General features: G+C 66.0%; 56 protein-coding genes (2 of these 56 only partly in view). 25 read left to right on the top strand and 31 right to left on the bottom strand.

Annotation, left to right across the window (positions count from 1 at the left end):
* A protein-coding gene (locus G9Q80_RS18190; protein ID WP_088714069.1) for a YhdP family protein crosses the window boundary here: on the bottom strand, positions 1–1,449 show its beginning. It extends 1,824 nt beyond the left edge of the window; 1,449 of the gene's 3,273 nt are visible here — the first part of the coding sequence; it begins with the start codon at positions 1,447–1,449; the stop codon falls past the left edge of the window.
* Positions 1,450–1,547: 98 nt separating this feature from the next.
* Between G9Q80_RS18190 and G9Q80_RS18195 the strand changes: the two genes are divergently transcribed.
* The 4 genes from G9Q80_RS18195 (at position 1,548) to G9Q80_RS18210 (ending at position 4,921) form a co-directional block, all read left to right on the top strand.
* The gene (locus G9Q80_RS18195) at positions 1,548–2,009 is read left to right on the top strand and encodes a peroxiredoxin (RefSeq protein ID WP_088714070.1); all 462 of its coding nucleotides are present in this window, start codon (positions 1,548–1,550) and stop codon (positions 2,007–2,009) included.
* A 111-nt stretch (positions 2,010–2,120) separates the two neighbouring features.
* Complete coding sequence (locus G9Q80_RS18200) at positions 2,121–2,945, top strand: ferritin-like domain-containing protein (protein ID WP_069208497.1); 825 nt, start codon at positions 2,121–2,123, stop codon at positions 2,943–2,945.
* Between the two features lie 163 nt (positions 2,946–3,108).
* Positions 3,109–4,416 (top strand): M23 family metallopeptidase, encoded by a 1,308-nt coding sequence (locus tag G9Q80_RS18205; protein WP_074620756.1) that lies wholly within the window; start codon positions 3,109–3,111, stop codon positions 4,414–4,416.
* The gene (locus G9Q80_RS18210; protein WP_043143344.1) at positions 4,406–4,921 is read left to right on the top strand and encodes a bactofilin family protein; all 516 of its coding nucleotides are present in this window, start codon (positions 4,406–4,408) and stop codon (positions 4,919–4,921) included. The genes G9Q80_RS18205 and G9Q80_RS18210 overlap by 11 nt, the downstream gene beginning before the upstream one ends.
* Before the next feature lie 112 nt (positions 4,922–5,033).
* On the opposite strand, the gene G9Q80_RS18215 is transcribed toward G9Q80_RS18210, so the two are convergent.
* Positions 5,034–5,324, bottom strand: coding sequence for a hypothetical protein (locus tag G9Q80_RS18215; protein ID WP_088714071.1), 291 nt, complete (start codon positions 5,322–5,324; stop codon positions 5,034–5,036).
* Between the two features lie 190 nt (positions 5,325–5,514).
* On the opposite strand from G9Q80_RS18215, the gene G9Q80_RS18220 reads away from it, so the two are divergent.
* Positions 5,515–6,897: a COG3904 family protein gene (locus G9Q80_RS18220; protein ID WP_088714072.1), complete on the top strand. Its 1,383-nt coding sequence runs from the start codon at positions 5,515–5,517 to the stop codon at positions 6,895–6,897.
* 3 nt (positions 6,898–6,900) lie between these two features.
* On the opposite strand, the gene G9Q80_RS18225 is transcribed toward G9Q80_RS18220, so the two are convergent.
* The 10 genes from G9Q80_RS18225 to G9Q80_RS18270 all read right to left on the bottom strand — a co-directional run bounded on the left by G9Q80_RS18225 (position 6,901) and on the right by G9Q80_RS18270 (position 13,132).
* Complete coding sequence (locus G9Q80_RS18225; RefSeq protein WP_043143340.1) at positions 6,901–7,485, bottom strand: HNH endonuclease; 585 nt, start codon at positions 7,483–7,485, stop codon at positions 6,901–6,903.
* 410 nt (positions 7,486–7,895) lie between these two features.
* Complete coding sequence (locus tag G9Q80_RS18230) at positions 7,896–8,171, bottom strand: PDZ domain-containing protein (protein ID WP_088714073.1); 276 nt, start codon at positions 8,169–8,171, stop codon at positions 7,896–7,898.
* On the bottom strand, positions 8,168–9,115 hold the full coding sequence (locus tag G9Q80_RS18235) for a PDZ domain-containing protein (RefSeq protein ID WP_088714074.1): 948 nt from the start codon (positions 9,113–9,115) through the stop codon (positions 8,168–8,170). Before G9Q80_RS18235 ends, G9Q80_RS18230 begins: the two co-directional genes overlap by 4 nt.
* Before the next feature lie 71 nt (positions 9,116–9,186).
* Positions 9,187–9,483: an antibiotic biosynthesis monooxygenase family protein gene (locus G9Q80_RS18240; RefSeq protein ID WP_043143338.1), complete on the bottom strand. Its 297-nt coding sequence runs from the start codon at positions 9,481–9,483 to the stop codon at positions 9,187–9,189.
* A gap of 91 nt (positions 9,484–9,574) precedes the next feature.
* Positions 9,575–10,027, bottom strand: coding sequence for an SEL1-like repeat protein (locus G9Q80_RS18245; protein ID WP_088714075.1), 453 nt, complete (start codon positions 10,025–10,027; stop codon positions 9,575–9,577).
* Positions 10,027–10,395 carry a hypothetical protein gene (locus tag G9Q80_RS18250; protein ID WP_088714076.1) on the bottom strand — a complete coding sequence of 123 codons (369 nt, stop codon included), beginning with the start codon at positions 10,393–10,395 and terminating at the stop codon, positions 10,027–10,029. Before G9Q80_RS18250 ends, G9Q80_RS18245 begins: the two co-directional genes overlap by 1 nt.
* Positions 10,396–10,590: 195 nt before the next feature.
* A complete protein-coding gene (locus tag G9Q80_RS18255; RefSeq protein ID WP_043143334.1) occupies positions 10,591–11,256 on the bottom strand; it encodes an alpha/beta hydrolase in 666 nt (221 codons plus the stop codon).
* A 27-nt stretch (positions 11,257–11,283) separates the two neighbouring features.
* On the bottom strand, positions 11,284–11,766 hold the full coding sequence (locus G9Q80_RS18260; RefSeq protein WP_074620748.1) for a hypothetical protein: 483 nt from the start codon (positions 11,764–11,766) through the stop codon (positions 11,284–11,286).
* Positions 11,763–12,410, bottom strand: a complete 648-nt coding sequence (locus tag G9Q80_RS18265; protein WP_088714077.1) for a DNA-3-methyladenine glycosylase family protein — start codon at positions 12,408–12,410, stop codon at positions 11,763–11,765. The genes G9Q80_RS18260 and G9Q80_RS18265 overlap by 4 nt, the downstream gene beginning before the upstream one ends.
* On the bottom strand, positions 12,377–13,132 hold the full coding sequence (locus G9Q80_RS18270) for a precorrin-6A/cobalt-precorrin-6A reductase (protein WP_052244566.1): 756 nt from the start codon (positions 13,130–13,132) through the stop codon (positions 12,377–12,379). The genes G9Q80_RS18265 and G9Q80_RS18270 overlap by 34 nt, the downstream gene beginning before the upstream one ends.
* Before the next feature lie 254 nt (positions 13,133–13,386).
* Here G9Q80_RS18270 and G9Q80_RS18275 point away from each other — a divergent pair, with 254 nt between their 5' ends.
* Entirely contained in the window at positions 13,387–14,613 is a 1,227-nt protein-coding gene (locus tag G9Q80_RS18275) for an MFS transporter (RefSeq protein WP_088714164.1), read from the top strand.
* 9 nt (positions 14,614–14,622) lie between these two features.
* Here G9Q80_RS18275 and G9Q80_RS18280 read toward each other — a convergent pair whose 3' ends face one another.
* The 5 genes from G9Q80_RS18280 to G9Q80_RS18300 form a co-directional block, all read right to left on the bottom strand.
* Complete coding sequence (locus G9Q80_RS18280) at positions 14,623–15,396, bottom strand: squalene/phytoene synthase family protein (protein ID WP_088714078.1); 774 nt, start codon at positions 15,394–15,396, stop codon at positions 14,623–14,625.
* Complete coding sequence (locus G9Q80_RS18285) at positions 15,393–16,109, bottom strand: class I SAM-dependent methyltransferase (protein WP_088714079.1); 717 nt, start codon at positions 16,107–16,109, stop codon at positions 15,393–15,395. The genes G9Q80_RS18280 and G9Q80_RS18285 overlap by 4 nt, the downstream gene beginning before the upstream one ends.
* Complete coding sequence (gene cimA / locus G9Q80_RS18290; RefSeq protein WP_088714080.1) at positions 16,109–17,728, bottom strand: citramalate synthase; 1,620 nt, start codon at positions 17,726–17,728, stop codon at positions 16,109–16,111. The genes G9Q80_RS18285 and cimA overlap by 1 nt, the downstream gene beginning before the upstream one ends.
* A gap of 193 nt (positions 17,729–17,921) precedes the next feature.
* A complete protein-coding gene (gene cysS / locus G9Q80_RS18295; RefSeq protein ID WP_088714081.1) occupies positions 17,922–19,316 on the bottom strand; it encodes a cysteine--tRNA ligase in 1,395 nt (464 codons plus the stop codon).
* A gap of 279 nt (positions 19,317–19,595) precedes the next feature.
* Entirely contained in the window at positions 19,596–19,976 is a 381-nt protein-coding gene (locus G9Q80_RS18300; RefSeq protein WP_088714082.1) for a VOC family protein, read from the bottom strand.
* 157 nt (positions 19,977–20,133) lie between these two features.
* Between G9Q80_RS18300 and G9Q80_RS18305 the strand changes: the two genes are divergently transcribed.
* Positions 20,134–20,478, top strand: coding sequence for an MmcQ/YjbR family DNA-binding protein (locus G9Q80_RS18305; protein ID WP_088714083.1), 345 nt, complete (start codon positions 20,134–20,136; stop codon positions 20,476–20,478).
* Between the two features lie 357 nt (positions 20,479–20,835).
* On the opposite strand, the gene G9Q80_RS18310 is transcribed toward G9Q80_RS18305, so the two are convergent.
* From G9Q80_RS18310 to G9Q80_RS18330, 5 genes are all read right to left on the bottom strand, one after another.
* A complete protein-coding gene (locus G9Q80_RS18310; RefSeq protein ID WP_133066359.1) occupies positions 20,836–21,048 on the bottom strand; it encodes a hypothetical protein in 213 nt (70 codons plus the stop codon).
* Between the two features lie 131 nt (positions 21,049–21,179).
* Positions 21,180–22,337: an endolytic transglycosylase MltG gene (mltG, locus tag G9Q80_RS18315; protein WP_088714084.1), complete on the bottom strand. Its 1,158-nt coding sequence runs from the start codon at positions 22,335–22,337 to the stop codon at positions 21,180–21,182.
* A gap of 6 nt (positions 22,338–22,343) precedes the next feature.
* Positions 22,344–23,606, bottom strand: a complete 1,263-nt coding sequence (fabF, locus tag G9Q80_RS18320) for a beta-ketoacyl-ACP synthase II (RefSeq protein ID WP_069208509.1) — start codon at positions 23,604–23,606, stop codon at positions 22,344–22,346.
* A 219-nt stretch (positions 23,607–23,825) separates the two neighbouring features.
* Positions 23,826–24,569, bottom strand: coding sequence for a type I methionyl aminopeptidase (gene map / locus G9Q80_RS18325; RefSeq protein ID WP_088714085.1), 744 nt, complete (start codon positions 24,567–24,569; stop codon positions 23,826–23,828).
* Between the two features lie 55 nt (positions 24,570–24,624).
* On the bottom strand, positions 24,625–25,404 hold the full coding sequence (locus G9Q80_RS18330; RefSeq protein WP_088714165.1) for a glycosyl transferase: 780 nt from the start codon (positions 25,402–25,404) through the stop codon (positions 24,625–24,627).
* Positions 25,405–25,663: 259 nt separating this feature from the next.
* Here G9Q80_RS18330 and rsgA point away from each other — a divergent pair, with 259 nt between their 5' ends.
* Both rsgA and G9Q80_RS18340 read left to right on the top strand, forming a co-directional pair.
* Positions 25,664–26,701: a ribosome small subunit-dependent GTPase A gene (gene rsgA, locus G9Q80_RS18335; protein ID WP_088714086.1), complete on the top strand. Its 1,038-nt coding sequence runs from the start codon at positions 25,664–25,666 to the stop codon at positions 26,699–26,701.
* Positions 26,702–27,012: 311 nt separating this feature from the next.
* Positions 27,013–28,002 carry a nuclear transport factor 2 family protein gene (locus tag G9Q80_RS18340; RefSeq protein WP_168246566.1) on the top strand — a complete coding sequence of 330 codons (990 nt, stop codon included), beginning with the start codon at positions 27,013–27,015 and terminating at the stop codon, positions 28,000–28,002.
* Between the two features lie 179 nt (positions 28,003–28,181).
* Here the strand turns inward: G9Q80_RS18340 and G9Q80_RS18345 are convergent, their stop codons facing one another.
* From G9Q80_RS18345 to G9Q80_RS18370, 6 genes are all read right to left on the bottom strand, one after another.
* Positions 28,182–29,348, bottom strand: a complete 1,167-nt coding sequence (locus G9Q80_RS18345; protein ID WP_088714088.1) for a M20 aminoacylase family protein — start codon at positions 29,346–29,348, stop codon at positions 28,182–28,184.
* 142 nt (positions 29,349–29,490) lie between these two features.
* A complete protein-coding gene (locus G9Q80_RS18350) occupies positions 29,491–30,657 on the bottom strand; it encodes a M20 aminoacylase family protein (RefSeq protein ID WP_088714089.1) in 1,167 nt (388 codons plus the stop codon).
* Positions 30,658–30,710: 53 nt separating this feature from the next.
* Complete coding sequence (locus tag G9Q80_RS18355) at positions 30,711–32,054, bottom strand: NAD(P)/FAD-dependent oxidoreductase (RefSeq protein ID WP_088714090.1); 1,344 nt, start codon at positions 32,052–32,054, stop codon at positions 30,711–30,713.
* Between the two features lie 163 nt (positions 32,055–32,217).
* Positions 32,218–33,378, bottom strand: coding sequence for an acetylornithine deacetylase (gene argE / locus G9Q80_RS18360; protein WP_088714091.1), 1,161 nt, complete (start codon positions 33,376–33,378; stop codon positions 32,218–32,220).
* Positions 33,379–33,614: 236 nt separating this feature from the next.
* Positions 33,615–33,812, bottom strand: a complete 198-nt coding sequence (locus G9Q80_RS18365; protein ID WP_043143302.1) for a hypothetical protein — start codon at positions 33,810–33,812, stop codon at positions 33,615–33,617.
* A gap of 130 nt (positions 33,813–33,942) precedes the next feature.
* On the bottom strand, positions 33,943–35,787 hold the full coding sequence (locus G9Q80_RS18370) for an ABC transporter ATP-binding protein (protein WP_069208516.1): 1,845 nt from the start codon (positions 35,785–35,787) through the stop codon (positions 33,943–33,945).
* A gap of 252 nt (positions 35,788–36,039) precedes the next feature.
* Between G9Q80_RS18370 and G9Q80_RS18375 the strand changes: the two genes are divergently transcribed.
* The 5 genes from G9Q80_RS18375 to G9Q80_RS18395 all read left to right on the top strand — a co-directional run bounded on the left by G9Q80_RS18375 (position 36,040) and on the right by G9Q80_RS18395 (position 41,677).
* A complete protein-coding gene (locus G9Q80_RS18375) occupies positions 36,040–37,737 on the top strand; it encodes a peptide ABC transporter substrate-binding protein (RefSeq protein ID WP_069208517.1) in 1,698 nt (565 codons plus the stop codon).
* Positions 37,738–37,841: 104 nt separating this feature from the next.
* Entirely contained in the window at positions 37,842–38,849 is a 1,008-nt protein-coding gene (locus G9Q80_RS18380) for an ABC transporter permease (RefSeq protein WP_043143296.1), read from the top strand.
* A complete protein-coding gene (locus tag G9Q80_RS18385; protein ID WP_069208518.1) occupies positions 38,842–39,831 on the top strand; it encodes an ABC transporter permease in 990 nt (329 codons plus the stop codon). The genes G9Q80_RS18380 and G9Q80_RS18385 overlap by 8 nt, the downstream gene beginning before the upstream one ends.
* Positions 39,832–39,889: 58 nt before the next feature.
* On the top strand, positions 39,890–40,420 hold the full coding sequence (locus G9Q80_RS18390; RefSeq protein ID WP_088714092.1) for a DUF1697 domain-containing protein: 531 nt from the start codon (positions 39,890–39,892) through the stop codon (positions 40,418–40,420).
* A 207-nt stretch (positions 40,421–40,627) separates the two neighbouring features.
* Positions 40,628–41,677, top strand: a complete 1,050-nt coding sequence (locus tag G9Q80_RS18395; protein ID WP_088714093.1) for a YeeE/YedE family protein — start codon at positions 40,628–40,630, stop codon at positions 41,675–41,677.
* Positions 41,678–41,873: 196 nt separating this feature from the next.
* Here G9Q80_RS18395 and G9Q80_RS18400 read toward each other — a convergent pair whose 3' ends face one another.
* Positions 41,874–43,175, bottom strand: coding sequence for a DUF3422 family protein (locus tag G9Q80_RS18400; RefSeq protein WP_043143289.1), 1,302 nt, complete (start codon positions 43,173–43,175; stop codon positions 41,874–41,876).
* Between the two features lie 145 nt (positions 43,176–43,320).
* Positions 43,321–43,758, bottom strand: coding sequence for a DUF6314 family protein (locus tag G9Q80_RS18405; RefSeq protein ID WP_088714094.1), 438 nt, complete (start codon positions 43,756–43,758; stop codon positions 43,321–43,323).
* Positions 43,759–43,924: 166 nt separating this feature from the next.
* Here G9Q80_RS18405 and purB point away from each other — a divergent pair, with 166 nt between their 5' ends.
* The 5 genes from purB (at position 43,925) to G9Q80_RS18430 (ending at position 48,339) form a co-directional block, all read left to right on the top strand.
* On the top strand, positions 43,925–45,235 hold the full coding sequence (gene purB / locus G9Q80_RS18410) for an adenylosuccinate lyase (RefSeq protein WP_088714095.1): 1,311 nt from the start codon (positions 43,925–43,927) through the stop codon (positions 45,233–45,235).
* Between the two features lie 5 nt (positions 45,236–45,240).
* A complete protein-coding gene (locus G9Q80_RS18415) occupies positions 45,241–45,729 on the top strand; it encodes a DUF4396 domain-containing protein (RefSeq protein ID WP_088714096.1) in 489 nt (162 codons plus the stop codon).
* 126 nt (positions 45,730–45,855) lie between these two features.
* On the top strand, positions 45,856–46,008 hold the full coding sequence (locus G9Q80_RS18420; RefSeq protein WP_157923531.1) for a hypothetical protein: 153 nt from the start codon (positions 45,856–45,858) through the stop codon (positions 46,006–46,008).
* Between the two features lie 241 nt (positions 46,009–46,249).
* The gene (locus tag G9Q80_RS18425; RefSeq protein ID WP_043143730.1) at positions 46,250–47,302 is read left to right on the top strand and encodes a flagellar motor switch protein FliG; all 1,053 of its coding nucleotides are present in this window, start codon (positions 46,250–46,252) and stop codon (positions 47,300–47,302) included.
* A 68-nt stretch (positions 47,303–47,370) separates the two neighbouring features.
* A complete protein-coding gene (locus G9Q80_RS18430; protein ID WP_088714097.1) occupies positions 47,371–48,339 on the top strand; it encodes a lysophospholipid acyltransferase family protein in 969 nt (322 codons plus the stop codon).
* Here G9Q80_RS18430 and G9Q80_RS18435 read toward each other — a convergent pair.
* The gene (locus tag G9Q80_RS18435; protein ID WP_043143285.1) at positions 48,309–49,004 is read right to left on the bottom strand and encodes a DUF1223 domain-containing protein; all 696 of its coding nucleotides are present in this window, start codon (positions 49,002–49,004) and stop codon (positions 48,309–48,311) included. The two genes, G9Q80_RS18430 and G9Q80_RS18435, sit on opposite strands and share 31 nt — an antisense overlap.
* Before the next feature lie 319 nt (positions 49,005–49,323).
* Here G9Q80_RS18435 and acnA point away from each other — a divergent pair, with 319 nt between their 5' ends.
* The 6 genes from acnA to G9Q80_RS18465 form a co-directional block, all read left to right on the top strand.
* The gene (acnA, locus tag G9Q80_RS18440) at positions 49,324–52,083 is read left to right on the top strand and encodes an aconitate hydratase AcnA (protein WP_088714098.1); all 2,760 of its coding nucleotides are present in this window, start codon (positions 49,324–49,326) and stop codon (positions 52,081–52,083) included.
* Positions 52,084–52,433: 350 nt separating this feature from the next.
* Entirely contained in the window at positions 52,434–53,393 is a 960-nt protein-coding gene (locus G9Q80_RS18445) for a Hint domain-containing protein (protein ID WP_232788140.1), read from the top strand.
* A gap of 118 nt (positions 53,394–53,511) precedes the next feature.
* Positions 53,512–54,417 carry a Hint domain-containing protein gene (locus G9Q80_RS18450; protein ID WP_088714099.1) on the top strand — a complete coding sequence of 302 codons (906 nt, stop codon included), beginning with the start codon at positions 53,512–53,514 and terminating at the stop codon, positions 54,415–54,417.
* Positions 54,418–54,547: 130 nt separating this feature from the next.
* Complete coding sequence (locus tag G9Q80_RS18455; protein WP_198549952.1) at positions 54,548–54,883, top strand: TM2 domain-containing protein; 336 nt, start codon at positions 54,548–54,550, stop codon at positions 54,881–54,883.
* 125 nt (positions 54,884–55,008) lie between these two features.
* Positions 55,009–55,890 carry a Hint domain-containing protein gene (locus G9Q80_RS18460; protein WP_168246567.1) on the top strand — a complete coding sequence of 294 codons (882 nt, stop codon included), beginning with the start codon at positions 55,009–55,011 and terminating at the stop codon, positions 55,888–55,890.
* Between the two features lie 214 nt (positions 55,891–56,104).
* On the top strand, positions 56,105–56,422 hold the 5' end (the start) of the coding sequence (locus G9Q80_RS18465; RefSeq protein ID WP_088714101.1) for a Hint domain-containing protein. It continues 657 nt past the right edge of the window; 318 of the gene's 975 nt are visible here — the first part of the coding sequence; the start codon lies at positions 56,105–56,107; its stop codon lies beyond the right edge, outside the window.

Below are 56,422 nucleotides of genomic sequence, written 5' to 3' on the forward strand. Positions count from 1 at the left end.
GGGCTTATCCGCGCCCGGGTCCGCACGCAGGGCGAACTGCACGTCCTCGACCCGTCCGCTGTGGACGTTGTTCACGACCCAGCGGCGGGTGCCCGGGTGCAGGTCCTCGGGCCAGAAGCTCAGCACCTGTTCCGGCGAGGTCCGCGCGATCCGCGTGTCCAGCGCCAGGCGCCAGCCCTCGGCCTGCGCCGAGAGTTGGCCCGTGGCACGCAACGGGTAGATCGGATCGGTCAGGCGCAGCTCTCCCAGCGTGACCTCGAACGGATCGAGCCGCACCTTGAAGGCGGCCTCGGCCCCCGACAGGCTGACCTCGCGGTCCAGCAGTGCGCCCTTGGCCAGCGCCATGTCGCTCAGCGTGAACTGCCCGGTCAGCCCCTGCGGCCAGCCGGTCTCGACCCCGTTCAGCCGGGCTGTCCCGGCCGCCGTCACCTTGCCCAGCGGAGAGGCCAGGCGAATCCGCTGGAACCGCAGCAGCCCCTCGGCGGGCGTGTAGGTAAAGGCGGTTTCGGCACTGTCGAAGGGCAGCGCGTGGGTGGCGGCGGTGGGCTGCAGCGCGCCTTTGCCGATCCGCAGAGAGGCCTCCAGCGGTCTCAGCGCGCCGCTTTCATCGAGACCCGAGCGCAGCGCCCCCGAGATCGGTGCGTCCAGTTCCTCGAGCCAGGCCAGCGCCGGGCTTTGCGTGGCGATGTCGCGCGAGGCAAGCCCGTGCAGGATGACGCCGAAATCCAGGCTCTGCTTGCCGATGGGGCTTTGCGCCTCGACCTCGACCGTGGCCACGCCGTCGCCGCCCGCCAACAGCGCCACATCGCCGGTCAGCGCCAGCCGCCCGTCCTCGCGCGCCAGCCGCAGGCGCCCGCCGTCGGCGGTCCAGCCTCGCCGCGCGCGCTGGTCCTCGTAGCGCAGGGTCAGCGCGTCCGCCTCGAAGGAGGTCAGCCCCGCCAGCCGCGGATCGCCCATGACCGTGTCGATGCGGGAGATGATCTGGCCGATGTCGGGCATCTCGGAACTGGCGGCAAAAGCATCGCCCAGCGATAGGCCCAGCCGCCCGTCCGCATCGCGCCGCAGGGTGACGAAGGCGCCGGAAACCTGCGCCTCGCGCAGGTCGACCTGCCCGTTCAGCAGCGCGGCGGGCGACAGGCCCGCCTCGATGTCCGACAGCTGCGCCACCGTTTCGCCGTTGAGATTGCGGATCTCGACGTCCCAGAGGATCACCCGGGCCAGGCCGCTCCGCTGGATCAGCAGGCTCATGCGGCCGAAATCGACCTCGATTCCCGGCAGGCTTTCGGCGATGCGCGTCTCGATCCGTTCGCGGACCCATTCGGGCGCGTCCACCGGGCGGCCGACCATCGCGTATCCAGCCACCCCCAGCATCGCCAGAAGCGCCACAAGGACGTAAAGAACCCGCCGCCCGCGCCTGCGGCGGCGGGGCGGTGTGGATTTTTCCTGCATTCCGGCCTGACTGCTCACTGGAAGCCCGCGCCCATTGTCTTACTCTCCTGGCACAGCTTTATGGCACATCATACCGCAACGCACCAAAGGAGACACCCATGTCCGACACCGCGCTGGAAACCGCCCCCGATTTCACCCTGCCCTCGACCTCGGGCGAGGTATCCCTCTCGGCCCTGAAAGGCGCGCCGGTGGTGCTGTTCTTCTATCCCCGCGACGACACCTCGGGCTGCACCAAGGAGAACGAGGCCTTCACCGCGCTTCTGCCCGAGTTCGAGAAACTGGGCGTGAAGGTCTTTGGCGTGTCCAAGGATTCGATCGCCAGCCACGAGAAATTCATGGCCAAGAAGGCGCTGACCGTGCCGCTGATCTCGGACGAAGTGTCGGACATGTGCGAAAACTACGGTGTCTGGAAGGAAAAGAAGATGTACGGCAAGACCTTCATGGGCATCGAACGCTCCACCTTCCTGGTGGATGCCGAAGGCCGCATCGCGCAGGAATGGCGCAAGGTGAAGGTCCCCGGCCATGCCGAGGCGGTGCTGGAGGCGGCACAGGCGCTGTAGTCCCGGCAGCCGCGCCCGGGACTTGCGTCATGGGGGCGCTGCCCCCATACCCCCGGGAGTATTTTTGCCAAGAAGAAACCTGGACAGACCGGAAAGGGACGCGGGCGCGGGATGATGAGCCTTTGCGAGATGGCGGTGGACGTTCTGACCACCGCGGACGGGCGGCGGAAAACCGCCAAGTCGCGGGCCCATGCCGCGCGGTGGTTCGCGGCGCGTGCCGCCGGCGAGGAGATCCCGCTGGGGCGGGCGGCGGCGCCCCTGCGCCCTGCGCGCCCCGAGGCGCCGCAACTGCTGGACCCGCGCGAGGTGCCCAAGCGCAAGCCAGGCAGCCCGCAGGGGCGCATCGCGCTGCTGCATGCCGTCGCCCATATCGAGCTGAACGCCGTCGATCTGCATTGGGACATCATCCCGCGTTTTGCCGAAACGCCGATGCCCGCCGGGTTTTACGACGACTGGGTCAAGGCGGCGGACGAGGAGAGCAAGCATTTCAACCTGATGTGCGATTGCCTGGAGGAACTGGGCAGCTATTACGGCGCCCTGCCCGCCCATGCGGGCATGTGGCGCGCCGCCGAGGACACCGTCGATGATTTCATGGGGCGGCTGGCGGTGGTGCCGATGGTGCTGGAGGCGCGTGGCCTGGACGTGACGCCGGGCATGATCGCGATCTTCCGCAAGGCCGGGATGGACAGCGCGGTCGCCGCGCTGGAAACCATCTATGCCGAGGAAGTGAGCCATGTGGCCTACGGGTCGAAGTGGTTCCATTTCCTCTGTGGCCGTCATGACACGGACCCGAAAAGCGTGTTTCACGAGCTGGTGAGAAAGTACTTCAAAGGCGCGCTGAAACCGCCCTTCAACGAGGAAAAGCGCGCCGAGGCCGGATTGCCGCCGGATTTCTACTGGCCGCTTGCGGATCAGACCCCGAACCGAAGCCGTTGAATCGGCGGATTTTTGCCATTTCGGCCCCTTCCCGCCGGTGCGACCGAATCGCATGGCCAAAAATCTTGCGGTTGCGTGAAAGGCTGGGGTAAGCCCGACGACAGGGTGCCGTTAAGTGGGGACTGTGCGCACCTTGATTGGGACGGGACTAGGGGACAGTCAGGTGAGATCACGTCTGACCATCAGACTTCATGCGCTCGTAGAGCGCTTCTTTCCGGAACGCAGGCTCTTTCTGAGATCCGACAGCGACACGCGCTTTATCCGGCTGAGATCGGAAACGCAGGCGGTCGGCTTTGTCGGTCTGACATTGCTGGTGGGCTGGAGCATCGTGGCCACGTCGATCCTGCTGATGGATTCGATCGGTGCCGGCAACTTCCGCGACCAGGCCAAGCGCGACCAGCTGACCTACCAGCAGCGGCTGAACGCCCTGTCGGCCGAGCGCGACGCCCGCGCCGCCGAGGCGCTGGCCGCGCAGGATCGCTTTGCCTCCGCGCTGAAGCAGATCTCGGTCATGCAGACCGAACTGCTGAATTCCGAGGCACAGCGGCGCGAACTGGAAACCGGGATCGACGTGATCCAGGCCACGCTGCGCGAGGTGATGAAATCGCGCGAAGAGGCGACCGCCCGGCTGGCCGAACTGGAAAGCGACCTTAAAGGCGAAGTGGCCCTGGCCCGCGCCAGCGGCGACGATGCCACCGTCAAGCTGCTGAACGAGGCGCTGACCCGCGTCGCAGAGGAACGCGACCAGGTGATTGCCGATGCCCAGGCCGCGCTGATCCGCGCCGCAGAGATGCAGGCCGAGATCGAGATCCTCGAAGACAAGAACGACCGCATCTTCCGCCAACTGGAAGAGGCGATGACCGTTTCCGTCATGCCGCTGGACAAGATGTTCGAAAAGGCCGGCATGGACCCGGACCGCATCCTGAACGAGGTCCGCAAAGGATACTCCGGCCAGGGCGGCCCGATGACGCCGCTCAGCTTTTCGACCAAGGGCGACGCCACCTCCCCCGAGACGCTGCGCGCCAACCGCATCCTCAACCAGATGGACCGGCTGAACCTCTACCGGATCGCCGCCCAGAAGGCGCCTTTCGCCTCGCCGCTCAAGGACAGCTTCCGCTTTACCAGCGGGTTCGGCTATCGCTGGGGCCGGTTGCACGCGGGCACGGATTTCGCGGCGCCGCACGGCACGCCGATCTATTCTACCGCCGACGGCGTCGTGATCCACGCGGACTGGCAGTCGGGCTATGGCCGGCTGGTCAAGATCCAGCATGAATTCGGCATCGAGACCCGTTACGCGCATATGTCCAAAATCCGCGTGAAGGTCGGCCAAAGGGTCTCGCGCGGGGATCGGATCGGTGATATGGGGAACACCGGTCGGTCGACCGGGACTCATCTCCACTACGAAGTCCGAGTCGGCGGCAAACCCGTCAATCCGATGATCTATATCAAGGCTGCGAAAGATGTTTTCTAAGAGCAAGATCAATGAGCCCGGCCACAAGGCCGACGATACGTCGAAACCGGCCATGCCCGAGCCCTCGAAATCCTCCGCAGGCGAGTACAAGCCCGCAGCCACGCCCAAGGCAAAGCCGCCGGCCTCGTCGCTGTCGGCCGACCTGCACGTGACGGGCAACATCAAGACAACCGGCGACATCCAGGTCGAAGGCACGGTCGAGGGTGACATCCGCGCCCATGTCCTGACCATCGGCGAAAGCGCCACCATCAAGGGCGAAGTGGTCGCCGACGACGTGGTGGTGAATGGCCGTATCGTGGGCCGCGTGCGCGGCCTCAAGGTGCGCCTGACCGCCACCGCCCGTGTCGAGGGCGACATCATCCACAAGACCATCGCGATCGAATCCGGCGCCCATTTCGAAGGCTCGGTGCAGCGCCAGGACGATCCGCTGAACGGCGGCAAGCGCCAGCAGCCGGCGCCCCAGGCCCCCGCAGCGGCCCCGACCACGGCGGCCAGCAACGATTGATCGCGACGCTCTTGCATCTGACAACGTGAAAAGGCCCCGCCATTGGCGGGGCCTTTTGATTTCGCAGCCGGTGTTTTCGCCACCCTGGCCCGCCGGAACGGACCTGGGCGGGTCAGCCGCCCATCTTCTGTTGCTGGGTCTGGGTCTGCTGGACCTGCTGCTGCTGGTACTGCTGTTCGGTCCGTTCGCGGTTGCGATTACGGTTTCCGCCGCTGACGTCCGGGCTGACCGGGCCGACCACGGTGCCGTCGTCCAGCACGTAGTTGCCATCCACGATCGACCCGCCGACCACGTTGCCGTACTTGTCGAACTCGACCGGCACATAGACCGGCACCGGCTCGGGCTGGGTGCAAGCGGCGGCCAGCCCGACCAATGCGGTGGCCGCGACGACTTTGAGTTTCATTGAGAGTCCCCCTCGTTCGGAATCTGCGCCCGAGTCTGCTCTTTCGCAGGGTCAACTGCAAGATCTCGAATGTCTAAAACCCGTGCACCTTGCAGGCCTGCCACGAAATTCCTCGCCTTTGAGGGGCGGCTTTGCTTTGCTGCCCGGGCGGACGGCCCGGGAGGGCCACCCGAGGAGAGAGGAGCCGCCCATGCACCGCCTGCTGATGATCGCCCTGGTCTTTCTCACCCTGCCCACCGCATCCAGGGCCGCGCAACTGTCGCTGACCCAGGACCCGGACTATGGCTGCCTCATCGCGCTGGAGGGCCAGATCGCCGAAGGTGACAGCGACACCCTGCTGGCGCTGCTCAGACAGGCCGCGTCCCTGCCCCGCTATGCCAATACGATCTACGTGAACGAGGACCCGGCGGGCGGCGCGCCCAACGTCGCCATATACGAGCCGATGAACCTCTGTCTCGACAGTCCCGGCGGCGCGCTGACAGAGGCGATGGCGCTGACCCGGCTGGTGCATGGCACCCTCGGCACGGTCATCCGCGCCGGCGCCCGCTGCGAAAGCGCCTGTGCGCTGGTCTTCATGGCGGGCAGTCATTCGACGGAAACGGATTTCGGCGTCTCGGTGAACCGCTTTCTGCATGTCGACGGGCGGCTTGGCTTTCACGCGCCCAGTCTGACCGTCCCCGAGGGCCGTTATGACACCGCGACCGTCGCCCGTGCCTACGAGATTTCCGTCGCGGTGAGCGAGCTGATCTTTCGCAACCTCGTGACCTACCGTTTCGCGCCCTCGCTGGCGGCGCGGATGCACGCCACCCCTGCCACCGACATGCATTATGTCACCCGCGTCGAAGAGGCCGCGCGCTGGGACATCGGCATCCTGGGCATCGCCCCGCCAACCCGGATAAGCGACGCGGCGATCCGCAATGGCTGCAACAATCTCTACCTGAAGGTGCAGGACCAGATGACCAGCGATCCCGACGCCTGGTCGCGCGGCGGCCTGCCCTTCGAGGCAGTGCGCCGCACCGACACCGGATTTTCCTATACCGCCTTCGGGATGGAGGCGGCGGGCACCTGCACCGGGGGCTCTGCCACCTCCGGGCCGGACGCGGGCCTGGTCGAGGGCTTCTGGGGCAACGCGCGGCTGATCCGCCAGTCCGTCTGGGGTGTCGGCGGTGTCCGCGACGCGCAGCCGCCGGTCTTCTTCGGCTTCTTCCAGAACTACATGGCCTGGCCCGGGGAAATGCCGCTCTCGGCCCTGCCCCGCGACGGTCGCGTGCCCGACTACCAGAGCGCAACCGGGCGCTGCTACGTCTTCACCGGAGAGCCGGCAGTCAAGAGTGACGACGAGTCCTGCCTGCGCCAGCGGCTTGCAGCGGCGGACGGCAGAATGATCGACACATTCGAATGGCCCTCGGGCGCGCAAACCCGGCTGGAACAGGCTGGCGGCGCGCTGGCGATCAACGGCGCGACGGCGATCCCCTGGTACTGGCCCGGCGCGGCGCAGCCGGGCGACGCGCCTCCCCGCTGTTACCGCAACGAGGTTTCGCAGAATGTTTTCTGCTTTGCGCGGGACGGCTAGGCCTCAGGCCTCCAGCTCGGCATCCCAGTAGAGGAAATCGAGCCAGCTGTCGTGCAGGTGGTTCGGCGGGAACCGGCGCCCCATGTTCAACAGCTCCGAGGCCGAGGGCTGGCGCGGCGGCTTGCGCAGGCTCATGTTCACCTGCCGCAGGCTCTTGGACCCCTTGCGCAGGTTGCAGGGCGCACAGGCGGCAACGACGTTCTCCCAGCTGGTGATGCCCCCCGCGGCGCGCGGGATCACGTGGTCAAAGGTCAGTTCCGTCTTGGTGCCGCAATACTGGCAGCGGAATTCGTCCCTCAGAAAAAGATTGAAGCGCGTGAAGGCCACGCGCTTCTGAGGTTTGACGAAATCTTTCAGGACCACCACGCTGGGAATCCTGAGCGTCATACTCGGACTGCGCACCACCTCGTCGTATTCGGCGACGATGTCGACCCGGTCGAGAAAGGCCGCCTTGATCGCGTCCTGCCAGGGCCAGAGGCTGAGCGGATAGTAGGATAGCGGGCGGTAATCGGCGTTAAGCACCAAGGCTGGATGGTGTTTGAGAGCGCCCGGCTCCCTTACAAAATGTGTCCTGAACTCACTGTTCATGAGAGACTCTTCCCTCGCCCTGCCTGCTCAACCTGTAAGCACCAGAGCGGGGAACCCGCCCCAGCCTGAGAAACACTATATCTCGCGTTTTGCCTCTGGCAAGTCCCGCAAGATAGAGTGGTCGTAACGAGGAGTAGCCTGCTTAGGTAAAAGGCATGTGACAGATGGCAGGCTGGAAATAGGCATGCACGCCCTGCCCACTCCCCTGTCAGCTGCGGGTCCGGTCATGCCTCGTTGTCTGCGGATGGCCCCCGCTCCTCGACATATAGGGCGCATCACTGCCAGCAGGCGGCCACCACGCCGGGGCGCACTTTGGGCGCCAGCCCTGCCGTCCCGGCGAGACTTGCGGGAGAGGCTCCCGGATCGCGCTGCGCCCTTGTCTTCGGCTTTGGTCGGCGCCGGAGTTTTTCCTACAGATCCGTGGTAATCAACAAGGCCTCCCCGTTCCGGAACACCCACACGAGGACGAATACCTTGCAGCGCTTGCGCAGCTCAGCGGTGAGCGCCTCGGCCTCTGCGAGCGTCCCGACGCTCTTCTGGTCCAGTTCCGAGACCACGTCGCCGGGTCGAATGCCCTTGTTCCAGGCCTCGGACCTCTCGTCCACGGCGACTACCAAGAGGCCCTGCCGGTCCTCGGACAGGCCGAATTCGCGCCGCCGCCCCGTGTCGATCGGGGCCAGGGTCACAGACGGCAGGATCTGCTCCGAGGTGTCAGATGGGGTTCGGCTCGCGTGTTGAGAGGTTCGGCCAGAGTGACCTTTACCGACTGGTCCCGACCCGCGCGGTTGAGCCGCACGACAATGCTCTCCCCGGCCCGATGCGCAAGAACCATCGCGACAAGCCCGCGCGTATCGGTCACCGTTTCACCGCCCATTTCCAGCACCACGTCGCCCGCCTTGATCCCCGCCGCCCTGACCGGGCCATCGAGCACTTCGGACACCAGTACGCCGCTGGTTCCGGACACCCCCAAGGCCTTGGCGATATCCGCGTCGAGGTCTTGAACCCGCAGGCCAGTCCAGCCGCTTCTTGCAGGCGCAACCGGTTTACCGGCCGTGGGCGGCGTTGGTGTCTCGCGCGGCTTGTCCGCGTCCCGGGCCGAGATCGCCGCCAGTTCCAGCGCCCCGAATTCCGTGTTGGCGTCACCCAGCAGTCTCGGCACCATGTAGTCCAGCGCCTCGTTGGCTTCCAGCGGCACCGGGCTGACGTCAAAGCTCTGCGTGTTGCCGTCCACCCCGCCCCGGACTAAGCCGAGATGGAACCGCACCGCCGCGATGGCATTGCCGCCGGTCTTCGGGTGAGCCCGAATGCCGGGCACGCAATGATCGTTTGTCACACCCCTGTTACCCGCCACCAGGAAGGCGGTGCAGGGCACGAACTTGTTTCTGTCCGTCAATATATCCAGCTTGCCCACCGCACGGCCAAGCCGGGCAAAGGGCGAATTGGCGCTGTAGTTCGAGATGAACTCGATGCCCTGTGCGCCGATCATGGCCTCGTTGCGAATCGTGCCCGGCGCGGATTGCTTGCTGTCGATGACCACCTTGCCGAAACCGGCGCCATCGAAAACCGGCAGATCCTGGGCGGTGGTCTCACCGGCGGCAAGGATCAGGACAAGGGCAAACAGAGGGCCCATGAAATCCTCCCGAGCTGAAATCACAACCACCTTGGCAAGTCCCGCCGCCGCGCCGAAACAGCAAATCCGGCTCAGGCCGCAACCAAGTCATAGTGCCGGATCAGCCGATGCTCGACCAGCTCGGCCTCGGCGGGGTCGATGTGGGGTGTGGTGTAATCCTCGCCGACAAAGGCCTTGAGGGCGTCGAGGTCGCGCCAGATCATGACAAAGGCGAAATCGCGCGGGCTCTCGGCGCGCGCCGCGCCGGGATAGACGTCGACGACGCCATCGGTGCCTTTCATCAGCGGAATGGCCGTTTCGTGAAAGAACTTGGCGAACTCCGCCTCCTTGCCGGGGCGGATGGTGACCTGGAAGATGCGCATGATCATGGGACGGGCCTTTCCTGTGCCGGGACCGGAGCCGCCCGGCCCCTGGGGCCCAGTGTAGCATGAATCGGGTGGGAGGGGCCGTTTGACGCGGCTAGTCTGGCAGCAGGGCCCGCATGGCATCGCGGCTGCCCGGGCCGATCTGCCCGTCTATGGGACCATCATAAAGGCCAAGTCTTTTCAGGTGCTCCTGCATGGCGCGCGCGGTGGCCCGGTCCCAGTCTGAAACATCCCGCTCGACCGCCCAGTCATCCCCCAGCTTGAGACCTTCGACATAGAGCCGGGCCGCCTCTGTAGGTGACGCGGGAACGCCGCGCCCTTCTTCATACATCACGCCAAGGTTGTACTGAGCATACCGATACCCCTGATCCGCCGACTTGCGATACCACTGTGCGGCAAGCTTGTCGGATTGTGCTACACCGCGCCCCCTAATGTACATTACGCCAAGGCTGTTCTGGGCCGACGCGTGCCCCTGGTCCGCTGCCTTACGATACCACCGCGCGGCAAGCGTGTCGGATTGTTCCACGCCAAGACCATTCTCGTACATCACACCCAGGTTGTTCCGGGCAACCGGATCGCCGGTATCGGCGGCCCGAGTGTATTTCTCAAAGGCTTCGTCAAACCTCTGGTCGGAAAAATACGCCTGCCCCGCCGGATCGTGCGCGGTTTGCCGTCCGGTGTCACAAGACAGATGTCGAGCCGCCCGACGAATTTGGCCAGTTCCTGCACATCGTCCGGCGCTTCCTTGATCGGACGCCAGAACCCTCTCAGGTCCTCGGCCTTGCGGCGGATCGACGGCATGGCGCTGCTTTCACGGTCGAGGTCGAAACCGAAATCGCATTCGTTCAATGCGGCGGCGGGACCGGAAAGGGCGCTGGCAAGAATGGCAACAAGCGAAAGACGGGCAAAAGACATGGGCAAAACGGCTCCGGGCAATGGATCCGCTCTGGCAGTCTAGCAAGAAATCCGCCCTGTCGGAGTCCGGAAATCCCGTCCACCGTCGGGGCCTGAACTCCTAACGGACAGTAAAATCGCCTCTGCAACCCAATGAAGACATTACGTCGTCTTTCTGTCCGTGCGAGGACGCCCCTTTTTTCACAAGCCGCGCCGTCAGAACCCGCACTTGTCGCGCAGAAAGGCCAGCGACACGCCCAGCCCGTCCGGCGCGATGCCATGCGCGGTGCCTTCCATGATATGGGCAAAGACCTCCTTGAAGCCCGCCTCCTGCAGTGCTTCCGCCGCCTGCGGCAGCGATTGCGGCGGCACCACGTCGTCCTGGTCGCCATGCACCAGCAGGATCGGCGGCTTGCTTTTCCACTCGTCCGCCAGCAGTTCCGGCGCCAGCAGGCGGCCCGAGAAACCGACGATCCCCGCCAGTTCGTCCTCGCGGCGCGGGCCGACGTGCAGGCTCATCATCGTGCCCTGGCTGAAGCCGAACAGGGCCACCTGTTCCGGCAGCAGGTCTTCGTCCACCATCAGCGCGTCGAGAAAGGCGTTCAGGTCGTCGACCGCGCGCGCCATGCCGGCCATCGCCTCTTCCTCGGACGAGCCGTCGATCCAGGGGATCGGGAACCACTGGAACCCGAAGGGCGCCCCGGCGCAGGCCTCGGGCGCGTCGGGGGCCACGAACAGCGTGTCTGGCAGGTGTTCGCCCAGCGGATCCGCCAGCCCCAGGAGGTCCGCCCCGTTGGCCCCATAGCCGTGCAGGAAGACGACGCAGGACCGCATCTCTCCCGATACCGGCCCCTTGCGGCCCGTCTGCAATACTCGTGTCATGCCCTGTCTCCTGTGATGTGCTTGCGGTCAGCGCTTCTCGAAAAAGCAGACCTCGACCGCGCCCGCATTGTCCTGCAGCGCGGTGTCGTTGATGCGAAATTCCATGACCCGGCGGATCTGTTGCGTGTTGAACGTCCAACCGCTGGGAAAATGTCCCACCTTGCCCCCGTCCAGCCGGTAGAGCAGCCGCCCGAAGGGCAGCGAGGACTGTTCCTTGTAGGTCGCATAGGGGGCAAGACGTGCCTCGTCCGCCGTGCCGTGGCCATCCGGGCCGACACGATCATATGTATTGGCATCCACCGTCCAACCCTCGCCGCGCCCAAGCCGCAGCGCCTCGAGCGTGCCGGTCAGCCGTGTCTCGTGCCGCTGCCACCCCTCGCGCGCCGAGATCGACAGGCATTCGAACCCGGGACCCGTGCTGACGACCCTGGCCCGGACGGCATCTTGCGCCTCTGCGGCGCCGGACAGCGCCGCCACCATGACCCCGACGGCCACAAGAACATGCTTCATGCGATCCCCTCGCGCTTCTTCTCCACATGGTAGTAGGCCCAGAGCGCGCGCGCCGCAACCGACCGCCAGGGCGCCCAGTCGCGGGCCATTTCGCGCAGCGCCTTTTCACGCGGGCGCTCTGGCAGGTCAAAAAGCACCCGCGCGCCTTCCTGCAGCGCCAGGTCGCCGGGGGCAAAGACATCCGCCCGCCCGAGACTGAACATGGCATAGATCTCGGCGGTCCAGACGCCGATCCCCTTGACTGCCACCAGCCGCTTGATCACCGCCTCGGTCGGCATGGCACGCAGGGCGTCGAAGTCGATCCCGGCCTGCGCCAATGCCTGCGCATAGGTGGCCTTCTGGCGCGACAGGCCAAGAGCCCGCAGATCGTCATGGCTCACCTCCGCCACCGCCTGGGGCGTGACCATGCCCGCCGCCTCCAGCCGGGCCTGGATCGCCCGGGCCGAGGCAACGCTGACCTGCTGGCTGACGATCGCGCTCAGCAGCTGCGCGAATCCGTCGGGCCGCAGCCGCAGCGGCAAGGGCCCGGTCCGGTCCAGCGCAAAGGCAAAACGCGGTTCACGCGCGGCGAGCCACGCCGCCCCCTCGGCCACGCAGGCGTCCGAGCGGATCAGCCGTCCGACAGATTGTGCATCCTCAGCCATGCCAGGGCCTCCTTCACACTTGCGACACGCGGCCCGCCGGGCCGACGCGGACGGGCGATCATGGCCACCGGCAGATGCAGGCGGCGCGCCGCCTCCAGCTTGGGCCAGCCGCCCGGGCCGCCCGCGTTGTGCACCATCAACCAGTCGATCCGCTCGCGCCGCAAGAGCCGGATCTCCTCGGCGACGGAAAAGGGCCCGTCGGCAGGCAGATAGCGTCCCCGGCGCAGCGGGAAAGGCGCCTGCCCGCCGCCAATGCGCCGCATCAGCACATGCGCCCGCAGCGCCCGCAGCCCCGGCAGGGCGGCCCGCCCCGTGGCCACCAGCACCCGCGCGCGCGCCGGGATCACCTCCGCCGCCGCGCGGACATCGCGCAAGGCCACCCAACGGTCGCGGCGGGTGGGCCGCCACTCCGGGCGCACCAGCTGCAGCAGCGGCAGACCGGCGGCGCGCGCGGCCCGCGCCACGGCAAAGGCGGTTTCCACGTCACAGGGATGCCCGGCCTCGACCACCACGCGGGCGCCGCTGTCCCGCAGCCAATCCGCCGTCACCGGACCGAGACTCACCGGCCCCGGCCAGCGCCGCGCGACACGTTCACGCGTGGGCAGCCGCACATGGGCACCGGGCAAGGCCCGGGCCAGCTCATGCGCTTCCGCCGCGCCGCCGATGATCACGATCCCCGTCATGGCCTCCCCATAGAACAGCCCGCCGGGAAAGGGAAACACGCGCGCCGGCCCTCCCTCCGCTCCCAGGGCGCGGCGGAGCCCGCATGGCCACCGCCCGTGTTTCGTCTCTCTCCAAATATCGCCGGGGGAGTCGACCAAGGGGAGACGGGGGGTTGCGCCCCCCTCCGCCCCAGGATGCTGGGCGATCCCTGGGCGAAATGACGCTACGTCATCGGCCGCGCGGCGCGCCCGCTGTTCCACCGCGCGACATATTCCCTCTTGCCCATATGAGCGGCGCCGCCTAACCCATGCGCATGAGTGACGTGACAGTGCCCCCCACCGACAGCCGCGCCAAGCGCAACGTGACCGTCCTGGTGCTTGCCCAGGCCATCCTCGGCGCGCAGATGCCGATGATCTTCACCATCGGCGGGCTGGCCGGACAGTCGCTGGCCTCGAACGCCTGTTTCGCCACCCTGCCGATCTCCCTGATCGTGCTGGGTTCGATGCTCTCGGCGACGCCGGTCTCGGCGCTGATGCAGCGCTACGGGCGTCGCGCGGGGTTCTTTGTCGGCGCCGGGGCGGGCGCGCTCGGGGGCATGGTCGGCGCCTACGGGCTCTACATCGCGTCTTTCCCGATCTTCCTCCTGGGGTCGCTCATCACCGGCACCTACATGTCCGCGCAGGGGTTCTACCGCTTCGCCGCCGCCGACACCGCCTCGGATGACTTCCGCCCCAAGGCGATTTCCTACGTCATGGCGGGCGGCCTGCTGTCCGCGGTGATCGGCCCGCAACTGGTCAAGGCGACCTCGGATGCCTTCGTGGTGCCCTTCCTGGGCACCTATGCCGCCGTGGTGGCGATCAACGTCATCGGCGCGATGCTCTTTCTCTTCCTCGACATCCCGCGCCCCCCGCGCCCCTCCGAGGACGCGCCCAAGGGCCGTTCCCGCTGGGAACTGCTGACGACGCCGCGCATCGCCGTGGCGGTGATCTGCGCCACCGTGTCCTACGCGCTGATGAACCTTGTCATGACCTCGACGCCGCTGGCGGTGGTGGGCTGCGGGTTCGAAACCGGAGATGCGGCCAATGTCGTCACCGCACACGTCCTGGCCATGTTCGCGCCCAGTTTCTTCACCGGCCACCTGATCGCCCGCTTCGGCGTCGAAAAGATCATGGCGCTGGGGCTGGTGATCCTTGCCGGCGCGGGCGTCGTGGGTCTGTCGGGCGTCGAGCTGGAACAGTTCTTCGTCGCGCTGGTGCTGCTGGGCCTGGGCTGGAACTTCGGCTTCATCGGCGCCACGACCATGCTCGCGGGCGCGCATGAGCCGCATGAGCGCGGCCGGATGCAGGGGTTGAACGACCTGATCGTCTTTGGCGGTGTGACCTTTGCCTCGCTGGCGAGCGGTGGCCTGATGAACTGCTCGGGCGGCTCGGCGCAACAGGGGTGGACGGCGGTCAACCTCGCCATGGCGCCTTTCCTCGTGCTGGCAGGCGGCGCGCTGATCTGGCTGGTGATGCGCCCCCGCGACACTGCCGAGGCCTGACACGGCGCCTCAGCTGGTTAGCAGGTGCCAGCGGCGGGAAAACTCGCTGAGCGTCAGCCGCCCCTCGCCCACCGAGGCCGGATCGCGCGCCGCCAGCGCCAGCAGCGGCTTGCCCTGCGCAAATTCCCGCAGCGCCGCGCCAGCCAGTCCGTGCCCGCGCCGCAGCGCCCGCAGCGACGGCACCTTGCGCACCTCCTCCAGTCGCGCGCGGGCCAGGGATGCGATCGCCTCTGCCCGCCCGTCCGGCAGGGGCAGCTTGCCGCGCGCCTCCAGCTCCGGAACCGCCTGCAAATACCGCGCCAGCGCCGCCGCCCGCGCATGGGCCAGCACCGCCGCCTCATCCACCCGCGCCCCCAGCGCCGAGAGAGCCGCCAGCGCCAAGTGCCCCGCCGTCGCGTCCAGGTAGCCCATCAGCGCGGCTTCATCCTCGAAGGGCGCGCGCTCAAGATCCGCCTCGCGGGCCTCCACGGCCTTTTGCAGACCGGACACATCCACCCCCGCCAGCGCCTGCGCCAAGGGCGTAACCACTTCGTGCCGACGCGTGAACCCGCCCGCGCCGATCTCCTCCAGCGCATCCCGCCACCATTGCAACCGCATCTGCGCGATCATCGGCTCCTGCGTGACCCAGGGCGCGCGGCTGACCTCGACGTTGAAGGCATAAAGCGGCATCAGCACCGCGCGCGCCGGCAGAGGCGCCGCCATCGCCGCCACGAACCGCTCGGGGTCGCCGCGTTCGACGATCTGCGCGCAGGCGTAAAGGTCGCTGCCCTCTTCCCAGCTCATGACAGCCGCCGCGCGACAACAAGGTGATAGCCGGTCTCATGCCGCACCGCGCGCCAGTCCCGCGCCTCCTGCGCGCAGAGGTCCAGCATCTCGGTCAGCCTTGCGTCCGCCCCGGGGCGCAGCGCATCGATCCGCGCCTCCATCGGCTGGTAATAGGCCTCCCAGCCCGCGTCCGAGACATCGCGCGTGCCCAGGATCTCGAACCCCGCCGCCGCCACCGCTGCGGCGATGCCCGCGCGGTCGCGGGTCGGGTAGTCCTCCCAGAAGGCGCGCGCCTCCGCGCTTGGCGTTTCAGTGAAATAACAGGGTTCCGAGAAGGCCAGCACGCCGCCCGGTTTCAACGCCCCGCGCATCACATCCAACCCCGGTTTCAGCCCGAGGAAGTAGAGCGCCCCGGCGCACCAGATCATGTCAAAGGGCGCCTCGGCGAAGGCGGCAATGCGGGCCATGTCGTCCTTGCGCACCGTGACCTGCGGCAGGTCGGCAAAGCGCGCCTGGATCTGCGCGACAAAACCCTCCTGCAGGTCCACCGCCAGCACCCGGCCCGCGCGCGCCAATGCGGCCACATCGCCCCCCGCACCCGCGCCCGCGTCGCAGATCGCCGCGCCCTCGGGCAAGGCGGCAAGCTCCAGCGCCCAGGTCACGTCCTCTTCGCTGCCCGGCCCCTCGCGCGGCAGGTCCTTGTGGACGGCGAAGAAGGCCTCCCACTCCATCAGCCCTGCCCCCCGTCGCGCACCAGTTTCCAGCGCACCGCGTCCAGCAGCGCCTCGAACGAGGCATCGACGATGTTCGCGCTGACGCCCACGGTGGCCCAACGGCGCCCCTGTCCATCCTCGCTGTCGATGATGACGCGGGTCACGGCCTCGGTCCCGCCCTGGGTGATCCGCACCTTGAAGTCGACCAGCCGCATGTCGTCGATCGCCTCCTGGTAGCGGCCCAGGTCCTTGGCCAGCGCCTTGGACAGCGCGTTGACCGGGCCGCGGTCATTGCCCGCCTCGTCCATGGACTCCGACACCGACAGTTTCTTTTCGCCATCCACCTTCACGACCACGACCGCCTCGGAGAGAGACACCATCTTGTCGTACTTGTTCTTGCGCCGCTCCACCGTCACCCGGTAGCGCTTGACCTCGAAGAACTCGGGCAGCATCCCCAGCTCGTCCCGCGCCAGCAGCTCGAAACTGGCCTGCGCGGTGTCGTAGGAATAGCCCTCGGTCTCGCGCGCCTTGACGCGGTCGAGGATGCGGGCCAGCGCCGGATCGCCCTTGTCGACCTCCAGCCCCATTTCCGACAGGCGGCGGCGCAGGTTCGACTGGCCCGCCTGGTTCGACATCGGCACGACGCGGCGGTTGCCCACCAGTCCGGGGTCGATGTGCTCGTAGGTGGTGGGGTCCTTGAGGATCGCGCTGGCGTGCAGCCCGGCCTTGTGCGCAAAGGCCGAGGCGCCGACATAGGCCACCTGTTTCTGCGGCACCCGGTTCAGGATGTCGTCCAGCATCCGGCTGGTCCGCGTCAGCCCGGCCAGCGCCTCCATGCTGACACCCGTCTCGAACAGGTCCTTGTAAGGCGCCTTGAGCAGCAGCGTCGGAATCAGCGCCGTCAGATTGGCATTGCCACAGCGTTCGCCAAGACCATTCAGCGTGCCCTGGATCTGGCGCGCCCCGGCCATCACCGCCGCCAGCGACCCCGCGACGGCGGTTTCCGTGTCGTTGTGCGTGTGGATGCCCAGGTGATCGCCGGGGATCCCCTTTTCGATCACATCCTGCACGATCTGCCCGATTTCATGCGGCAAGGTCCCGCCATTGGTATCGCAGAGCACGATCCAACGCGCCCCGGCCTCCAGCGCGGCACGCAGACAGTCCAGCGCATAGGGCGCATTCGCCTTGTAGCCGTCAAAGAAATGCTCGGCATCGAAAAGCGCCTCGCGCCCCTGCCCCACGAGGTGAGAAACCGAGGCGGCGATATTGGCGATGTTCTCTTCCAGCGTGATCCCCAGCGCCGTGGTGACGTGGAAATCATGGGTCTTGCCGACAAGGCAGACGGCAGGTGTGCCCGCATTCGTCACCGCCGCCAGCACCTCGTCATTGGCGGCCGAGCGGCCCGCGCGCTTGGTCATGCCAAAGGCGGTCAAGGTGGCGCGGGTCTGGCCCACCTCCTCGAAGAAGGCACTGTCGGTCGGGTTCGCCCCGGGCCAGCCGCCCTCGATATGATCGACGCCAAGCGCATCGAGCGCCGCCGCGATCTTCAGCTTTTCGGCGGTGGAGAACTGGACACCTTGGGTCTGCTGCCCGTCGCGCAGCGTGGTGTCGTAGAGATAGAGGCGTTCGCGGGTCATGACCTTCCCCCGAGTTGGGCGAGACAGGAGGCGCGCATGCGCCATGCCCGACCTCGGGAGGGCCTTGACGCAGTCCCGGCGTTTGCACTCCAAAGCTCCAATGCCGCTCTCACTTCGATATTGCCAACGAATGCCCTCCCGGGGGGGAGGTCGGGCATGGCGCATGCGCGCCGGCTGGCTCTGTTTGCAGCCATCACTCCAGCCCCTCCAGCTTGGCCGCGTCGAACCCGGCGCCCGGCACCAGGTCCACCCCCTCCTTGGACATGCGCACTTCGACGCCCGCGTCGATGAGAGCCTGCTTCATCCGGTCCACCTCGGAGAAATCCTTGCTCTGCATGGCCTGGGCGCGCAGCCTTTCAAGTCTTTCGGCAAATGGCAAAAGATCGAGTTCCGGCCCCTGTACCCATTCAGGAATACCATTATCCATAAACCCCATAATCTTCAGGCTTGAGCGCAAACTGGGTTGGTCGTTGGCATGAGACAATTGGTGGAGTTCTGAAATCGCTGCGGCTGTATTCAGATCGTCAGCCAAAGCGTTCAACACCCCGACGTAGGGTTCAACGTTATCCAGACCTTCTGCCGCCTGACGATACCACTTGCGCAGGGTGGCCTCAGCTTCCTCCCGCTTCTTCTCGGTCCAATCCATCGGCTTGCGATAATGCGTCGACAGCATCACAAAGCGGATCACCTCACCCGGCACCCCCTGGTCCAGCAGGTCGCGCACGGTGAAGAAGTTGCCAAGGCTCTTGGACATCTTCTTGCCCTCGACCTGCAGCATCTCGTTGTGCAGCCAGACCCGCGCGAAATCCCCCTCGGGATGGGCGCATTTCGACTGTGCGATCTCGTTCTCGTGATGCGGGAAGGTCAGGTCGTTGCCGCCACCGTGGATGTCGAAGGTTTCCCCCAGCAGGGCGAAACTCATGGCCGAGCACTCGATATGCCAGCCCGGTCGTCCCCGGCCCCAGGGGCTTTCCCACCCCGGCAACTCGTCCGAAGACGGCTTCCACAGCACGAAATCCATCGGGTTCTTCTTGTAGGGCGCCACCTCGACCCGGGCGCCCGCGATCATGTCTTCGACCGACCGGCCAGACAAGGCGCCGTACTGGGCATAGCTCTCGACCGCGAACAGAACATGCCCCTCGGCCTCGTAGGCGTGACCGGAGGAGATCAGCCCCTCGATCATGGTGATCATCTCGTCGATGTACCCGGTCGCGCGCGGCTCTTGCGTGGGCCGCAGGGCGCCCAGCGCGTCCATGTCCGCGTGATACCAGCCTATGGTCTCGTCCGACCGCTCGCGCACCAGTTCCTCGAGCGTGCCCGATGCCCCCGCCTCCTTGCGCTGAAGCGCGGTGGCGTTGATCTTGTCGTCCACGTCGGTGAAATTGCGCACGTAGGTGACGTGGTCCGGGCCATAGACATGGCGCAGCAGACGAAAGAGCACGTCGAACACAAGGACCGGGCGCGCATTGCCCAGGTGCGCGCGGTCATAGACCGTGGGTCCGCAGACATACATCCGCACGTTGTCGGGGTCTATGGGGCGGAAGTCGTCCTTCTTCCGGGTCCGGGAGTTGGTGAAGCGGATGTTCATGGCCTCGTCCTTCGCAAATCTTGCGGCGGGCCTAGCAACTCTATGATGCGAATGGAATAGAGGACCGTCCCGCCAATGGCCGGGATGTCCCGACCGGTGTCAGCAGGTAATGCAGCAGAGGGTATGTGCAGCGGTCGTCATGGGCGTGGCTTAGCACGGCGCCCCTGCCCTGCCAAGCCGCGCCTTTCCAGCGTGGCGGGGGTATTTTTGCCAAGAAGAAACCGCAAGCGCGCGCCTCGGGGCTTCTTCTTGGTCCAAATACCCCTGCAACGGTCGGGGTCAACCGTAGCTCACCATTTCATATTCCACCGCGTCCGGCCTATCGAAATAGAACCGGCGGCCGGGCTCGTAATCGGCGTGGTTGAAAGTCTCGATGCCCAGAGCACGGACACGGGTCTCGATCGCGTCGAGATCCTCGACCACGATGCCGACATGGTTCAACCCTGCGGCGTTGCCGTAGCGGGGATGTGCCTCGGCGACTGGCGCCTTGGGGGTGTAGAGGGCAAGGTAGCTGTCCGCGTTGCCGACATGGACGGAATAGCCGTTGTTGAGCGAGGCGCCCTCCCACCGGATGTGCCAGCCCAGGAGGCGGGACAGGAAATCTGCGGTGGCGCGGGCGTCGGGAACGGTGATGTTGACGTGTTCGAGGCGGGCGTTCATGGCTCTGTCCTTTCCATTGCAATATGGGGCAAAGCGTAATTCCTCAAGTTCACTTGGGATCAAGAGGGAATTATTACTTCATTTCATATCTGTAGAGGAATTCATCGGGAGCCTTGCGCGGCTTGCACCGGCACGGCGCCCGGGGCATCCTGCGGGCATGGGACGCGATACGGTCAACGAGATCTGCCAGGCGCTGCCCGGGGCGGAAAGATCCGATCCCTGGGGAGGCGGGCATGATGCCTGGAAGGTGGGCGGCAGGATGTTCGCCTGCATCGGCGTGGCCAACGACGGGGTGTCGGTCAAGACGCCCTCGGTCGAGGATGCGGCCCTGCTGATCGAGATGGCGCGCGCGGTCAAGGCCCCCTATTTCCACCGCTCCTGGGTGCGGGTGGACTGGGAGGCGGTGCCCGAGGAGGAGCTTCGGGACCGGATCGAGACCTCTTACCGGATCGTCTTCGGCGGTTTGACGAAGAAGAAACAGCGGGACATCGCGGGCGGCTGAGGCCGCGCGCAAGGCGCTTACAGGCGCCTTGGAAACGCTTTTCGAAAAGTGTTGAAGCGGTTTTCAAACCGCTTTTCCAGCGGCCAAGCCCGCCGGCGGCGCAATGGCCGGGCGGGTCGTCACATGTCTCTCATGGATGTCTGAAAACGGCGGCCGCCGGACGGATCGGTCTTGCCGGGGTGTCACTCCCAGCCCTTTTCGGGGCGTCGCCCCCTCGTTCCGCGCAGATCGAAAGGCCCCCGAGCGGGGACATGATCCGGTTTTCAGTGGTACCGCGGGGCAGACTGAGGCCGCCCGGTCGACAAAGATGCCTCGCAAAAAGCACGGCTACCCAAAGAGTCGCAAACACCTAAGGATTCATCGCAACCGACCGCGCATGGTGTCAATCAATACAAAAAATGGCCAAAAACAAAACAGCACCGCCCCGGGAATAAAGAAATAGCTGTCCGAAAACTCATCCGGAAAAACGACATAGATGAGAAAAAAGCCAAAATGGCAGACAGCGTAGAAGAGAAACGCTTTTCTTAGCTTTAGCGGGTTCCCGTTAGAGTCTTTGGACTTCTTGGTCACAACCAGCCCCCTACGTTCAAAGCGCGCCTGCAAAAGCCCGCACGATTTGGTCGAAGATGAATGACCTGAGTAAAAAATCCAAGCCGAGTCGCACAGATAAAGCGTGAGGGCAGCGCGCGCTGCCTTCCGGCCTACTGGTCGCGCTGCGCCTCCAGCGCGCGGTAGGCGGCGACGTTGCGGTTGTGCTCGTCCAGCGTGACGGCAAAATTGTGCCCGTCGCGCGGGTCCAGCGTCTTGGCCACGAAGTAGATATAGTCCGTATCCGCCGGGTTCAGCGCTGCCTCGATGCTGGCGCGGCCCGGGTTGGCGATGGGGGTCGGCGGCAGCCCGTCGATCCGGTAGGTGTTCCAGGGGGTCTCTGCATCCAGTTCCGACCGGCGCAGACCCCGGCCCAGCGGCCCCTCGCCCTTGGTGATGCCGTAGATCACCGTCGGGTCCGTCTGCAGGCGCATGCCCTTGTCGAGGCGGTTGACGAAGACGCTGGCCACCTCGCCGCGTTCCTGCGGGCCGCCGGTTTCCTTCTCGATGATCGAGGCCAGGATCAGCGCCTCTTCGGGGCTTTCCAGCGGCAGGCCCGAGGCGCGGTTGGCCCAGGCCTGGGCCAGGATCACCTCCTGGCGTTCCTTCATCCGCGCGATGACATCGGCGCGGCTGTCGCCGGGCAGGATCTCGTAGCTGTCGGGGGCCAGGCTGCCCTCCTCGGGCACGTCGACCTCTCCGTCCAGTACGTCGATCTGTTTCAACTCTTCGACCACCTGCCAGCTGGTCACGCCCTCGGCCAGGGCCACGCGGAACCGGGTGCCGGTGGTGTCCTTGACCTGGGCATAGATCTCGGGTGCGTCGCCTTCGCCGGGGTCGAAGCTCGCCTGCTCCTCGTAGCGGCCCGTGGCCGGGTCCACGGCACGGACCTGTACTGTCGCGCGGGTGATGCCGATGCGGTAGACCACCTCGGTGCCGCAGGTCGAGGCGCCGCCGCGGGTGACGATGTCGGTGATCTCGGACATCGAGGCGCCCTCGGGGACAAGGTAGCTGCCCGCCTTCAGCGCCTGGGTCTTGTCACCGTAATCGGCACCGACGCGGAACATCATCGCGCTCTTGACCGCGCCCTGATCCGACAGATCCTCGGAGACGGCACGCATGTTGGTGCCGCGCGGCACCTCCAGGCAGATCGGCGCGGTCAGCGGACCCTGGGCATGGTATTCGCGCTGCGCCCAGATCAGGACGCCGCCGAAGAGAAACAGCGCGACGACCAGAAAGGTCAGCGCGTTCGAGGCGATGCTGCGCCACATGCGGGATTACTCCACCTTGCCGAAGACCACGCTGGCATTGGTGCCGCCAAAACCAAAGGAGTTGGACAGGGCGTAGGTCACCTTGCGCGGGCGTTTGGCGTTAGGGGCCAGGTCGATGGGGGTGTCCACCGCCGGGTTGTCGAGGTTGATTGTCGGCGGGGCCACCTGGTCGCGGATGGCAAGGATCGAGAAGATCGCCTCGATCGCGCCGGCGGCGCCCAGCAGGTGCCCGGTGGCGGATTTGGTCGAGGACATGGTGACGCTGGTGGCGTGATCGCCCAGCAGGCGTTCCACCGCGCCCAGTTCGATGGTGTCGGCCATCGTCGAGGTGCCATGCGCGTTGATGTAGTCCAGCGCCGTGGCCTCGATCCCGGCGTCCCGCAGTGCGGCACGCATCGAGCGTTCGCCGCCCTCGCCGTCCTCGGAGGGGGCGGTGATGTGATAGGCGTCGCCCGACAGGCCGTAGCCTGCCACTTCAGCGTAGATCTTTGCGCCGCGCGCCTTGGCGTGCTCGTATTCTTCCAGCACGACGACACCGGCGCCTTCGCCCATGACAAAGCCGTCACGGTCGGCGTCATAGGGGCGGCTGGCCGCCTTGGGGTCGTCGCCGCGTTTGGTGCTGAGCGCCTTGCAGGCGTTGAAGCCCGCGATGCCGATTTCGCTGATGGCCGCCTCGGCGCCGCCCGCGATCATCACGTCCGCGTCGCCGTATTTGATCAGGCGGGCCGCGTCGCCGATGGCATGAGCGCCGGTGGAACAGGCGGTCACGACCGCGTGGTTCGGCCCCTTGAAGCCGTATTTGATCGAGACGTTGCCCGAGATCAGGTTGATCAGCGCGCCGGGGATGAAGAAGGGCGACACGCGGCGCGGGCCTTTGTCACGGATCAGGAGCGCGGTTTCCGCGATGGCGTTCAGCCCGCCGATCCCCGACCCGATCATGACGCCGGTGCGCAGGCGGTCTTCCTCGCCCTCGGGCTTCCAGCCCGCGTCGGTGACGGCCTGTTCCGCGGCGGCGATGCCGAAGCGGATGAACTCGTCGACCTTGCGCTGTTCCTTCTTGTCCATCCAGTCATCGGGATTGAAGGTGCCGTCGCTGCCGTCGCCGTAGGGCACTTCGCAGGCATAGGTGGTCGCCAGGTGGCTGGCATCGAACTTGCTGATGGTGCCCGCCCCGGACTGGCCGTCCAGGATCCGGCTCCAGGTCTCTTCGACTCCGCAAGCCAGCGGCGTGACCAGCCCCAGCCCGGTGACAACTACGCGACGTGCCATGCGCCTGCCCTCTCTCTCACATTCTTTTTCCGCTCATACCGCGCGAAGCCCCGCAGGGGCAAGGGGATGCCGCCCCCGTCGGCAGACAACCGACCGCCGCACAAGGCCCGCGCGGCGTGCGGTGGCTGCGATCTGGCCAACGCTCGGGTCACCGCGCCGCCCCACGGGCTGCACCACACACCAAAGAACCTTGGCCAGACTGCCAGCGGACCGCCGATGTCAGCCCGGCAGGGTCAGGATCCTGGCGCCGCGCGGCGTGGCGACGACCGTATGTTCGAATTGCACGGTCTCGGCGGGCGGTACGCTGAGCAGGGTCCAGCCGTCGCTTGCCTCGTCCGCCATCCGCCCCCCGCGCGACAGGAAGGGTTCGACGGTCAGGACAAGGCCTTTGGTGATCCGGCGGCGCTCGGCCCGGGTGGGCCATGTGGCGATTTCCTCCGGATACTCGTGCAGGCTCCGCCCGACGCCGTGGCTTGCGAGGTTGCGAATAAGCGTGTAGCCGCGCTTTTCGGCAAAGCGCCCGATGGAGGCGCCGATACCCGCAAGCGGCTTGCCCGCGGCGACCTGCGCGATGCCGATCTGCATCGCGCGGTGGCCGTCCTTGCACAGCCGGTCAGGCTGCGCCGTCGCAAGTCGAAAGCTGGCACCTGTGTCGGCGAAAAAGCCATCCTTGCTGGCCGAGACGTCGATGTTCACGAGATCCCCCGCGCGCAGCAGGCGGTCGCCGGGAATGCCGTGGGCGATCTCTTCGTTGACGCTGATGCAGGTGGCGCCGGGAAAGTCATAGGTCGTCTCCGGCGCCGAGGCCGCCCCCGACCGATCCAGCAAGCGGCGCCCGAGGTCGTCCAGTTCGCGGGTGGTCATGCCCGGCTCTGCCGCGCGGATCATCGCCTGCAGGGTGTTGGCCACGATGCGGCCGATGGCCTGCATCCCCTCGAGTTCGTCTTGCCGGGTGATCGTCATGGTGTGTCTTTCGGTCCCCGTGATCCGGACTGCCGGGCGGGCGATGTCTTGCGCCTCAGGCCCAGTCCGCGCCCAGGTCTGCGCGGGCCCGGTCGATCCAGTGTTCCTGCAACCAGTCGCAGGGCTTGGAATAGCGGATGAAAGATCCGGTATACCCCGACAGGGCATCCGTCATCTTGGGGCGCCCGTGAAAACAGACCACGCGGGCCTCCGCAGGCAGGCGCGGCGCATGCAGGTAATTGCCGGGAAAGGGGTTGCAGTCGTACTTGAACGACACCACCCACTCGCCCGGAATATAGGTGAACACGCCCCGGTCCATTGCTTTATGCGAGGTATAGCGCTGCTCCGATCCGCGCGCCTTTTCCACCTCTTCATAGGGGTTGGCGGCCAGGTCCTCGTAGAGGAACCCGTGCAGCGCCGGATCGAAGCGAAAGACCGACCCGTGCCCGGTGGGCCGCCCCTTGCGCTTTTCCGTCCAGTCATGGCGCATCGCCACGGTGCCGGGCGCCAGGTCGTGGATCTCGTCCAGCCCGCCGGTGATCACCACGTCCAGGTCAAAACCCAGCACCGGCCCTTCGAGGTCCGGCACCAACCCGGGATGAAACAGCGAAGTCTTGCGCATCGCGCCCTGCCGGTTGGCCACCGCCAGCGCCGCGTTCATTGGCTCGGCATAGGGTTCGACCGGCAGGTCCAGCACCTCGATATCCGGGTGCAGCCCCTCGGCGTGTTCCGTCATCACCATGAAACGGACGGGCCGCGACAGGTTGCGCCGCACGCCGGAATACAGCCGGTTGACATACTCGGGGCCGAACAGCGTGCCCCACTTGATGCACATGATGTTGATGGCCGTCACGCTGCGCCCCCGCCTTGGTGTTGCCCGCGCGGCATAGCAACGCCCGCGCCGGAACACCAGCGCTTGCAGCGGGCCGGTGCCGCGCCTAGATTGGCCGTGAACCCGAACCCAGGACGGAGGCCATGATGGAGATTGCATCGACCCTCCGGGCCGCGCGCTAACTTTCAGCCCGCCGCCCGTGCACGCATTTCAGGCCGCCTGCCGCGGCCTTTACCTGCATGTCTGAACGGGACCTACAACATTGACAGAGTTTGATCTGACCGGCCTGGGATGGTCGGCCCATTTCGCGCGCCAGCTGGGCGACGATGACCGGGGCCTGGCCCCTGCCCGCCTCTCCGAGGTGCACCGCGACCGCCTGCGCGCGCTGGCGCCCGGGGGTGCCCTCTCCCTTCTGCCCGTCGAGTCCACCGGCGCCTATGCCGTGGGCGACTGGGTGCTGAGTGACGGCAGCCGTGCCGTCCGGCGGCTGGACCCCACCAGCGACCTCACCCGCCGCGCCGCCGGGCGCGAGGCGATACTCCAGCGGATCGCGGCGAATGTCGACACGCTGGGCATCGTCACCAGCTGCAACGCCGATTTCAACATCGCGCGGCTGGAACGCTACCTGGCACTGGCCCATACCGCGGGCTGCCTGCCGCTGGTGGTGCTGACCAAGGCCGACATGGCCCGGGACGCGGACGACTACCTGCGCCGGGCACAGCGACTCTCGCCGCTTGTGACCGCCATCGCGCTGGACGCCACCGACCCGGAGGAAGTCGCCCGCCTTGCGCCCTGGTGCAAGGACGGGCAGACGCTGGCGCTGGTCGGCTCTTCGGGCGTGGGCAAGACCACGCTGCGCAACACGCTCACCGGCGAACATGAGCTGACCCAGGGTATCCGCGAGGATGACGCCAAGGGCCGCCACACCACCACCGCGCGCAGCCTGGTGCCCACCCAGGCGGGCGGCTGGCTGATCGACACGCCGGGGATGCGCGAGCTGCAACTGGCGGATGCCGACGAGGGCATCGGCGCGGTCTTCGAGGACATCGAGGACCTCGCCCGCCAATGCCGCTTCCGCGACTGTGCCCATGCCGGGGAACCGGGCTGCGCGGTACAGGCCGCCATCGAGACGGGCGCGCTTGATCCCGACCGGCTGGCGCGTTGGGACAAGCTGCGGCGCGAGGACCGCTACAACAGCGAAACCGTGGCCGAGGCACGGGCGCGCGGCAAGGCCTTCGGCAAGATGGTGCGCGAGATTTCGACCAGCAAGAAGCGCCGCCACGATCCCGGCGCCCCATGACACCAGGCGCGGGCAGGCCCCCTGCCCGCGCTTTTTTGCGCTCCCGTGGTCGTTCCGCATGACATGCTTGCCGCTCCGCATGGGTCAGGATGCTCACAGCACCGACAGCGGAGACAGATCATGGACCCGACCCTTTTCATTGCCACCCGCCCCCTGCCCCGCGGACCAAGCGACAGCCCCCGGGTCATCGAGGCCTTCTATGCGGAACACGGCCAGGGCTGGCGTCCCGGCCTTTCCCCCCTGCTGCCTCCCCTCGCCCGCGCCCTGCGGCGGGTTTGGCACCGAAGGCCACAAGGGATAGACCAATGCACATGACCCGCCCGCCACAGCCCGTCCCCCCAGCGCAGGATCCCGACCGCGCCGCCGTCGCGGCGGTGATCCGCGCCGAGACCACGGCCTTTCAACAGCGCGACTACGCGGCCTGGGCCCGCTGCTGGGTGCAGGAGCCGCGCACGCGGGACGTCTATGTCTCGCCCGCCACCGGGTTGACCGTCCACAGCGGCTGGGCCCAGATCTCGCGCTACATGAAACACGTTATGGACAGCGGCATCGGCTGCCCGAACGTGCCCTTCGGACAGGAAAACCTCCGCATCACCCTCTCGGGCGACACGGCCTGGGTGGTCTACGACGAATGGGCTGCGCCGCCGGGGTCGGCCCGGATCGAGAGCTTCGAAACGCGGATCCTGGAACGGATTTCGGGCGATTGGCGGATCGTCTACGCCGCCTTCGTGATGCGGCACGGCGACCCCGGCGGCGACGAGGCGATCTCGGTCGATGCCACGGGCCAGTTGCTCTGGGCCAGCCCCGTGACGCTGGCCCGGCTGCAGGATCACCCGCTGCTGACCTTGTCGGCTGGCCGGCTGCGCGCCCACCGGCGCGATTGGGACAGGGCCCTGCAAGAGGCGCTGAGGCGCGCCGGGCAGTACCACGGCTATTTCGAATTGCACCGCTTCACCCAGGAGACCGGCGGCCCCTTCCGTTACCCGGCGATCCTGGGAGAGACCGACACCGGCGGGCTGGCGATCGTGCATCTCTCGGTGCGCAACGGCACGACCTACGTCCGGATCGACGGCGACGCCCAGATCGACCGCCGCCTGACGGCGGCCCAGGCGGTCTACGGCCTGTCGGACGGCCAGGTGCGGCTGGCCCGCCAGATCGCCGATGGCAAGGGACCGAAAGAGGCCGCCGAGGCGCTGGGGATCAGTGTCAACACCGCCCGCACGCACCTGTCCCGGCTCTATGAAAAGACCGGGGTCAACGCCCAGACGGCGCTGGTGCGCCTGCTGCTGAGCGTCGGGTGACACCCAGGGCGCGCGCGCCTGCTTCTTCTCTCTCAAAATACTCCGGCGAGCGCGAGAGGCTGGCCCCTCGCATCCTTCGGTGCACACCGCCAGTGTGACGAGCTGGCCCCTTACGGCCCACTTGGAACAGTGGGGCGACGTGGCCCCGAACGGGGGCACAAGCGGCGCCCTGCCGTCCTTTACGACGCCAGCGGCATCCGGCGTTCGACGATCTCCGCCCACCAGGAGCAGCCCGCCGGGATCGCCTCGTCGTTGAAGTTGTACTCCGGGTGGTGAACCATCGCCGTGTCGCCGTTGCCCACCAGGATATAGGCACCCGGGCGCTCTTCCAGCATGTAGGCGAAATCCTCGCCACCCATGACGATGGGCGCCTCGTCGACACCGCCGGACACGGCCCGGGCCACGTCGCGGGCGAACTCGGTCTGTTCGGAGTGGTTGACCATGACCGGGTAGCCGCGGTGATAGATCACCTCGGCCGTGCCGCCATAGGTGGCCGCGACACCCGCCGCGATCTCCTTGATCCGCTGTTCCGCCAGGTCGCGCATCGCGGTGGACTGGGTGCGCACCGTGCCGCGCAGAAAGACCTTCTGCGGGATCACGTTGAAGGCCTTGGAGGACGTCTCGAACGACGTGACCGAGACCACCACCTGGTCGACCGGGTCGGCGTTGCGCGCCGCGATGGTCTGCATCGCCAGCACCAGCTGGGACGCCATCACCGTCGTGTCCACGGTCTCATGCGGCTTGGCCGCGTGACCGCCACGGCCCTCGAGGTTGATCTCGAACTGGTCGGTGGCGGCAAAGAAGGCGCCTTCGCGGATGGCAAAGCTGCCCACTGGCTGGCCCGGCCAGTTGTGCATGCCATAGACCTCCTGGATGCCCCAACGCTCCATCATGCCGTCATCGCACATTTCCTTGCCGCCGCCGCCGCCTTCTTCGGCAGGTTGGAAGATCACGACGACCGTCCCGTCGAAATTCCGCGTCTCGCTCAGGTACTTTGCCGCGCCCAGCAGCATGGCGGTGTGCCCGTCATGGCCGCAGGCATGCATGGCGCCATCGGTCTTCGAGGCATATTCGACACCGGTCCGTTCATGGATCGGCAGCGCGTCCATGTCGGCGCGCAGCCCGATGACCTTGCCCGACCCATTGCCGCGCCCCTTGATGACACCGACGACGCCGGTACGGCCGATGCCGGTCACCACCTCGTCACAGCCGAATTCCTTCAGCTTTTCCTCGACCAGGGCCGAGGTCCGGTGCGTTTCGAACAGGATCTCGGGGTGTTCATGCAGGTCGCGGCGCCAGGCGGTGATCTCGTCCTGCAGTTCGGCAAAGCGGTTCTTGACGGGCATCTTGGCCTCCTTGTTGTCGTGAGTGTTCGTCGAGCCGCGGGGGCCCCTCGGACCCGCTGCGGTTATGGCTGCCAACATATGCACCGGCGTCCGGGGCGCAACCACGACCGCGCGTCGCCCCGGCCCCGGGGTCCCGCGCTGCTTACGCCAAGGGCATCCGCGTCTCGGCCAGGGTGGCAAACCAGCTGGCCCCCACCGGCGCGATGCTGTCGTCAAAGTCATAGCCCGGGTTGTGCAGGTCGGCGCTGTCGCCATTGCCGATGAAAACAAAGGCCCCGGGACGCACCCGCAGCATGTCGCCGAAATCCTCGCTGCCCATGACGCGCGGCGCCTCGCGGTTCACATGGCCGGACACCGCCTCGCCCGCGTCGGCGGCCAAATCCGCCTGCGCCTCGGCATTCACCAGCGGATCGACCCCCTCGATGTATTCCATCTCCACCTGCGCCCCGTGTGCCAGGGCGGTGGCCTCGGCGATCTGGCGGATACGGGTGCGGATCGTCTCGCGGTCGGTGACATCGTACTGCCGCACCGTGCCGATCAGCGTCACCGCATCGGGCAGCACATTGTAGGTGAAGGTCTCCGACTTCATCCCGCAGACGGAAATCACCACCGCGTTCTGCGCGTTGATGTCTCGCGAGGGGATCGAGTGCAGCGCGGTCACGATCTGCGCCGCGGCAAGATTGGTGTCCACCGCCAGGTGCGGCATGGCGCCGTGCCCGCCCTTGCCCGTCACGCGGATCTCGAACTTGTCGGCAGAGGCCAGGAAGGGTCCGGGCCGCGTGGCGAAATGGCCCGGCGTCAGCCCCGGCCAGTTGTGCATGGCATAGACCTCGTCGACCTCGTAGCGGTCGAATACCCCGTCCCCGATCATCGCCTTGGCCCCGCCGCTGCCTTCCTCGGCAGGCTGGAACAGCGCCACGACGGTGCCATCGAAATTGCGCGTCTCGGCGAGATAGCGGCAGGCGCCCAGCAGCATGGTCGTGTGGCCATCATGGCCGCAGGCATGCATCTTGCCCGGTATGGTCGAGGCATGATCCGCCCCGGTCTGCTCGAGGATCGGCAGCGCGTCCATATCGGCCCGAAAGGCGATGGTGCGCCCCGACCCGTCCTGCCGGCCACGGATCACCGCCACGACGCCGGTCTGGCCCACGCCCTCGATCACCTCGTCACAGCCGAACCCCCGCAGTTTTTCGGCCACGAAACGCGCGGTCTCATGTTCCTCGAAGCGCAGTTCGGGATGGGCATGCAGGTGGCGGCGCCATTCGGTCAGGTCCTCCTGCCAGTCGGCGATACGGTTTTTCACGGGCATCGGGTTTCTCCTTTGCCCATGATCCTGCGCCCATGCGGCCCCCTCTGCAAGCCTCAGAGATTGGGGCCGGGTTGCAACCGCGACCCGTCAAAGAAGCGCGACATGCGGAACCGCCCCAGATCATGGCCCGGATCGCGCCCGGTGGCGAGGTCCACCGCCACCCGGCCAAAGCCCGGCCCGATGCCGAACCCATGCCCGCACATGCCCGTCACCACCGTCAGCCCGGGAATCTGCGCGACGCTGTCCACCACCGGCACCACGTCGGGCAGAACGTCGATCATGCCCGCCCAGGTGTCCTTTGCCCGGACCGGCGCCGCATCGGGATAAAGCTGGCCAAACCGCCGGGTGATCTCCGAAACCTTGCCGCCGTTGGGTGCGGGATCGAGGATGCGCATCCGCTCGAAGGGGCTCTCCTCGGCGCCGCTCCAGTGGCGCGGGGTGGAAAAGGCATCGGGCCAATGGGGCGGTTGTGGGCCGCGCGGGTGGATGTCGAATTCGCCGGTCATGGCCAGCGGCAGGTAATGGTGCAGGTGCCGCAGAACATCCGGACCAAGGTACAACTCGCCAAAGGCGGCAGGCGCCAGCGTGAACCCGCCATCGGCGCGCGGACGAAAGGCCAGCCGGTCATCCACCGCCGCCGTCCCAACGACCGGCGGCAAGGGCTGCGTGGCAAGCGCGGTCGAACGCACCGAAAGCTGCGGAATGTCCACCCCGTGCCGGCGCAGGAACAGCGAGGACCAGGCGCCCCCGGCCAGCACCACCGCCTGCGTGCGGATGCGGCCCCGCTCCGTGATGACCCCGGTCACGCGCCCCGCCTGCCGGTCCAGCCCACGCACCGCGCAGCGCTCGGAAATCGCCGCGCCCTCGGCCCGTGCCAGCCGCGCAAGCTCCGGCACAGCCACCCAGGGTTCGCCCTTCATGTCGGTCGGCGTGTGCAGGGCACCGATCCAGGGTCCGCGCGGATAATCCAGCAGCCGCAGCATCTGCGTCCGCCCCAGCAATTCCGAACTGACCCCAAGCCCCCGGGCCTCGTCCAGCCAGCCTTCGAAAGCCGCCATCTCGGCCTCGTCACGGGCAAGATAGCTGACCCCCAGGGTGCGCGTGCCCAGGCGCCCGCCACAGTCGGCATCCAGCGCCTGCCACAGATCCTGCGCCTCGCGCGCGATGGGGATCTCGGCCATGTCGCGGCCTTGCACCCGGATCCAGCCCCAGTTGCGCGAGGATTGCTCTCCTGCCACCCGGCCCTTTTCCAACAGCACAACCTTCAGCCCGCGACGTGCCGCGAACAGCGCGGTGGACACCCCGATCACCCCGCCGCCGATCACCGCAAGGTCGACGGCCTCGGGCAATGGATCGGAGAATTCGACCTGTCCCATCTCGTGAAAGGGGAACGTCATCGGCACCTCCCATGCCCGGATGTGGCGCCTGCACCCGCCGTCGTATTGGGGTATTTGGACCAAGAAGAAGCAAAAGGCGCGCGCCCCTGTTTCTTCTTGGCGAAAATACCACCGGGGGTGAGGCCGAAGGCCGAGGGGGCAGCGCCCCCTGCCGGCGCGCCGGTCATGCCAGGTGCTCCAGCAGGCGTTCCATGAACCGCTGGCCTTCCTGGAACTGCGCCAGGGTGATGTACTCGTCCGGTTGATGCGCGACGGTGATGCTGCCGGGACCGCAGACCACGGCCTTGTAGCCCGCGACCTGGAAATGGCTCGCCTCGGTGCCGTAGCTGACGAAGGTCTCCGAGTTGTCGCCGGTGATCTGGCGAACCAGCGCCTCGGCGGTGTTGTCCGTTTCCGGGGCAAAGGGCGGCAGGCTGAATTTCTCTTCCAGCTCGATCCGGGTCTCGGGGCGGATCTTCTGCATCTGCGCGGTGAGCTCGGCAGCCTTGTCCTCGGTCAGGCGGCGCCATTGGTCCAGCGTCTCGCCCGGCACCACGCGATAGCCGAAGCAGAACTCGCAGTCCCTGGCCGAGATGTTATGCGCCGTGCCGCCCCGGACCTGGCCGACATGGACATTGGTGTAGGGCGGGTCGAAAAGTCCCGCCATGTCCCGCGGCTCTGCCGCCTGCAGCGCGGCGTTCAGCTGGTTGGCCCATGTGATCATCTCGGCGCCCCACATGATCGCACTGACGCCGGTGTGCAGCAGCGAGCTGTGCACCTCGAAACCGTGGACGTGCACCCAGTAGGTGACCCCTCCCTTGTGGCCGGTCACCGCCTTCATCATCGTGGGTTCACCGACGATCACGTCGCGGGCACGCGGCAGGCCGGACATGGCCTCGATCAGGGGGGGCGCACCGGCGCAGCCGATTTCCTCGTCGTAGGACAGGGCGATCTGCAGCGGGCGCGTGACACCGCGCCGTTTCGCCTCGACAAGGGACCAGATCGCCAGCGCGTCGAACCCCTTCATGTCGGTGGTGCCGCGCCCGTAGAGGCGGCCGTCCTTCTCGGTCACGGTGAAAGGATCGGTGGACCAGTCCTGCCCGTCGACCGGCACCACGTCCGTATGGCCCGAAAGCACCACGCCGCCCTCTTCCTCGGGCCCCACATGGGCAAAAAGCGCCGCTTTTTCCGGCTCGTCCGGCTTTACATGGCGCCCGGCCTCGATGCCATGCGAGGCAAGGTACTCCTGCACCCAGTCGATCAGCGGCAGGTTGGTGTCGCGGCTGACGGTGGGAAAGCTCACCAGCTTGTCCAGCAGCGCGCGGGGGGACAGCACCTCGGCCATTCTCACCTCGTTCTTGATGTGTCGGATGGCACATGCCTGTCACGGCGGGGCGACATCCGCAAGCATCGAGGCAGCCTCGTCCCGGAAACCGAGGCCGCGTTTCTGCCGAGGGCAAAATCCAGCCCGCCGCGGTCAGCGATCCGCCCCCTCGCAGGACCGGACAGGGTGGAATCGAAACGAAAAAAGCCGGCCCCGCGCAGAACGGGACCGGCGTTTTCCTGCAGGGAGACCTGCGGTCAGTTGGTGCCGGACGCGGCGGCCACACCCATGACGATGGCGCCCAGGCCGAACAACACGATCAGGGGCGAAATGTCATCGTCGCTCATCGCCTGCGTGCTCACGAACGGGTCCTGCGCCTCGGGGGCCTGTTGCGCCGAAACGGCGCCCGAAGCTGCAATGGTGGCGGCAACTGCGACGGCAGCGATACGGTTCATCGTTTTTACTCCTCAACCTGTACCAGAGGACATCGACACTGGCAGGTCGAACAATCCCAAGCAACAAGAAACGATCAGAAATGCACCTTAAGCGTGTGGAAGATGCATCCTTATCACATCTTCATGTCCGTCAATACCCGCTGTCCGTGATCAACACCTTGTGGCCCGGGCTGACCTCCTCGTATTCCGAGGGCGCGGGCTCGTAGTCAACCGGGTGGATCGGCGAGGGGATCGGCTTGAAGTTGAGGTCCTTTTCCGTCTTGCGGCGGCGCGGGTCGGCGATTGGGACCGCCTTCATCAGGGCCTGTGTATAGGGGTGACGCGGGTCTTCGAAGACGGCGCGGCGCGGCCCCAGCTCGACGATCCGGCCCAAGTACATGACGCCGACATAGTGGCTGACACGCTCGACCACGGCCATGTCGTGGCTGATGAAGAGATAGCCCAGCCCCATGTCCGCCTGCAGTTCCATCATCAGGTTGATGACCTGCGCCTGCACCGAGACGTCCAGCGCGCTCACCGCCTCGTCCGCGACGATCAGGCGGGGCCGCAGGGCCAGGGCGCGGGCGATGGCGATGCGCTGGCGCTGACCGCCCGACAGTTCGTGCGGATAGCGGCGCATGAAGCTGCGCGGCAGTTCGACCCGGTCAAAGAGCTGCGCGACGTGATCGGAGACCGCACTGCCGGTCTCGATGCCGTAATTGTGTATCGGCTCTGCCACCTGATCGGCCAGCTGCAACTGCGGGTTCAGAGAGGCAAAGGGATCCTGAAAGATCATCTGCATGTCGCGCCGCGCCTCGCGCAGCCCGCTGGTGCCCAGGGCCATGACGTCGGTGCCATCAAGGTCGACCTTGCCCGCCAGCGGTTCGACCAGCCTCAGGATGGACCGTCCGGCAGTGGACTTGCCGCAGCCGGATTCCCCCACGAGGCTGAGCGTCTGGCCCTTGTTCAGGGTAAAGGACAGGTCCTCGACCGCGTGCACATTGGCCACGGTGCGGCGGAAGAAACCGCCCTTGACCGCAAAGCGCGTGGTCAGCCCCTCGACCGTCAGCAGCGGTTCATTGGTGCCGGGGATCGGTTTCAGGTCCTGGTCGGTACGGCCCACCAGCTTCATCGGTTCGGGCAGGTCCTTGCCCGTCATCTCGCCCAGCTTGGGGACAGCGGCCAGCAGGGCCCTGGTGTAGGGATGTTTCGGGTTCTCGAAGATCTCCTCGACGGTGCCTTCCTCGACCTTGTTGCCGCGGAACATGACCACGACCTTGTCCGCCATCTGGGCGACCACGGCCATATCATGGGTGATGAACATCACGGCGGTCCCGGTCTCGCGCTTGAGCCGGTCCATCAGGGCGAGGATCTCGGCCTGGATCGTCACGTCGAGCGCGGTGGTCGGTTCGTCCGCGATCAGCAGGCGAGGCTTGCAGGCCATCGCCATCGCGATCACCACGCGCTGCCGCATCCCGCCCGACAGTTCGTGCGGGTACTGGTTCAGGCGCCGTTCCGGTTCCGGGATGCGCACCTCGCGCAAGAGCTCGACCGCCCGTTCCTCGGCCTGTTTCGCACTCATCCCGCGGTGGACGCGCAGCCCCTCTGTCAGTTGTTTCTTGACCGTGAACACGGGGTTCAGCGCGGTCATCGGCTCCTGGAAGATCATGCCGATCTCGTTGCCGCGGATGTCGCGCATGTGCTTCTGGTCGAGGGTGCGCAGGTCGACCTCGCCGCCATCCTTGCGGTCGAACAGCAGCCGGCCGCCGGCGATGTCGCCGCCGCCGTATTCCACCAGCCGCATCAGCGAAAGCGAGGACACCGATTTGCCGGAGCCGGATTCGCCCACCACGCAGACCGTTTCCCCCGGACCGATGTCGAAACTGACGTCCTCGACACCGACGACCGGGCCGTCCTTGGTCTGGAACTCCACCCGCAGCTTGTCGATCCGCGCGATCGGTCCTGCGGTCTGCGAGTTCGGTGCGCTGTCCAGCATTGTTGCGTGCTCCCCATGTCCTGAAGGCAAAGGCTATGGGCTGCGCAGGTCCGCTGTAAAGACCCGCAGTGCTTTTACGTTAGGCAATGCTTGCATTTTGCGCATGTTCTGCTTTCGATGGGGAACGGGTGGGGTTTCCGGTTCATCGATGTGCAAATGGCGGTTGCAATCGCCGGCGCATCTGACCGACCATCCCATCACAACGAAGGGGCCGGGCAAGACATCCGGTCCCGACCAACATGGAGTGATATCATGAGACTCAAGACCCTGATGCTCGGGGCAGCCGCCGCCGTTGCACTGGCTCCCGCAGCCTTTGCCGAGCGTGCGTCTGACGGCGACGTCAAGATCATCTACTGGCAGGCTCCGTCGATCCTGAACCCGTTCCTTTCGGGTGGCACCAAGGACGTCGAATCCTCGTCGATGATCATCGAACCGCTGGCACGCTACAACGAGATGGGTGAACTGGTGCCCTGGCTGGTCGACGAGATCCCCACCGTTGCCAATGGCGGTGTCTCCGAGGACCTGACCCAGATCACCTGGAAACTGAGCCCGGGCATCCTGTGGTCGGACGGCTCGCCGCTGACCTCCGCAGACGTCAAGTTCACTTATGAATACTGCACCCACCCCGAGGGCGGCTGCGCGCAGGTCACCAAGTTCGAGGGCGTGACCTCGGTCGAGACGCCGGACGAGTCGACCATCGTGGTCACCTTCGAAGGTCCGACCCCGAACCCCTACGGCCCCTTCGTCGGCGGTGAGAGCCCGATCCTGCAGAAGGCCCAGTTCGAGAACTGTGTCGGCGCCGCGGCCTCGACCTGCACCGAGCAGAACTTCAACCCGATCGGCACCGGCCCCTTCGTCGTCACCGAGTTCAAGCCGAACGACGTGATCACCATGAAGGCCAACGACAACTACCGCGACCCGGCCAAGCCGGCCTTCGCCACCGTGACCTTCAAGGGCGGCGGTTCGGCGGCCGCGGCGGGCACCGCCGTGATGGAAACCGGCGAGTTCGACTATGCCTGGAACCTGCAGCTGGCCCCCGATGTCATTGCCAAGATGGAAGCGGGCGGCATGGGTGTGCCGGTGGCCGGCTTCGGCCCGCTGCTGGAACGCATCATGCTGAACAACACCAACCCCGATCCGGCGCTTGGCCCGGACGAACGGTCGGTGATCCGTCCGCACCCCTTCCTGGGTGATCCGGCGGTCTACAAGGCGATGTCGATGGCCATCGACCGCAACCTGCTGGTGGAAATCGGCTATGGCCAGGCCGGCCGCGTATCCTGTTCCTGGGTCCCCGCCCCTGCCGCCTTTGCCGCCGACATCGAAGGCTGCGACGTGCAGGACATCGAGGGCGCCAAGAAGATGCTGGACGATGCGGGCATCGTCGACACCGACGGTGACGGCATCCGCGAGAAGGACGGCGTACCCCTGTCGATCGTCTACCAGACCTCCGTCAACGCTGTCCGCCAGGACTTCCAGGCGCTGATCAAGGACTGGTGGGAACAGATCGGCATGGAAGTCGAACTGCGCTCGGTCGATGCATCGGTCTTCTTCGGTGGCGACCCGGGTTCGCCCGACACCTTCCAGAAGTTCTATGCCGACGTCGAAATGTACGCCAACACCTTCAACGGTACCGACCCGCAGGCCTACCTGGGCAACGGTCTGTGCGACAAGGCACCGCGTCCGGAAACCCAGTGGCAGGGCGAGAACATCAGCCGCTTCTGCGACGAGGAATACGACGCGCTGCACAAGCAGCTGTCCGAGACCGCCGACATGGCAGAGCGCCAGCGCATCGGCCGCGAGCTGAGCCGCATGGCCTTCGAGCGTGGCGCGATGATCCCGCTGGTCCACCGTGGCCGCCTCTCGGCGCATTCCAACAGCCTCGGCGGCGTCAAGCTGAACGTCTGGGACAGCGAGCTGTGGAACGTGGCCGACTGGTACCGGATCGACTGATCGGCTGAAAACCGGGGCGCGCCCGGCGCGCTCCTTCCGCAGGCCGGACCCACTCCGGCCCGGCCTGCCCCCGGCTCCAAAGCCGCAAAAATCAGAGGCGTTTGATGCTCTCCTACGCGACGCGACGTCTGGTCCTTTCGATCCCGACGCTTCTCTTCATCAGCTTTGTCATCTTCATGCTGCTCCAGCTTGCCCCGGGCGACCCGATGGCGCAGGTGCCGCTCACCGTACCCGCCGAGGTCAAGGAAAAGATGCGACAGGCGCTCGGGCTTGGGGAACCGCCGCTCGTGCAATATTGGAAATGGCTGGTGCAGGTCTTCTGGACCGAACCCAAGGTCTTTATCGACTGGGCCTTCGGAACCAACATGACAGAGGGCGCGCAACGCGTGATCTCGTGGCAGACACGGTCGCCGGTCATGGACATCATCATCCAGCGCATTCCGCAGACGCTCTGGGTGGTCGGCACGGCCTATGTCGTCGCCATCCTGATCGCCATCCCGGTTGGCGTCTACTCGGCCTACAGGCAGTATTCGGTCTTTGACCAGGCGGGCACCTTCGTGACCATGATCGGTTTCTCGATCCCGCCCTTCTTCACCGGCCCGCTGCTGATCGTGATCTTTTCCGTCCAGCTTGGCTGGTTCCCCTCGATCTACGACACCACCCATGTCGTGAACGACTGGGCCAGCTTCAAGGTCCAGCTCAGCCAGATGATCATGCCGGTCATGGTGCTGGCGCTGCAGATCACCGCCCAGCTGAGCCGCTACATGCGCGCCTCGATGCTGGACAACCTCAACCAGGATTACGTCCGCACCGCCCGCGCCAAGGGCCTGTCAGAGGCGATCGTGGTCAATGTCCATGTCGTGCGCAACTCGCTGATCCCGGTCGTGACCGTGATCGCGCTGGGGGTGCCGGCCATCTTCGGCGGCGCCATCATCACCGAACAGGTGTTCAAGGTGAACGGGATCGGCCAGCTGCTGATCACCGCGCTTTTCGCCAACGACCTGCCGATGGTCATGACCCTGACCTTCATCTTTGCCGTGCTGATCGTGCTCTTCAACCTTGTTGCCGACATCCTCTACGGCCTGCTCGACCCGAGGATCCGCTATGACTGACAACACCACCCCCGCGGACGAGCCATTGCAGGCCATCCAGGCCCTGCAGGACAAGGAACCGTCGAAACCGCCACGGTCCCGCGCCAAGGACGTCTGGGACCAGTTCCGCAAGCACAAGGGCGCCATGTTCGGCCTGGGCTTCCTGATCTTCATCACCCTGGCGGTGCTGATCGGCCCCTGGCTGTACCAGGTCGATCCGCAAAAGATCGACATCCGCAACAAGGACTTCCGCCCGATCTACGTCGCGCTGTGGGATTCCGATGCGCGGACCGGATGGAACAAGCCCTTCGGCTCGGACCAGCTGGGCCGTGACCAGCTGGCGCAGATGATCGCCGGAGGCCGCGCCTCTATGGCGGTGGGCTGGGCGGCGATGATCCTCAGCCTCGTGATCGGCACCGCCGTCGGCGTGGCGGCGGGCTTCTTCAAACGGCTGGACGGGTTCCTGATGCGCATGACGGACCTGTTCCTCTCGCTGCCGATCCTGCCCCTACTCCTGTTGGCGGTGACGCTGTTCCGACAACCACTGAGGGCCAACTTCGGGCCGGAGGGGGGCATGTTCATCCTGATCGTCACGATGATTGCCATCACCTCATGGATGCCCACGGCGCGGATCGTGCGGGGCGACATCCTGGCCATCAAGGAACGCGAGTTCGTGCTGGCGGCGCGCTCGATCGGGACAACCCAGTTCAAGATCATCCGGCGCCACCTGCTGCCCAACGTCCTGTCACCGATCATGGTCTCGGCGGCGCTGGGTCTGGCCACGGCGATCATCACGGAATCGGCCCTGTCCTTCCTCGGCGTCGGCTTCCCCTCGGACTTCCCGACCTGGGGCAAGATGCTGGCCGACGCCGTGGTCCGGATGGAGGAATTCCCGGAACGCGTGCTGCTGCCCGGCATCGCCATCTCGCTGACCGTGCTCTCGGTCAACTACCTGGGCGACGGGCTGCGCGACGCGCTGGACCCGCGCATCCGGGGCCGGTGAGCCCCGGCGCGAAGACACTCACAGGGACCGGCGGTGCAAACCGCCGGTCTTTTTCGTGATGGCCTGTTATGCGGCCTTCCTGCGCGCGGTGAATGTCGGCGGCACCGGCAAGCTGCCGATGGCGGACCTGCGTGCCATGATCGAAGGGATCGGCGGCACCGATCCGCAAACCTGGCTCGCCAGCGGCAACGCGGTCTTTGCCCATGACGCCCCGGCGGCAGAGGTCAAGGCGCGGCTGGCGGCGGTACTGGAGACCTACGCCGGCAAGCCGGTCGGCGTCATGATCCGCGACCTACCCCAGCTTGACGCGGTCCTCTCGGCCCTGCCCTTTGCCGGTGCCGAGCCGAAACAGCTGGGCCTTCTGCTGAGCGACGATCCGGTGCCGCAGGACGCCGCCGCCAAGGCAAAGGGGCTGACGACCGAAGAGATCATCCCCGGTCCCGGCGTGCTCTATATCCATTATCCGCAGGGCATGGGCCGGTCGAAACTGGACCATCCGGCGATGCGGGCGGGAACGATGCGCAACCTCAACACGGTGCAAAAACTGCGCACGATGCTGGCAGAACACCCGGGGGCGAAAAAAGGATAACCCCACGGCGCGCGGCCCGATGCCCCGAACAGGCGCCCGCCCCGGCGCGGGCACCCGGATGACGATTTCCCACGAGACAGGCGGAACCGGGAAACTGTCCCGGTTCCGCAGGTGACCCATAAGGATCATGTGCTTGCCTTGTGGCGCTCGCCCCCTCATTTGGGACAAAATTCCTGTTTCCCGACTTCCTGCACCCCGGAGGCTGCCATGTATGAATCGCTGGGTTTCGACACTCTCACCGCACCGCAGGCCGCGGTCTGGTTCGCGCTGATCCTCGGCGCCGCATTTGGCCTCCTGGCCGAACGGACGCGGTTCTGCTTTCGCCGTGGCCTTGTCGGCGAGGACCGGCGCGCCGCGCTTGGCGTCTGGCTGACCGCGCTGGCCTTTGCGCTGGTGGGCACCCAGGCCGCCGTGGCGATGGACTGGATCAGCTTCGGCGACCACCGCTTCATGGCGAGCGACCTGCCGGTGGCGGCCATCCTCGTCGGTGGTCTGCTCTTCGGCGCGGGCATGGTGCTGACGCGCGGCTGCGTCTCGCGGCTGACGGTCCTGACCGCCTCGGGCAACCTGCGCGCGCTGACCGTGCTGGCGGTTTTCGCCGTGGTCGCCCATGCCACGCTCAAGGGCGTTATGGCCCCGGTGCGCACGACCCTGGCCCAGACCACCCTGCCCCTGGGCGAGACCACCAGCCTTGCCGCCCTGCCCGGTGGCGCCGCGCTCTGGACCGCGCTGCTGGCCGCCGCGGCACTGGCCTACGGGCTGCGCTCGGGCAACCGCTGGCAGGCGCTGGTGGGCGGTGCGCTCATCGGCCTGCTGGTGCCGCTGGGCTGGGTCGGTACGGGTTTCATCCTCTATGACGATTTCGACCCCATCGCGATGCAGAGCCTCGCCTTCACCTCCACCTGGTCGGACACGCTGTTCTGGACCGTCGCCTCGACCTCGATCCCGGCGGGCTTCGGCGTGGGCCTGATCGGCGGCGTCTTCCTGGGCGCCTTCGTCTCGGCCCTGGCGGCACGCCGCTTCCAGTGGCAGAGCTTTTCCTCCCCGGCAGAGACCGGCCGCTACCTGGCCGGTGCCTCGCTGATGGGGGTGGGCGGTGTCCTGGCCGGCGGCTGCACCGTGGGCGCGGGCCTCTCGGGCGTGCCGACCCTCTCAGTCGCCGCATTGGCTGCCCTGGGCGCAATCACAGTGGGCGGGCTGGTGACCAATGCCCTGCTCTCCGCCGCCCCGCGCGGCGCGCTGCAACCGGCGGAATAACCCTTCATTGACCCAAACCGAACGGCTCCGGAGACTTCCGGGGCCGTTCTGGTTTGTGCCAGCAGCCACATGGACAGGGGCTCAGCCTGTTCCCTGGTGACTCCGGAAGCGGACCAACAGGCGCAGCCTGTCCCAAGGGTCGGCGGGCGGGCGCCTTTGCGGCAAAGCCGCAAACAGTCCCGTCCCGGCGGCCCGCCTACAGATCCGGCCCGCCATCCTCCATGTGATGCCGGATGCGGCGGATCATCAGCCAGACCACCGCCACCACCGGCAGCGTCAGGATCGCGGTCATCATGCCCTTGCTGATCCCCAGCAAGTCCGCCACCGGGTACATCAGGTATCCCGCCAAAGAGACCGCGTAGTAACTGATCGCCACCACCGACAGCCCCTCGACCGTCTTCTGCAATTGCAGCTGCAGCTCGGCGCGCTTGTCCATGCTTTCCAGCAGTTGCTGGTTCTGCGCCGAACGTCCCACCTCGACCCGGGTGCGCAGCAGGTCGGCGGCGCGGGTGGCCCGGTTGGTCATGCTTTCCAACCGGCGCTCGGCGCTTTTCACCGTGCGCATGGCCGGGTCATAGCGGCGCATCATGAACTCGGAAAAGGTCTGCCGGCCCTGGAACCGTTCCTCGCGCAGCACCTCGATCCTCTGGCCCACGATGGCCTCGTAGGCGCCGGTCGCGCCCAGCCGGAAGGACATGCGCGCCGACAGGCTTTCCAGCTGGGCCGATACCTTGAGCAGCGCCTTGAGCGTGCCTTCCTCCTGGCCGTCCTCGTCGGTCATGATCTGCATCAGCCGGGTCAGCTCGGTGTCGATCTCGCCCAGCCGGGGCGAGATCTCGCGGACGCGGGTAAAGCCCAGCATCGACATGGCCTTGTAGGTCTCGATCTCGCAGAGCCGTTGCACGATGCGCCCCACCCGGCGCTGGCCGATGCCCTCGCGGACGAAGATGGCAAAGCGCTGGTGCCCCGCCGGATCGATTCGGAAATCACCCGCAATCACCGCGTCGCCGTCGATCACCTCGCTGACCGCCACGCTTTCGGGCACCAGCCAGTCGTGCAACTGGCGGCTGATGGCGGTGTCGTCGGCGGGGCGTTCGTCGATGCGCAGCATGGCAGATGTCACACGCACGCCCGGCGCGCGGGCCAGCCAGTCCGGCGGGAAGACATCGAAATCCGCCGGATCGAAGGCGCGATCGCCCAGCCCCGGCATGAAGACCGTGTAGGTCACGAATTCCGTATGCTGTTCCCATTTCAGCATGAATTGCCCGATCCGGCCCTGGTAATGCGTGGCGCCGGGCTGGGGATGCGGGGTCTCGTGCCGGTCGAGCAGGTCGATCAGATGCGCCAGGTCCGCGCCCCGGTCCCGGGCGGCGGCGTCCTTGGGCTGCTTGATCGCCAGGTAGATCGCCCGGCACGGCGCCGTGAGCGAGGGAAAAGGGCGCGCGTGCAACTCGTTGGCCAGCTTGAAGCGCAGCGGATGGTCCTGGATGGGCGGCATGGGGTGGACTCCGGTTATCGGGCGCAACATGAATTGCTGCAGGTGCAAAGTAAAGAGGATAAACGGCGCCTTTTCAGTGCCTTATATGAATGCGACCGTATACATTTCCGTTGCGGCAAGCGGGTCGTGCCATAGACACGGCCTCTCATGACCCCGATCCCCCTGGCAGCGTGTAGCGGGTCAGGCTCTGGTAGGCCTTGCGCGGGCCGGAGACACGCCAGCGCAGCGACCAGCGCGGCCAGTCCGAGAAATCATAGTGCCCATCGTATTGATCCGGCGGACACCAATGCGCGACCGCGCCACCCTGGGCCGGCACCTGGTGGAACAGGCGGCCATCCTCGAAGTAGACGGTCAGGTCGGCGTCCCAGCGATAGCTGCGCTCTGCCACGAAGGGCCCCTGCCCGCCCAGCCAGACCTGCCCGCGTTCACAATAGATCGCACCGGTGCCATCGGCCTGCCAGCGGGCCGTGCCCTCGAACCGGCCCCGGGCGCCATCGTCCTGCCGGATCTGCCGGCTGACCTGCCAGTCGCCGAGGAATGCCCCGAGGTCCCGCGCCACCACCGTGCCTGATTGCCCTGTCATCTTGCCGTCCCCGCCGGATTCCAGAGTGCTAACACGCGGCACCGCCCCGGGGAAAGCCACAGCCGCCCTGTTCCCTATCGTCGCGGCGCGCCCGCCCCCCTATTGCCGATACATTCCCGGCGGCGTATGGCACCCCAACGTCGCAGCCCCAGCCGAGAGGTCCGCCATGATCCCCCGCTATTCCCGTCCCGAGATGGTCGCCATCTGGAGCCCCGAAACCAAGTTCCGCATCTGGTACGAGATCGAGGCCCATGCCTGCGACGCACAGGCCAACCTGGGCGTGATCCCGAAAGAAAACGCCGAGGCCGTCTGGAAGGCCAAGGATGTCACGTTCGACATCGACCGCATCGACGAGATCGAGCGCGAGACCAAGCATGACGTCATCGCCTTCCTGACCCACCTGGCCGAGCACGTGGGCAGCGACGAGGCGCGCTTCGTCCACCAGGGCATGACCTCGTCGGACGTGCTGGACACCTGTTTCAACGTGCAGCTGGTGCGCGCCAGCGACATCCTGATCAAGGATCTCGAAGGCCTGCTGGCGGCGCTGAAGAAACGCGCCTACGAGCACAAGGACACGGTGCGCATCGGGCGGTCGCACGGCATCCACGCCGAACCGACGACGATGGGCCTGACCTTTGCCCGCTTCTACGCCGAGATGGACCGCAACCTGAGCCGGATGCGCGACGCGCGGGCCGAGATCGCCACCGGTGCCATCTCCGGCGCCGTCGGCACCTTTGCCAACATCGACCCGGCGGTCGAAGAGCACGTCTGCGACCAGATGGGCCTGGTCCCCGAGCCGATCAGCACCCAGGTCATTCCGCGCGACCGCCACGCGGCCTTTTTCGCCACGCTGGGCGTGATCGCCAGCAGCATCGAGAACGTCGCCATCGAGATCCGCCACATGCAGCGGACCGAGGTGCTGGAGGCGGCCGAGTTCTTCTCGATGGGGCAAAAGGGCTCGTCCGCGATGCCGCACAAGAAGAATCCGGTGCTGACCGAGAACCTGACCGGCCTTGCCCGGCTGGTGCGCATGGCGGTGATCCCTGCGATGGAGAACGTGGCGCTCTGGCACGAGCGCGACATCTCGCATTCGTCGGTGGAGCGGAACATCGGCCCCGACACCACGATCACGCTGGATTTCGCCCTGCACCGCCTGACCGGTGTCATCGACAAGCTGCTGGTCTACCCGCGGAACATGCTGGACAACATGAACAAGTTCCCCGGCCTCGTCATGTCGCAGCGGGTGCTTCTGGCGCTGACCCAGGCCGGTGTCAGCCGCGAGGACGCCTATCGCCTTGTGCAGCGCAACGCGATGAAGGTCTGGGATCACCGGACCGACTTCCGCGAGGAGTTGCTGGCCGACGAAGAGGTGCGCGCCGCGCTCTCCGAGGAAGAGATCAACGAGAAATTCGACCTTGGCTATCACACCAAGCATGTCGACACGATCTTTGAAAGGGTGTTCGGCGACCCTACCTGAGGGGTATGGAACACCAAGAGCATACCCCTGCGCATCACGGGGATGCGCAGGACGACACGCATGACACCCACGCCACATGGCCCGCCGCCTTCTGGGCGACGGTCCATTGTGCCACCGGCTGCGTCAGCGGCGAAGTTCTGGGGCTGATGATCGGTGTGTCGCTGGGGCTGGGTCCCTGGCCGATCATCGCCCTGACCACCTCCCTGGCGCTGCTCTTTGGCCTGACATTGGCCTCTGTCCCGCTGGCGCGGCGACTGGGGGTCGGACTGGGAGCCGCGCTTGGCATGGTCTGGCTGGGCGAGACGGTCTCGATCCTGACGATGGAAACGGTGATGAACGCCGTCGACTATCTCATGGGCGGCATGACCTCCGGCACGGTCTGGAGCACGGCCTTCTGGCTGTCGATGGCCATTGCCATCCCAATAGGCTTTGTGGCCACGCTTCCGGTCAACTATGTCATGATCGGCCGCGGGATCGCGAAACACGATCACTGAGCGCGCCGAAACCGGGCAGGTTTTCGGGATGTTGCGCGGGCATGGCCCCGCAGGGCAAGTTTGTTTTTGCCAGCCGCCCCTTGCGTGCTACCCTTTCGGATACACGCATACAGGAGGACCATGAAGATGAAGCTGAAGATGATCTTCGCCGCGACGGCCCTTATCGTGGCACCGGCGCTTTCGATGGCTTGCCCGGCCCATACCAAGCAGGCCATGAGCTGTGCCGACGGCATGACCTACGACCAGGAAAGCCACAGCTGCGTGGTGATCGCCAGCTGACGGCCAGAGGCGCCACAGGGTGCCGGACAGGACTTTCGCGGGCGGCCCATCGGGCTGCCCGTTTCGTTTCGCCCCCTCGGTTCTGCCCTGCCGCGTCTTTATGATCCCTTAACGGGCCCGGAAATTTACCAACAAGTGCAGGTGTTTCCCGGGGCGGTTTCCGGCATCGGGCTTAACGGGCCGGAAACCTTGTGGCGTTACCCCTTGGCCAAAGCCCAACAACATGGTCGGAAAGAACCGGATGTCCGCACTCGCTGCCCTGCCTGCCCCATCCGCCCCCGGTGGCAAGCCCCGTCTCAGCCGCAAGGCCAAGGCCGCCATCATCGTGCAATTCCTGCTGAACGAAGGCGCGGATGTGCCTCTGGCCGCACTGCCGGACGAATACCAGGCCGAATTGACGATGCTCCTGGGCAACATGCGCTACGTCGACCGCGAGACGCTGAACGCCGTGGTCGAAGAGTTCTCGAACGAGCTCGAATCGGTTGGCCTGGCCTTTCCGGGCGACATGGCCGGTGCGCTGAACGCGCTGGATGGCAAGATCAACCCGCATACCGCCATGCGTCTGCGCAAGGAGGCAGGGGTGCGCCAGACCGGCGATCCCTGGGCACGGATCAACGCGCTGGACGTGGACCAGATCAAGACTCTGGTGATGTCTGAAAGCATCGAAATCGCCGCCGTCATGATGTCCAAGATCGCCGTCGGCAAGGCAGCGCAGGTGCTGGCGAAACTGCCCGGTGACAAGGCGCGGCGGATCTCCTACGCGGTGTCGATGACCACGGGCGTGACACCCGACGCGGTGGACCGGATCGGCCTCAGCCTGGCGGCGCAGATCGACGCCGAACCGCCCAAGGCCTTCAAGGCCCGGCCCGACGAACGGCTGGGCGCGATCCTTAACTATTCCAACACCGCCGTGCGCGAGGAATTGCTGCAGAACCTCGAACAGGAGGACGCGGCCTTTGCCGAGGCGGTGCGCAAGGCGATCTTTACCTTTGCCAACATCCCGGAGCGGCTGAACCCGATGGACGTGCCCAAGATCACCCGCGACGTGCCGCCGGACACGATGGCGCTGGCGCTGGCCGCCGCGAACCAGGGCACCCCCGAAGAGATGAAGGCGGTCGAATTCCTCTATGCCAACATGTCCAAGCGCCTGGGCGAGAACCTGCGCGAAGAGGCCTCTGGCCTGGGCGAGGTCAAGGCCAAGGTCGGCGAAAAGGCGATGGCGGCGGTGGTCAGCGCGATCCGCGACCTGGTCTCGGTGGGCGAGATCGAGCTTGTGACCCCCGACGAAGAGTGATGCCCCCGCCCCTTGCCGCCCGGCATCGCCCTGCATAGAACGGGGGCGATCTGTACGAGGGGGCCCCGGTGAGCGGCAAGGACACGGCAAACACGCGGAAGGCGGGCAAACCCGAGGCGAAACCAGAGGTCGCGCGCGGCACCTGGCAGGACCGCCTGTCCGACATCGGGTTGAACCTCTTTGTCGGCGCTCTGCGCCTGTTGCCGGTGCGGCAGCGGCTGAACCTGGCCAGCTGGATCGTGCGCCGCGCAGTGGCCCCGGCGCTGGGATATTACGACCGGGTCGAGGCCAATATCGACCACGTATGGCCCGGAACGCCGCCCGAGGAAAAGCGCCGCATCGCCGATGCGGCGATCGACAACCTCGCCCGCGCCTTCATCGAGAATTACGACCCGGCCGAGATGCTGCAACGGGGCGCCGCCTACCCGGTGGGCGGCCCCGGCCTGGCCGCCTTCGAACAGGCGCGGGCCGAGGGGCGGTCGGTCCTGCTGCTTTCGGGGCACTACGGCAACCCGATCTGTGCCCGCTGCGCGCTGGTGGCGCGCGGCTACGAGGTGGGCGGGCTGTTGCGGGCCATGTCGAACCCCTATTCCAACGCACGCTACGTCCAGAATTATCGCGACGTGGCAGAGCCGGTTTTCGTGCAGGGGCCCGGCGGGTTGAAGGCATTGTTGCGCCATGTGCGCGGCGGCGGCGTGCTGGCGATGGTCTTTGACGTCTTCGACGGCTCCGGCGTGCCCATCGACTTCCTCGGCCAACCGGCGCCAACCGTGACATCCCCGGCGGATATCGCGCTCAAGACCGGGGCGCTGCTGATCCCCTATTTCGGCATCCGCCGCGCCGATCGCTACGGCTTTGACACCATCCTCGAAGAGCCGATCGAACATGGTGATCCGGTCGAGATGATGCGCGAGGCGACACGGCGGCTGGAGGCACGGATCAAGGACGATCCGGGGCAATGGATGTGGACCCACCGGCGCTGGAAACCCAAGCGCCAGATGAAACGTCAGCGCAAGCGAGCCGCCGCCACGATGTGACCATCTTTCGGGTCCTGCACCAGCACGACCACGGGCGTATCAGCGCCGACGGTCACGCGCCCTTCGTAGGGCCCCTGCCCGTCCCAACGGCCCACCACGTCCCAGCGGCGGGCGATGTTGGTATAGGTCAGCGTATGGCCCGCGTTCTCGCCCCGGGTGATGGTGATTTCCTTGGCCGGATCATAGCGCACGACGTGCACGTCACAGGGCCGCATCGCTTGCAGCGCCTCGGCGTGAATGACGATGGCATCGCCGTCACGGGTGACCGTGAGGCGCGCATGGGCCGGCTGTTCGGCATGTTTGCGGATCAGCTTGGACAGTTTCATCGGGCGTGAGCCGACAACATCGTCCTGGCCGTTGACGACCATCTGCGGGGTATAGATCATCTTCCAGCCGCCGGTCCGGGCATAGGCCTTTTGCCGCTGGGTAAAGGCGTGCTGCGCAAAGGCATCCTTCCAGCCGATGTAGTCCCAGTAGTCGACATGCAGCGCCAGCGGGATCACGTCGTCGCGGTCGCTCAGCTCGGCCAGGATGGCGTCCGCCGGGGGACAGGAGGAACAGCCCTGCGAGGTGAAAAGCTCGACCACGACCGGATTGTCCTGGGCGCTGACCGCCCCTGCCAGCGCGATCCAGCCCGCCGCCACCATACCTGCAAACCTGTGCATGAATGCCTTGCCCTTGTCTCGTTCCCCCGTCCGGGTCTACCCAAGCGCGTTCTCGAACGCCAATCAAGGTTTTGGGAGATTGCGTGACAGGTTTTGCCCCGATCGCGCACAGCGCGTCCGCGAACCCGGGGCGATGAGGAGGCAGGCAGTGTGCCGGTTTGCACGGCGGCAAGAGCGAGCGGCACCGGTTCCACCACCCTGCCGGGCAAAATTGTGTGCAACGGTATACAAAAACGACGCACCCCCCTTGATTGAGTCCCCCGCTTTCGGCAAGAGGGGCGCAAGGAACATTCTCGTCACCCCATCGGAGGCATTGCCCATGACCATCACCGTAGGCCATGACAGCGCGGGCACGCGCAAGACGCTCGAAGCCGGCGGCAAGACCGTCGCCTATTACTCGATCCCGGCGGCCGAGGCCGCGGGCCTTGGCGATTTCTCGAAACTGCCCGCCGCGCTGAAGGTGGTGCTGGAGAACATGCTGCGGTTCGAGGACGGCAAGACCGTCACCCAGGACGACATCAAGGCGTTCAGCGACTGGGCCGCGAACGGCGGCAAGGGCGACCGTGAACTGGCCTACCGCCCGGCGCGCGTTCTGATGCAGGACTTTACCGGCGTTCCCGCCGTGGTCGACCTGGCCGCCATGCGTGACGGCATCAAGGCCCTCGGCGGCGACGCGCAGAAGATCAACCCGCTGAACCCCGTCGACCTGGTCATCGACCACTCGGTCATGATCGACGAATTCGGCAACCCGCGCGCCTTCCAGATGAACGTGGACCGCGAGTACGAGCGCAACATGGAGCGTTACACGTTCCTGAAATGGGGCCAGACCGCGTTCAACAACTTCCGCGTCGTTCCCCCGGGCACCGGCATCTGCCACCAGGTGAACCTGGAATACCTCAGCCAGACCGTCTGGACCGACGAGGACCAGAACGGCGAAACCGTGGCCTACCCCGACACGCTGGTCGGCACCGACAGCCACACCACGATGGTCAACGGCGCCGCCGTTCTGGGCTGGGGCGTGGGCGGCATCGAGGCCGAGGCCGCGATGCTGGGTCAGCCGATTTCCATGCTGATCCCCGAGGTCGTCGGCTTCAAGCTGACCGGCGCGATGTTGGAAGGCACCACCGGCACCGACCTCGTCCTGAAGGTCGTGGAAATGCTGCGCGCCAAGGGCGTGGTCGGCAAGTTCGTGGAATTCTACGGCGAAGGCCTGGACAAGCTGCCGTTGGCGGACCGTGCCACCATCGCCAACATGGCGCCCGAGTACGGCGCAACCTGCGGCTTCTTCCCGATCGACGGCGAAACCCTGCGCTACCTGCGCAACACCGGCCGCGACGAGGACCGCATCGCGCTGGTCGAGGCCTATGCCAAGGCGAACGGCATGTGGCGCGACGCGGATTACGCGCCGGTCTACACCGACACGCTGGAACTGGACATGGGCACCATCGTGCCGGCCATCTCCGGCCCCAAGCGTCCGCAGGACTACGTTGCCCTGACCGCAGCCGCGCCGGCCTTTGAAAAGGTCGTGGCAGATTTCCGCGGCATCGACATCTCGGGCGACGCCAAAGACATGGCCGCCGAAGGCCCCGCCGCGACCAAGCCGGTCAACATCCACAAGACCGCCAAGGTCGAGGGTGAGGACTATGAGCTGCGCGACGGGTCGGTCGTGATCGCCTCGATCACCTCCTGCACCAACACCTCGAACCCCTATGTGATGATCGGCGCAGGCCTCGTGGCCCGCAAGGCCGCGGCCCTTGGCCTGACCCGCAAGCCCTGGGTCAAGACCTCGCTGGCGCCCGGCTCGCAGGTCGTCTCGGCCTACCTGGAGGCTGCAGGCCTGCAGGAGGACCTGGACAAGGTCGGCTTCAACCTCGTCGGTTATGGCTGCACCACCTGCATCGGCAACTCCGGCCCGCTGCAGCCGGAAATCTCGAAGGCGATCAACGAGAATGACCTGATCGCGACTTCGGTCCTGTCGGGCAACCGCAACTTCGAGGGCCGGATTTCGCCCGACGTGCGCGCCAACTACCTCGCGTCGCCGCCGCTAGTCGTAGTCTACGCGCTGGCCGGTGACATGAACATCGACATCACCAGTGAACCGATCGGCCAGACGCCGGACGGCAAGGACGTCTACCTGAAAGACATCTGGCCGACCACGCAGGAAGTGGCCGAACTGGTCGAGCAGACCGTGACCCGCGAGGCGTTCCAGTCCAAATACGCCGATGTCTTCAAGGGGGACGAGAAGTGGCAGGGCGTCGAGGTTCCGCAGCAGGAAACCTATGACTGGCCGGCAACCTCGACCTACATCCAGAACCCGCCCTACTTCCAGGGAATGGGCAAGGAGAAGGGCGCAATCACCAACATCGAGGGCGCGCGCGTCCTGGCCTTGCTGGGTGACATGATCACCACCGACCACATCTCTCCGGCGGGGTCGTTCAAGGACACTACCCCCGCCGGTCAGTACCTGGTCGAGCGCCAGGTTCCGGTGCGCGAGTTCAACTCGTACGGGTCGCGTCGCGGCAACCACGAGGTGATGATGCGTGGCACCTTCGCCAACATCCGCATCAAGAACGAGATGCTGGACGGCGTCGAGGGCGGCTATACCAAGGGCCCCGACGGCAACCAGACCTCGATCTACGATGCCGCGATGGCCTACAAGGACGCCGGCACCCCGCTGGTGATCTTCGGCGGCGAACAGTACGGCGCCGGCTCGTCGCGTGACTGGGCGGCCAAGGGCACGGCGCTCCTGGGCGTGAAGGCGGTGATCGCCGAGAGCTTCGAGCGCATCCACCGCTCGAACCTGGTCGGCATGGGCGTCATCCCCTTCGAGTTCACCGGCGGCGACACCCGCAAATCTCTGGGCCTGAAGGGCGACGAGAGCATTTCGATCTCGGGCCTCGACACCGTGCAGCCGCTGCAGGAAGTGCCCTGCACCATCACCTACGCGGATGGGTCGACTAAGGAGATCACGCTGAAATGCCGGATCGATACCGCCATCGAGGTGGAATACATCGAACACGGCGGCGTGCTGCACTACGTGCTGCGCAACCTCGCACAGGCGCCGGTGGCGGCGGAGTAACGCCCCCTCCGGTCCACATCTAACCACCTCATGAAAGGCCCCCGAAGTTTGATACGGGGGCCTTTTTCTATGCGCAGACGATCATGCCACGGCCACCTCTGCAGCAAGGTGTCCCGCCACCGCTCCAAGCTTGGCGGGACACCGTTGGGATGCCCCACTTGGACGTGTCTTTTCGGGCGAATGGACCACCTGGCTTTGCCCATGACTCAGCATCGTCAGTTGCATAAGTCACACCTCTCCGCAGATATTTGGTCAGCCGGTCGACATTGGCCGATCAGCTTTGCAAGCATTCCATTTCAACCGGTCTGCGCGCAACTATTGCGATGACCCCAGGCAAAAAAAGGTGCCACATGGCAACTTACGAGATTTCAGGCTACGCGTCTTACCAGGTGAATACCACGAACACCGTCACGTTCTTCGAGGGGACCACGGTGCAAAACTTCACCTTCGACGACGGGAATGGTGCGGGCGACATGGTCTTTTCGGAGAACGAAATCGTCGCCACGGTCGCGGGCGAGCAACTGCCCTATTTGGGCACCATAAACGTGGACATGGTCGGAGGCGGCACGATGGAACTGGCCCTGGTACAAGGTGCGGCCAGTTTCACGGATCCGAACATCATTCAGGTGCTGATCGTTGTTCCGGACTACCTCTCTGTCTCGGACTTCAATTTCCCGCAACCGATTGTCTACGCCTCGCGCTCCACGGACGATTTTCCCACCTGCTTTGCCGAGGGCACGCTGATCGCCACCCCTGACGGAGAAACCGCGGTAGAAGCGCTGCGCGCCGGCGACCTTGTGACCACGGCAGAGGGCCGCGCGGTGCCGGTCAAGTGGATCGGACGACAGACCCGTTTGCCGTTCTTCTCGGGTGCGGCCGCCGCACCTGTGCGCATCAAGGCCGGCGCTTTGGGCAACGGACTGCCGCATCACGACCTGACCGTGACGGCAGACCACGGCATGATCCTTGATCGTCTGGTGATCAACGCCTCAGCGCTGGTAAATGGATCAAGCATCGATTTTGTCCCGATGGCCGAGCTACCGGAGACATTCACCGTCTACCACGTTGAAACCGAAGACCACGACGTGATCCTCGCCAATGGCGCGCCGTCCGAGACCTTCATTGACTACCGTGACCGCCGCGCCTTCGACAATTTCGACGAATACCTGGACCTCTATGGTTGTGAGCGGATCATCCCCGAGATGCACCGCCCGCGCATTTCCTGCGCGCGGTTGCTCCCGGAGGACATCCGGCGCCAACTCGGGATAGACCACGCGGCCGGGCTTGCGGCTACTGCACGCAGTGCCTGACCGGGTCGGACTGTTCACTAGTATGCAAGCCCGTTCTTTGATAACCGTCGTTATGTGATCAGTGTTGAAGGCGCGTCGCGATGATGGTGCGCCCCGTTGATGAAGGAAAGCAAACGCGATGCCGTTTACCGCAACCTATTCCCAATACCTATATATCGGCGCTTCTGCCCCGAATGCGTCGACCACCTATACAAACGATGCCCCTACCGTCACCTCGTCCACCTTGTCCGATACCGAGGATGGAACCGACGATGGCGATATCGCGCCGGGGCAATTGATTGACTGGTCGGCCTCGGGCGGCGATGTGCAGGTTGTCGGAACCACCGCCAGCGGTGACCCGGTGGTCCTCGCCGTTGGTGCCGGGTCTTACTTTGTTCTCAGCAATTCCCCTTTTCCGCCTGGCGGCACGCCGATGGGCTTTACCGCCGGCACCTACACGATGTGTTTCGCGGCCGGAACCGGGATTGCCGTGCCCGGCGGCGAGGTCCCGGTTGAAGCACTGTCAATCGGCGACCTGATCCTGACGGCCGAAGGCGCGGCGGTCCCGGTCAAATGGATTGGCCGCCAAACGAAGCACAGCCTGTTTTCCGGCGCAATGAGTAAATTGGTCCGTATCCGTGCGGGCGCCCTGGGCGATGGCCTGCCCCATGCCGACCTCACGGTCACTGGCGATCACGGCATGGTGCTGGACGGGCTTGTCATCAACGCCTCGGCGCTGGTGAACCATGACAGCATCGACTGGGTGCCTTCTTCCGAACTCCCGGAGACATTCACCGTCTACCACGTCGAAACCGAAGACCACGACGTGATCCTCGCCAATGGCGCGCCGTCCGAGACCTTCATCGACTACCGCGACCGCCGCGCCTTCGACAATTTCGGCGAATACCTCGACCTCTACGGCTGCGAACGGATCATCCCCGAGATGGCCCACCCCCGCATTTCCAGCGCGCGGCAACTGCCGGCGGAGCTCCGCGCGCGTCTTGCGCTCGAGCTGTCCCCCTGCAAGGGCGCGATTTGCGCCTGAGTTGCAGCCGGATCGAAGCGCGAAATCCGGGGCCCCTATCGGGGGCCCTTCCCGATTGTCCCCATATTTGTGCCGTATTCCGCTTTCACCCTGACGTGCATATGAGTTTGTGATTCCCAGGAGACCCGGATTGGAACTTTCCACGCAACAGCAAATGCTGGTCGAACAGAAGTTGACCAACGAAAAGAAGTCCTCGACCACGGCCTATCTGCTGTGGTTCTTCCTCAGCGGGTTTTCGGCCCACAGGTTTTACCTGGGCCGCGTCGGCACCGCCATCGCCCAGTTGATCCTGCTCTGGGGCGGTGTTCTGCTGGCCTATTTCATCATCGGTATCCCGATGCTGCTGGCCTTCGTGATCTGGTGGATCGTCGACGCCTTCCGCATCGGCCCGATCATCGCGCAGGACGCCGCAGCCAAACGTGCGCGGATCGCAAGCGAGGTCGCCCTGACGACTCGGGCCGACTGACCCCACCCGTGACCGGGGCGCCGCCGGCCTTTCGCGGCGCGCCCCCCTTGATTGCGACCGGGAACAATGCCTAACCTGCGGCCAATCGCCCGCATGTTACTTTTGGTTCCAGAGGATTATCCCCCGTGTCGCAGAGCTTTACCCATATCTATTCCGTCGGCGGGACCGATGGAAACGGCGATTACCTGTTGCAGGGGCCGAACGCGATCTCCTCGGTGGTGAGCGACGGCGCCGATGGCAACAATGACAGCAGCACCGCCGTTGGCGACGACGTCACATGGACCGTGTCCAGCGTGTTGACCAGCGGCGCCTATGAGCTGGTCGGATTGACCGCCGACGGCGACCCGGTCCTGTTCGACGGTTCCGCGGCCTATGTCGCCTCGAACAACCCCAGCCTGGGGCCGGGCGTGGTGACGGCCTCTTCGGACACGACCTATACCTATTGCTTTGCAGCCGGCACCCGCATCGCCACCCCGGAAGGAGAGGTCGCGGTCGAAACGCTGGCCATCGGCGCCCCCGTGCTGACGGCGGCGGGTGCGGCTGTCCCGATCCGTTGGATCGGTCGGCAAAGCCTGCGCGCCACGGCGGCGCGCCTGGTCTGCATTCGTGCCGGCGCCCTGGGGCCCGGCCTGCCCCACAGTGACCTGACGGTGACCGCCGATGATGGCATGGTGCTGAATGGCCGGGTCATCAATGCCGGGGTCCTGGTGAACGGGGACACGATCCAGCGTCTGCCCGTCGCAGACCTGTCCGCACGCCTGACCGTCTACCATGTCGAGACCGAGGCCCATGACGTGATCCTGGCCAATGGCGCCCCCTCCGAGACCTTCATCGACTATCGTGACCGGCGGGGCTTTGACAACTTCGACGAATACCTGGACCTCTACGGGGTCGAGCGGATCGTCCCCGAGATGCCTCACCCGCGGATCTCCTCGGCCCGGATGATCCCCGCAGAGCTGCAGCGGCAGTTGGGCCTGCGGGTCATGGACCACCGTCTGAGCGCCTGACAAGGATCGCTGCCCGGCCGGAAAACCGTTTTCCAGTTGGGGTTTGCCGCTGCACCAATGGCGGCCTGCCCCTTGTTCCCTCAGACGCGGACACCGGCCTGCCGAGAGCAAACTTGCCCGGATCGCCTTTTCCGGGCAAACTCCGGTTCAATTAAGATGCAATTTCACGTCAACTTTTGTCAGCCCCCGCTGACACCGGAGCTTGGAGGGATCAATGCCAACAGCCTATGGAACCGAAGGCTATGTCATTCTCAGCGGGGTTTCCTTCACGGGAACCGAAGGCGCACCGGGGTCGACGTTGAACTGGACCGGGCTGACCGGCCAGAGCGACATCAACCTGTCGATCACCGACCAGGATGACAACGGTTCGGTCAATGTCGGGATGCCGTCCAACTCGTTTACCCCGGATTACTTCGGCAACTTCGCCCTTGGCCTCATCTACTCGGGATACACGATCTCCTCGGGCGGAACGGAATATGGCGTCTTCACCGATGGGACGAATTACTATGTCCCCCTCGACGAAGACGGCACG

Origin of the sequence: Mameliella sp. LZ-28 (assembly GCF_012274245.1) — a bacterium.
GTDB classification, from domain to species: Bacteria; Pseudomonadota; Alphaproteobacteria; order Rhodobacterales; family Rhodobacteraceae; genus Antarctobacter; species Antarctobacter albus.

Coding starts and splice junctions, on each gene's coding strand:
- G9Q80_RS18195 (WP_088714070.1), top strand. CDS start 1,548: ATGTCCGACACCGCGCTGGAAACCGCCCCCGATTTCACCCTGCCCTCG.
- G9Q80_RS18200 (WP_069208497.1), top strand. CDS start 2,121: ATGATGAGCCTTTGCGAGATGGCGGTGGACGTTCTGACCACCGCGGAC.
- G9Q80_RS18210 (WP_043143344.1), top strand. CDS start 4,406: ATGTTTTCTAAGAGCAAGATCAATGAGCCCGGCCACAAGGCCGACGAT.
- G9Q80_RS18215 (WP_088714071.1), bottom strand. CDS start 5,324: ATGAAACTCAAAGTCGTCGCGGCCACCGCATTGGTCGGGCTGGCCGCC.
- G9Q80_RS18220 (WP_088714072.1), top strand. CDS start 5,515: ATGCACCGCCTGCTGATGATCGCCCTGGTCTTTCTCACCCTGCCCACC.
- G9Q80_RS18225 (WP_043143340.1), bottom strand. CDS start 7,485: ATGAACAGTGAGTTCAGGACACATTTTGTAAGGGAGCCGGGCGCTCTC.
- G9Q80_RS18235 (WP_088714074.1), bottom strand. CDS start 9,115: ATGGGCCCTCTGTTTGCCCTTGTCCTGATCCTTGCCGCCGGTGAGACC.
- G9Q80_RS18240 (WP_043143338.1), bottom strand. CDS start 9,483: ATGATCATGCGCATCTTCCAGGTCACCATCCGCCCCGGCAAGGAGGCG.
- G9Q80_RS18245 (WP_088714075.1), bottom strand. CDS start 10,027: ATGTACGAGAATGGTCTTGGCGTGGAACAATCCGACACGCTTGCCGCG.
- G9Q80_RS18250 (WP_088714076.1), bottom strand. CDS start 10,395: ATGTCTTTTGCCCGTCTTTCGCTTGTTGCCATTCTTGCCAGCGCCCTT.
- G9Q80_RS18255 (WP_043143334.1), bottom strand. CDS start 11,256: ATGACACGAGTATTGCAGACGGGCCGCAAGGGGCCGGTATCGGGAGAG.
- G9Q80_RS18260 (WP_074620748.1), bottom strand. CDS start 11,766: ATGAAGCATGTTCTTGTGGCCGTCGGGGTCATGGTGGCGGCGCTGTCC.
- G9Q80_RS18265 (WP_088714077.1), bottom strand. CDS start 12,410: ATGGCTGAGGATGCACAATCTGTCGGACGGCTGATCCGCTCGGACGCC.
- G9Q80_RS18275 (WP_088714164.1), top strand. CDS start 13,387: ATGAGTGACGTGACAGTGCCCCCCACCGACAGCCGCGCCAAGCGCAAC.
- G9Q80_RS18280 (WP_088714078.1), bottom strand. CDS start 15,396: ATGAGCTGGGAAGAGGGCAGCGACCTTTACGCCTGCGCGCAGATCGTC.
- G9Q80_RS18285 (WP_088714079.1), bottom strand. CDS start 16,109: ATGGAGTGGGAGGCCTTCTTCGCCGTCCACAAGGACCTGCCGCGCGAG.
- cimA (WP_088714080.1), bottom strand. CDS start 17,728: ATGACCCGCGAACGCCTCTATCTCTACGACACCACGCTGCGCGACGGG.
- cysS (WP_088714081.1), bottom strand. CDS start 19,316: ATGAACATCCGCTTCACCAACTCCCGGACCCGGAAGAAGGACGACTTC.
- G9Q80_RS18300 (WP_088714082.1), bottom strand. CDS start 19,976: ATGAACGCCCGCCTCGAACACGTCAACATCACCGTTCCCGACGCCCGC.
- G9Q80_RS18305 (WP_088714083.1), top strand. CDS start 20,134: ATGGGACGCGATACGGTCAACGAGATCTGCCAGGCGCTGCCCGGGGCG.
- mltG (WP_088714084.1), bottom strand. CDS start 22,337: ATGTGGCGCAGCATCGCCTCGAACGCGCTGACCTTTCTGGTCGTCGCG.
- fabF (WP_069208509.1), bottom strand. CDS start 23,606: ATGGCACGTCGCGTAGTTGTCACCGGGCTGGGGCTGGTCACGCCGCTG.
- map (WP_088714085.1), bottom strand. CDS start 24,569: ATGACGATCACCCGGCAAGACGAACTCGAGGGGATGCAGGCCATCGGC.
- G9Q80_RS18330 (WP_088714165.1), bottom strand. CDS start 25,404: ATGTGCATCAAGTGGGGCACGCTGTTCGGCCCCGAGTATGTCAACCGG.
- G9Q80_RS18340 (WP_168246566.1), top strand. CDS start 27,013: ATGACCCGCCCGCCACAGCCCGTCCCCCCAGCGCAGGATCCCGACCGC.
- G9Q80_RS18345 (WP_088714088.1), bottom strand. CDS start 29,348: ATGCCCGTCAAGAACCGCTTTGCCGAACTGCAGGACGAGATCACCGCC.
- G9Q80_RS18350 (WP_088714089.1), bottom strand. CDS start 30,657: ATGCCCGTGAAAAACCGTATCGCCGACTGGCAGGAGGACCTGACCGAA.
- G9Q80_RS18355 (WP_088714090.1), bottom strand. CDS start 32,054: ATGACGTTCCCCTTTCACGAGATGGGACAGGTCGAATTCTCCGATCCA.
- argE (WP_088714091.1), bottom strand. CDS start 33,378: ATGGCCGAGGTGCTGTCCCCCCGCGCGCTGCTGGACAAGCTGGTGAGC.
- G9Q80_RS18365 (WP_043143302.1), bottom strand. CDS start 33,812: ATGAACCGTATCGCTGCCGTCGCAGTTGCCGCCACCATTGCAGCTTCG.
- G9Q80_RS18370 (WP_069208516.1), bottom strand. CDS start 35,787: ATGCTGGACAGCGCACCGAACTCGCAGACCGCAGGACCGATCGCGCGG.
- G9Q80_RS18375 (WP_069208517.1), top strand. CDS start 36,040: ATGAGACTCAAGACCCTGATGCTCGGGGCAGCCGCCGCCGTTGCACTG.
- G9Q80_RS18380 (WP_043143296.1), top strand. CDS start 37,842: ATGCTCTCCTACGCGACGCGACGTCTGGTCCTTTCGATCCCGACGCTT.
- G9Q80_RS18385 (WP_069208518.1), top strand. CDS start 38,842: ATGACTGACAACACCACCCCCGCGGACGAGCCATTGCAGGCCATCCAG.
- G9Q80_RS18390 (WP_088714092.1), top strand. CDS start 39,890: ATGGCCTGTTATGCGGCCTTCCTGCGCGCGGTGAATGTCGGCGGCACC.
- G9Q80_RS18395 (WP_088714093.1), top strand. CDS start 40,628: ATGTATGAATCGCTGGGTTTCGACACTCTCACCGCACCGCAGGCCGCG.
- G9Q80_RS18400 (WP_043143289.1), bottom strand. CDS start 43,175: ATGCCGCCCATCCAGGACCATCCGCTGCGCTTCAAGCTGGCCAACGAG.
- G9Q80_RS18405 (WP_088714094.1), bottom strand. CDS start 43,758: ATGACAGGGCAATCAGGCACGGTGGTGGCGCGGGACCTCGGGGCATTC.
- purB (WP_088714095.1), top strand. CDS start 43,925: ATGATCCCCCGCTATTCCCGTCCCGAGATGGTCGCCATCTGGAGCCCC.
- G9Q80_RS18415 (WP_088714096.1), top strand. CDS start 45,241: ATGGAACACCAAGAGCATACCCCTGCGCATCACGGGGATGCGCAGGAC.
- G9Q80_RS18420 (WP_157923531.1), top strand. CDS start 45,856: ATGAAGCTGAAGATGATCTTCGCCGCGACGGCCCTTATCGTGGCACCG.
- G9Q80_RS18425 (WP_043143730.1), top strand. CDS start 46,250: ATGTCCGCACTCGCTGCCCTGCCTGCCCCATCCGCCCCCGGTGGCAAG.
- G9Q80_RS18435 (WP_043143285.1), bottom strand. CDS start 49,004: ATGCACAGGTTTGCAGGTATGGTGGCGGCGGGCTGGATCGCGCTGGCA.
- acnA (WP_088714098.1), top strand. CDS start 49,324: ATGACCATCACCGTAGGCCATGACAGCGCGGGCACGCGCAAGACGCTC.
- G9Q80_RS18445 (WP_232788140.1), top strand. CDS start 52,434: ATGGCAACTTACGAGATTTCAGGCTACGCGTCTTACCAGGTGAATACC.
- G9Q80_RS18450 (WP_088714099.1), top strand. CDS start 53,512: ATGCCGTTTACCGCAACCTATTCCCAATACCTATATATCGGCGCTTCT.